The sequence below is a fragment of the Aestuariicoccus sp. MJ-SS9 genome (assembly GCF_032586235.1).
Classification (GTDB): domain Bacteria; phylum Pseudomonadota; class Alphaproteobacteria; order Rhodobacterales; family Rhodobacteraceae; genus Aestuariicoccus.
In genome coordinates this window covers 1-54,651 of record NZ_JAWHTD010000009.1, presented here as the reverse complement: position 1 = coordinate 54,651, position 54,651 = coordinate 1, and the positions used below count along the sequence as shown (strand labels likewise).

Here is a 54,651-nt window from a genome sequence, read left to right as displayed (position 1 = left end):
GTGATTATTGTCGCTGTCCGAGGCGGTAAACTCTGCTAGGTCTTTGGTTATGAAAGCTGTGATTCTGCTTGGCACGGTTCTTGCCGGTGCGGTGGCCCTGCCCGCCAGCGCCGAAATGGAGCTGTCGCTGTACACCGGCTGGCAGACCCTGCCGCACAGCCGCGCCACCGGCGACTACCCCGGAACGGGCGCGGATTACGATGCGCTGATCGGCTGGGAAGGCCGGTCGTTCGAGATGCCGCCCTATTACGGTCTGCGCGCCATGTGGTGGCGGCCGTCGAACTGGGGCTTCGGGGCGGAATTCACCCATTCCAAGGCCTATGCGCCGAGCGACGAGAAGGCCGCGCTGGGCTTTTCCTCGCTGGAATTCACCGACGGGCAGAACGTGCTGACGCTGAACGCCATGCGGCGCTGGCCGGATCGCTGGGGCGGCTTCACGCCTTATGCCGGCGGCGGTCTGGGCGTGGCGCTGCCGCATGTGGATGTGGAAACGACCACCGGCCTTTCGACCTACGGCTACCAATACGCCGGCCCGTCGCTGCGGCTGATCGCCGGGGTGAAATACGACATCAACGAGCGCTATTCGGTGTTCGGCGAATACCAGTTCACCTATTCGGCCAATTCGGTCGATCTGGAGGATGGCGGCTCGCTCGAGACCGACATCAAGACCAACGCGCTGAATGTCGGGTTGTCGTTGAACTTCTGAACGGGATCGGCGGCCTTCGGCCTTGATTCCGCGACTCTGGCTCGACTTGGCAGGCGCTGGTCGCGGCTGGGATCCTAGTCTTCGGGGTCGAGCCGTCCGCCGCCGCGCAGCAGAACGAAAAGCACGGTCGCCACATAGGCCAGGCACAGCACCACCAGCGTGATCCAGGCATAGCTGAGCACCGCCGCGCCGACGAAGACGAAGGCCACCAGGAAATACTTTACGCTTTTGCGCGGGATGCGCAGGGTCTTGAACGACCAGGTCGGGATCCGGCTGATCATCAGCAATCCGATCCCGGCCATGTAGAGCGACAGCAGCAGATCCGGCAGCAGCGGGGCCGAGGCGAAGGCGAAGGACACGAACATCGGCAACATCACCAGCATCGCCCCCGCGGGCGAGGGGACGCCGATGAAGAAGGCGCCGTCGCCGCCCTTGCCTTCGGATTTGCGCGCCACGTTGAACCGTGCCAGCCGGGTCACGCAGCACACCGCATAGACCAGCACCGCCAGCCATCCCACACGGGTGTCATCCAGCGCCCAGACATAGAGCAGCAGACCCGGCGCCACGCCGAAATTCAGGAAATCGGCGAGGCTGTCGAGCTCGGCCCCCATCTTGCTGTCGGACCCCAGCGCGCGGGCCAGCCGCCCGTCGAGCCCGTCCAGAACGGCGGCCAGCAGAATCAGCTGGACCGCGAATTCGTAATTGCCGTTGAGCCCGTAGCGGATCGCCGTCAGCCCGGCGCAGATCGCCGTGACGGTCAGCATGTTGGGGATGAGCTGGATGAGCGACAGCTTGTCGGTCGGCCGCTCTGGGGGACGATCGTAGGGCATGGATCAGTCCTTTAGCACGGCGATCACCGATTCGCCCGCGATCATGGTCTGGCCGATCTTCACCTCGGGGGCCACGCCCTCGGGCAGGTAGACATCCAGCCGCGAGCCGAAGCGGATCAGACCGAAGCGTTCGCCCCGCGCCAGATGTGTGCCCGTCGCGGTCCAGCACAGGATCCGGCGCGCCACCAGACCGGCGATCTGCACCACCGCGATCTCGTGCCCGCTGTCGAGTTTCATGCGCAAGGAGTTGCGCTCGTTGTCCGACGACGCCTTGTCGAGCGAGGCATTGAGGAACTTGCCGGGACGGTAGTTCACTGCCGTCACCTCGCCCGCCGCGGGGGCGCGGTTCACATGGCAGTTGAAGACAGACATGAACACGCTGACCCGGGTCAGCGGCTGCGGGCCCATGCCCAGTTCCTCGGGCGGGACCGCCGGTTCGATCAGCGACACAACCCCGTCGGCCGGGCTGAGGATCAGGCCGGGGCGGTTGGGCACCACGCGTTCGGGATCGCGGAAGAAGTAATAGCACCAGATTGTCAGGCCGACGCCGATCCAGCCCAGCGGCTCCCACAGCAGAAAGAGCACGAGGGTGATCGCCGCGAAGATGCCGACGAAGCGGCGGCCCTCGGGGTGCATGGGCTTGATGAAGGTGTCGCGCATCCGCATCGGGCGGTCCTCTGTCCTGTTTCAGACCAGCCGGTTACGGTGCGGCGCGGGATTGCGCAAGCCCGCGCGTCGCGTCACTAGCCCGCAGGCGGCACCGTCGCCTGCATCGAGGGGCGCTCGGCGAAGGCGGCGTACCATTCGGCCAGCGCGGTATGGCCGTTGCGCCAGCCGCGCGCGTCGTGGCGCAGGTCGAGGTAGGCCAAAGCACAGCCGACGGCGATCTGGGCGGCGTCGAGCGGCCCTGCCAGATGCGACATCCAGCGCGCATTGATCGCCGCGCAAGCGCGTTCGATCTTGGCCCACTGGGCATCGACGAAGTCGGGCATGCGCTTGTCCTCGGGGCGCAGGCGGGCTTCGTAGGTCATCAGCAAAGCGGCATCCATCATGCCGTCGGCGGTGGCCTCAAGCGTCAGGGTCTCCCACAGACGCGCGCCCTCGGGGTAGAGGCGGGCCTTGGCGCGGTCGTCGAGATAACGGCAGATCACCCGGCTGTCGTAGAGCGTGCAGCCCTCGGGACGTTCTAGCGCGGGGACCTTGGAGAGCGGGTTGGCGGTGCCGAGGTTCGCCGCCGGCGCGAAGGGCGTGCCCGAGGCGTTTTCCAGCGAGACGTCGTCCAGCTGGCCGGTTTCGTGCAGGAGGACCATGACCTTGCGGACGTAAGGCGAGGTGGGGGCGTAATAGAGTTTCATGCCGTATCCTTCGGGCGCGTGATTTTGCGGATTGCTTTTGCGGATTGCTCTTGCATGGCAGAGCGCCGCGGGCCGCTCAAGCGAAATGACGGATGCGCGGGCGGCGGGGGGCGGATTGAGGGGCCAGCCCCTCAAACTCCCCGGGATATTTGAGGATCAGTGAAGGGAGGGGTCAGCCTGCCTTGGGGTGGGTGGCCTCGTAGACGCGCATCAGGTGGACCTGATCGACCGAGGTATAGGCCTGGGTGGTGCTGAGCGAGGCATGGCCCAGAAGTTCCTGGATCGCGCGCAGGTCGCCGCCGGCCGACAGCAGATGCGTGGCGAAACTGTGGCGCATGGCATGGGGCGTGGCGGTGGCGGGCAGGCCGAGCTGCATGCGGGCGCGTTCGGTGACCTTCTGGATGAGGCGCGGGTTCAGCTTGCCGCCGCGTGCGCCCAGAAAGAGCGGGGTGGCGGGGTCGATCGGGTGGGGGCAGAGCCTTGTGTAGGTGTCGACGGCGCGGCGCGCGATGGGCAGCACCGGCACGATGCGTTCCTTGCCGCCCTTGCCGGTGATGCGCAGCGTCTCACCCAGCGGCAGGTCGCGCCCCGTGAGGCCGAGGGCCTCGGAGATGCGCAGGCCACAGCCGTAGAGCAGGGTGATCACGGCGGCGTCGCGGGCACCGATCCAGCTTTTCTGGGATTGCGTCTCGACGGTGTCGATCATGGCGCGGGCGGCGTCTTCGGTCAGGGGACGGGGCAGTTTCTTTTGAAATTTGGGGGCGCGGGCCAGGAGGACGGCGGTGGGCTCGAACCCCTCACGCTCGGCCAGCCAGCGGTAGAAGGATTTGACCGCGCTGAGCTTGCGCGCCATCGAGCGGGGGCTGGCGCCGTCGCGGCTGAGATGGGCGAGGTAGCTGCGCATGTCGCGGGTGGTGATGGAGGCGAGTGGCGTCAGGCCCTGCGGTTCGGCCTTGTGTGCGGTCAGGAAGGCGATGAAATCAATGACGTCGCCGCGATAGGCGGTGAGGGTGTTTTCCGACGCGCCTTTCAGAGCGCGCGCGGCGGCCAGCCAGTTTTCCAGCGCATCGCGCGCGGCGGGGGAGAGGGCGAGGGTCATGCGCTGCGCCCGGGCAGGGATGGCGTTCGGCGGCCGGGCGCGCGTGCCGCCTGATCCGCCCGGCCGCGCATCTTAGGCCAGCCAGCGCCGCATGGCGCGTTCGAAGACGCCGGCGAAGAAGGCCAGCAGGTCGGTGCCCTGCTGCGGGGTGAACTGGTGCGGATCCTCGGCGCCCATGACCAGCAGGCCGGGCAGGCGGCCGGGGCCGAAATCGAGCTTGAGGCAGGCCTCGGAGCGCATCCAGCCGGCCTTGTCGCCGTAGATCTCGGGCGCGCCCTCGGACATCTGGCGCAGGGTGACCTGACGCAGCGGGGCGCTGCGGCCGTCGGCGAGATAGGCGTCGATGAAGCCCGGCTCGGCCACCGAGAGCACGTCGCCCAGACGGCGGATGGCCGGGTCGGTGTCGTTCTGCACCGATTCCAGCACCAGCTTGACCACGTCGACGCGCAGGATCTGCGCCACTTCGCCGCCGAGGTCGTGCAGGAAGGGTTCGAATTCCAGCGGGTCCAGCATGCGCAGGATCGCACGGTGGATCTGGTTGGTGCCGGCGAGGTTTTCATAGGCGGCGGCGATGACCGAGCGATGCGTGTCCTCGAGCCGGTCGAGCCGCGCTTCGAGCCGTTCCATGGCGATGCCGCGCAGGTCGACGATATTGCCGCCCATGGCGCGTTCGTTGGCGGCGATGAGGGCGCGCATGAGGTCCTGATCGTCGAGGATCATGTCGGGGCGCGAGATGATGGATTCGCGCAAGGTGTCTTCGATCTTGGGGCTGCTGCTCATGCTCGCCTCTGTCTGTTTGCGGCGACGCTAGCAGAGCGCGCACGGTTTTTCGCCTCTTTTCTGGGGCGTTGGGACGGTGTTTGGCCAGTTGTGGCCATTGTGTCAACCGTCGCGAGGACGCCCGCAAGGGCGGAGGAGCTGCTCGTCAAGCCCTTGCGGGCTTTCCTCGCGACAGCCGCGCGCGGATGTCGTCGGGCAGCGGCGCGGGTGCGCCGTCGGGTCCCACGTGGACCTGCGCGAAGAACCCCTCGGCCGCGGCGGTGTCGGCGTCATTCACGAAAAGCCCGACCTCGGTGCGGAAGGACGACGTGCCCAGATGCGCCACCCGCAGGCCCGCGTGCAGGACGTCGGGAAAGCCCGCCTCGGCATGAAACCGGCAGCCGGATTCGACCACCAGGAAGCGGGCCGCCTCGGGCCCGCGGATCTCGATCCCCTGATCGAGCTGCCAGAGGCTCAGGGCGGTGTCGATCAGCGACAGGTAGACCGCGTTGTTGAGGTGGCCGTATTCGTCGTTGTCGCGCCAGCGCGTCGGCAGGGCGCGGAAAAAGCCGTAATCGGCGCGGCTGCCTGGGGGCACGCGTGCCATCAGCCCGACCGCAGCATCCGGAAGGCCGCCGAGGCGCCCCAGCCCGCCGCGATGGCGATGGCCAGCGACATCAGCCCATAGACCAGCGGCTGATTGCGAGACAGGTTGAAGAGCCAGCGTTCCAGCCCGACCTTGCGCACGTCGATCGTGGTCTCGTATTGCGACACGACCCGCCCGCCGCGCGTCAGCAGGATGCGGGTGCGGTAGTCGCCTTCGGTCAGGTTGGCGGGCATGGCGATGGCGGTGTCGAAGAGCGTTTCCTGGCGCAGATCCACGGTGCCCTCGCGCAGCTGATAAAGACCGTTGTTCTTGCGGATGCGGATCACCGCCTCTGAGAACTCCTGCGCATTCTCCACCTGCATCGGCGCGCCGACCGAGCGGATCGCGCGGGGGATCGACACTTTGTGGCGCAAATCCTCTGTGTCGGTGATCACCTCGTTCCAGGGGGCCGAGGTGGCGATGGCGTAGAACGAGGGCGCGGCGTCGACCTCGACCGCGTCGGCGTTCACCCAGATGCCGAGCTTCTTTTCCTTGCGCCGCACCGTCAGCGGATGCGATGGCCCCGCGACCGCGATGATGACCTGAAGCGGCGGGCCCTCGGGGATTGCCGTTTCGCGCTTGATGGCGCCGAAGATCAGGATCTCGGACCCGTCGAAATTGGTTGAGATCGACACGCTGTCCTGGCTGAGGCCCAGCACCACCTCCTCGGCCTCGGCTGGCGCCGTGATGGGCAGGGCGCAGAGCAGGAGCAGGATCAGCAGCCGCCGCATCAATGCCCCCCGGCCGCGCCGATGGTGTAAAGCTCGGACGGCGTCACCAAGAGGTCGAAGGCCAGCTTGCCGCAGACCACCAGCACCATGCCCGCCAGCAGAATGCGCAATTGTTCAGCCTTGAGCCGCGCGCCGATCACCGCGCCGACCTGCGCGCCGATCACCCCCCCGATCAGCAGCAGCACCGCCAGCATCACGTCGACGGTATAGTTGGTCGTGGCGTGCAGCAGCGTGGTGAAGGCGGTGACGAAGATGATCTGAAAGAGCGACGTGCCCACGACCACCTTGGTCGGCATGCCCAGCAGATAGATCATCGCGGGCACCATGATAAATCCGCCGCCGACGCCCATGATGGCCGCCAGCACGCCCACGGCGACGCCCACCAGCAGCGGCGGAATGACCGAGATATAAAGCCCCGAGGTGCGGAAGCGCATCTTGAAGGGCAGCCCGTGGATCCAGTTGTGCTTCTTGCGCGCGGGCGGCTTGCCGGATTTGGACTTGCGGATCGCGTTCAGGCTTTCGATGAACATCAGCCCGCCGATGATCCCGAGGAACACGACGTAGCAAAGCTTGACCAGCAGATCGACCTGCCCGAGGCTTTTCAGATAGTTGAAGAGCCACACACCCAGCGCCGCGCCAATCAGGCCGCCGATCAGCAGCACGACACCCATGCGCAGATCGACCGTCTTGCGGCGAAGATGCGCCAGCACGCCGGAAAACGACGAGGCGACGATCTGGTTCGCCTCGGTCGCCACGGCGACGGCGGGCGGGATGCCGATGAAGAACAAAAGCGGCGTCATCAGAAAGCCGCCGCCAACGCCGAACATTCCCGAAAGCACACCCACCATCCCGCCGAGGCCTAACAGCAGGTAGGCGTTCACGGCCACTTCGGCGATGGGCAGGTAGATTTGCATGAACTTACTTAGCGCCCGCAGAAAGGAATTGGCAACTATGGTTGGCGCGGATTTGGGGGCGAAAACGCGCCTTTGACGACATTTTTCGTCTCGGGATGTGTCACGTCGCGCGTCGGGCGGCCCGCTTTGGGGTCCGGCCGGCCGGGCACGCGGCGCGCATCGGCGGAGTTCCGGTCGCAATCGGAAACGCGGGGGCCGTAATTACGCATCCTTGTGTCGGGATTGACCCAAGCCAGAACGGTGAAACATGGTCTAGACTGCCCCCAACGCACCGGGAGACGCACATGTCCGATACAATCCGCTTTACGCTGGACGGCCAAGAGGTCGAGGCCCGGAAGGGCGAAACCATCTGGGAGGTCGCCAACGGCCGCGGTCTGGTGATCCCGCATCTGTGCCACAAGCCGGCGCCGGGTTATCGCCCCGACGGCAATTGCCGCGCCTGCATGGTCGAGATCGAGGGCGAGCGCACGCTTGCGGCGTCCTGCATCCGCGAGCCCTCGGAGGGGATGGTCGTCACCACCGACAACGCCCGCGCCAAGTCGGCGCGCAAGATGGTCGTGGAGATGCTGCTGGCCGACCAGCCCGAGCGCGAGGCCGCGCACGACCGTTCGTCGCACCTGTGGGACATGGCCGAGGCGAACGGCGTGACCGAGAGCCGCCTGCCCACGCTGGAACCAGAGCGCATTCCGCTGCTGGATGACAGCCACGTGGCGATGCGGGTCAATCTGGATGCCTGCATCCAGTGCGGGCTTTGCGTGCGGGCCTGCCGCGAGGTGCAGGTCAACGACGTGATCGGCATGGCAGGGCGCGGCCACGATGCCTATCCGGTCTTCGACATGGGCGACCCGATGGGCGACAGCAGCTGCGTGGCCTGCGGCGAATGCGTGCAGGCCTGCCCGACCGGCGCGCTGATGCCCGCCGCCGTGATGGACGACGCCCAGCAGGGCGACAGCGCCGATTTCGACGAAGAGGTGAAATCGGTCTGCCCGTTCTGCGGCGTGGGCTGCCAGGTCCGCCTCAAGATCAAGGACGGCAAGATCCGCAACGTCGAAGGCATCAACGGCCCCGCCAACGAAGGGCGGCTCTGCGTCAAGGGCCGGTTCGGCTTCGACTATATCCACCACCCGCACCGGCTGACCAAGCCGCTGATCCGCCGCGAAGACGCACCGGAAAAGGGGCTGAACGTCGATCCCGCCAACCCCTGGACGCATTTCCGCGAAGCCACCTGGGAAGAGGCGCTGGCAAAGGCGGCCAACGGGCTGGTCGATCTGCGATCCTTCTACGGGGGCCACGCGGTGGCGGGTTTCGGTAGCGCCAAATGCACCAACGAAGAGGCTTACCTCTTCCAAAAGCTGATCCGGCAGGGGTTCGGGCACAACAACGTCGACCATTGCACGCGGCTCTGCCATGCCTCGTCGGTCGCGGCGCTGATGGAAAACGTCGGCTCGGGCGCAGTGACGGCCACGTTCAACCAGATCGAGAACGCCGATCTGGCCATCGTGATCGGCGCCAACCCGACCGAGAACCACCCCGTCGCCGCCACCTTCTTTAAGCAATTCACCAAGCGCGGCGGCCAGCTGATCGTGATGGACCCGCGCGGGCAGGGGCTGAAGCGGCACGCATCCGAGATGCTGCAGTTCCGCCCCGGCACCGACGTGGCGATGCTGAACGCGATCATGAACGTGATCGTCGAGGAAAAGCTTTACGACCGGCAGTATATCGAGGGCTTCACCGAGGGCTTCTTTGAATTCCGCGATCACATCCGCGCCTTCACCCCGGAACGGATGAGCGAGCTGTGCGGCATCTCGACCGAGCAGCTGCGCCGGGTGGCGCGGGCCTTTGCGGGGGCGCAGAGGGCGATGATCTTTTGGGGGATGGGGGTCAGCCAGCACATCCACGGCACGGATAACGCGCGCTGCCTGATCAGCCTGGCGCTGCTCTGCGGGCAGATCGGGCGCCCGGGCACCGGGCTGCATCCGCTGCGCGGGCAGAACAACGTGCAGGGCGCGTCGGATGCGGGGCTGATCCCGCAGGTGCTGCCGGATTACCAGAGCGTGGCCGACCCCGAGGTGCGCGAGCTTTTCCGCCATATCTGGAAAGGTACGGAAATTCAGGCGCAGCCCGGCCTGACCGTGGTCGAGATCATCGACCGCGTCTATCGCGGCGAGATCAAGGGCATGTACATCATGGGCGAGAACCCGGCGATGTCGGACCCGGATGTGGAACACGCGCGCAAGGCGCTGGCGCATCTCGATCATCTGGTGGTGCAGGACATCTTCCTGACCGAGACGGCGAACTTCGCCGATGTGATCCTGCCGTCCTCGGCTTTCCCGGAAAAGTCCGGGACGGTGACCAATACCAACCGGCAGGTGCAGATGGCGCGCAAGGCGGTCATGGCGCCGGGCGAGGCGCGCGAGGATTGGGCGATCGTGGTCGAGATGGCGCGCCGGATCGGGCTCGACTGGGAATACGACGATCCGCGCGAGGTCTTCAACGAAATGAAGATGTCGATGCGGTCGCTGCATCACATCACCTGGAACCGGGTCGAGACCGAGGGTGCGGTGACCTATCCGTCGCTGTCCAACGACGATCCCGGGCAGGCGGTGGTCTTTGGCGACGGCTTCCCGCGCCGCGCCGGGCGGGCCAAGTTCACGCCCGCGCGGGTGACGCCGCCCGCCGAGATGCCGGATGAACGGTTCCCGATGATCCTGACCACCGGCCGCCAGCTGGAGCATTGGCACACCGGGTCGATGACGCGGCGCTCGGCGGTGCTGGACGCGGTGGAGCCTGAGGCCAATTGCTCGCTGCATCCCTCGACCCTGCGCAAGCTGGGGGTCGAGCCGGGCGGGCTGGTGCGATTGACCACGCGGCGTGGATCGCTCACGGTGATGGCCCGTGCCGACCGCGCGGTGGCCCCCGACATGGTGTTCCTGCCTTTCGCCTATGTCGAGGCGGCGGCCAACATCCTGACCAACCCGGCGCTGGACCCCTACGGCAAGATCCCCGAGTTCAAATATTCGGCGGTGAAGGTCGAAAAGGCCGAAGCGGACGCGTCGGTTGCGGCGGAGTGATCTGATTGTGCGCGCCTTGCAGGCGCGCGCTGGTCGTCTCGTCCGTCCGCCTGTGGCGGGCGGCCTCGGGCCGTGGGGCGGCTGGTAGGGTTTCACGTGTTTTTGGGGTCTGTGCGCGGGGTGGACGTCGGAGCCTCCGGCAGGGATATTTGAGGATCAGTGAAAAGGGGGTGGTGCGATGCGGGTTGATGGAGACCGGTTCCTGGCGGATTTGCATGCTTTGCGCGGCTTTGGCGCGTCAGGCGTTGGGCGCGGGGTGGCGCGGCCGGCCTATTCGGAGGCGGACCTTGCGGCGCGGGGCTGGCTGGCGGAGCGGATGGCCGGGGCCGGGCTGGAGGTGCAGGTCGACCCGATGGGGTCGGTCTTTGGGCTGAGCGAGGGGCGGTCGTTGTTGCTGGGCTCGCACAGCGACAGCCAGCCCGAGGGCGGCTGGCTGGACGGCGCGCTGGGGGTCATTGCCGGGCTGGAGGTGGCGCGCGCGGCGCGCGAGGCGGGCGCACCGCCGGTGTCGGTGGTGTCGTTTCAGGACGAGGAGGGCCGGTTCGGGGTCACGACCGGCAGCGCGGTCTGGGGCGGGAACCTGCGCTTTGACGCGGCGCTGGAGCTGACGGACCGCGACGGGATCGCGCTGGCCGAGGCGCGCGTTGGAGCAGGGGAGAGCTGGGTCGCGCCCGAGCGGTTCACAGGATATCTGGAGATGCATATCGAGCAGGGGCCGGTTCTGGATCAGGCGCAAGAGGCGGTGGGCGTGGTCGATGCCATCGTCGGCATCCGCGACATGACGATCACCTTCGAGGGTCAGCAGAACCACGCGGGCACCACGCCGATGGCGCTGCGGCGGGACGCCTTTCAGGCGCTGTCGGCCTTCAACGAGGCGCTGAACGACCGGCTGCGCAACGTGGTGACGCCCGCCACGGTCTGGACCATCGGCCATGTGCGGCTGCATCCCGACGCGCATTCCATCGTGCCGGGGCGGGCGGTCTTTTCGATGCAGTGGCGCGATGGCGATCCGGAGCGGCTGCGGCGGATGGAGGGGATCATCCGCGAAACCGCCCACCAGGTCGCCGAGGCGCGCGGGATGTCGTTGAGTTTCGGCGAGATGCTGGGGCTGGAGCCGGTGGCGATGGACCCGGGGTTGCGCGCAGCGCTTGAGGCGTCGGCGGAAGAGATCGCGCCGGGGCGCTGGCGGCGGATGCCGTCGGGGGCGCTGCACGATGCGACCAACGTGGCGCGGCTGATGCCGGTGGGGATGCTCTTTGTGCCCTCGATCGGCGGGATCAGCCACGATTTCGCCGAGCACACCGAAGAGGCCGATCTGGTGCGCGGGCTGGAAGTGCTGGCAGGCGCGGTCGCGCGGCTGGCCTGAAGCGGCGCGGGCCTGTAGGCTGACCGGAGGAGGGACCCCGTCATGGACTTCGTTGCCTTGGGATTTTACGCCGTTGTCTGCGGTCTGCTCGGTCTGGCGGGGCCCCGGCTGGGGCCGCCGACGGTGCGTTTCGGCATCGGGGCGGTGGTGGGTTTGATCGCCGTGACGGTGCTGCCGCTGCTGCGCGCGGCGCTGGGCTGAGGCTGGGCGCCTGCAGGCGTGAATTTCGGGTCGGGCGGGGGGAACCTTGGCGGGGGATGTGCGTTTGCTGCGCGTCACCGAGAGTTTCGCAGCAGGCCGTGCCATGCCCGACAGTTCATATGGTCAATTCGCCGCCACCGGTGCCCGGATCGAGGCGCTGCAGGCGCTGCTCACGCGCAGCGTAGATGCGCAGGCGGGGTTCGACCGGATGGAAGAACTCGCCAAACCGGAGGCGCGGGAGATCGTCGGTCTCTTTCGCGCCACGCATCGGCGGCAAATTGCCCGGGTCGCCGATCTGATCACGGAACTGGGCGGTACGCCGGACAAGAGGCCCGGGATCCTGGGGCGGATCAACCGGACGGTGGTGACGGCCCGCGCGCTGCTGGCGCGGATCGACGGGAATGTCTTGCGCAGTGTTCGGCACGGAGAGGAATACGTGCTTTGCGCTTTCGACCGGGCCATCGCGATTTCGCGCGGGACATCCCACGGCGCCGAGCTGGTCGCGATGCAGAAAGAGTTGATGCAGCTGATGGACCGGGCGGAGAGGGTCTGAGACTTTGGGGATGTGTTGCACGAGACGCGGCCGGCGCCTGCCCGTGGGGTGGCGCTGCTCCCTGCGTTCAAAGTGCTTTATCCCTGCCAAGTCATTGCGTCGAATAAGCGGAGCGCTCACGTCGCCAAAGCGCCAGCCCGCCGGGACGGGCAGGCGCTGGCCGCGGCGGCCTGCGGCCTTGATTCCGCGACTTTTGGATCCCGAACAGCGGGGCGAGTGGCCCGAAGCAACGCCAGTGTCACCGCCACTTCACGTCACCCAAGAAAATATACCCCGCGCCGTAGATCGTCTTGATCAGGCGCGGGTTCCTCGGGTCTTCGCGCAGCTTTGTGCGCAGGCGCGAGATGCGCACATCCATCGCCCGGTCGAAACTTTCGCCCGCAGCACCCCCCAGCGTCTCTTGCATCTGGGCGCGGGTGATCAGGCGTTTGGGGCATTCCAGGAACAGCCGCAGGACCTCGCTTTCGGCGTGGCTGAAGGGCGTCTCGGCGCCCGAGGCGTCGGTCAGGGTGTAGCGGTCGAAATGCGCGGTCCAGCCGTTGAATTCGGCGGTGTCGCCGGCGCTGCGGGCGCTTTGCGCGCCGCGCAGGCGGGCGCGGATACGGGCCACGACCTCTGCGGGATCGAAGGGTTTGATGATGTAATCGTCGGCCCCCAGCTCCAGCCCGGTTACCCGGTCCTGCACCTGCGCGCGGCCCGAGATGATGATCACCGTCGCGCCTTGTTCCAGCGCTAGCCGGTGCACCAGCGACAGCCCGTCGCGGTCGGGCAGGCCCAGGTCCACCAGGCAGACGTCGGGCGTGGTGCGTTTCAGCGCGGCCTCGAATTCTGTGGCGCGGGCGAAGGTCATGGTGCGGAACCCGGCCTCGGTCAGCGCATCGGCCAGCATGGCGCGGATGGCGGGCTCGTCGTCGAGGATGGTCACCAGCGGCTGGGTCATGGCGCAGCCCCTTCGCCGAGGAACCCTGCCAGCCCGGCGGCGTCGAAGGGCTTGGCCAGCACCGGCGCATGACTGCGCGCGCGCTGGTGCAGCGGGTGGCCCGGCGGCAGCGAGGTCATAAGACGCACCGGCAGGTCGGGCAGGCGCGTCACCAGATCGAGCCCGGTGCCCGCGCCCTCGAGCGAGATGTCGGACAGCACCAGGCGGATGTTGGGCAGGCCCTCGACCAGGTCGGCGGCCTCGGCGACCGAGGCGGCCTCGACCACGGAATGACCCATGTCGGTCAGCATCCCGCGGATCGTGGCGCGCAGGTCGGGGCTGTCTTCGACCAGCAGCACGAGGCCCGGTTCGGGCAGGGCGTCGGCGCGGCGCAGCGGCAGGCGCAGGGTCACCCGTGCGCCGCTCTCGCCGTTGCCCAGCCGCATCTGCCCGCCCGCGAGCTTGGTCATGTCATAGACCATCGCCAGCCCCAGCCCCGACCCCTCGCCGCCCTTGGTGGTGAAGAACGGGTCGAGCCCATGCGCCAGCGCCTCGGCGGAAAAGCCCGGGCCGGTGTCGGCGACCGTGAGGTCGAGCCAGGTGTCCGCCACCGCGCGCGCGGTCAGCCGGATGCGCCCGGCGCTGCCGCAGGCGTCGCGGGCGTTCAGGATCAGGTTCAGCAGCGCGTCCTGCAGCAGGCCCTCGTCCAACAGCAGCGGCCCATCGGTCCGGTCCTCGATATCGAGCGCAATGGCGTCGGGCAGGGACGGGGTGGCCAGCGTGCGAAGGTCGTTCAGCAGCCCCGACAGATCGACCGCGCGGGGCTGCCAGCTGCGCGGGCTGGTGATGTCGGCGATGCGGTTGAGCAGCGCGCCGCCGCGCCGCGCGGCCTGGATCGTGGCGGTGATCAGCGGCTCTGCCCCGGGTGCGGGGTCCATCCGGGCCAGTTTCGACTGCATCCCCAGAATGATCGTCAGCAGGTTCGAGAAATCATGCGCCAGCCCGCTGGTCAGCTGCGCCGCCATCTCGCGCCGCCGGGTCTGTTGCAGGGCGGCGCGCGACTGGGTTTCCTCGGTCACGTCCTGACTGAGGATATAGACGCCCCGGTCGTTGGGATCGGGGGTAAAGACCGCGCGGATGCGGCGCTGGCTGGTCTCGTCGGTGAATTCAAAGGTGCTCTGATGGCCCTCATAGGCGCGCTCCAGATGCGGCTCGACCCGGGCGAAGGCCTGCGGCCCCAGCGCCTTGGCGATGTGCAGCCCCAGAAGGTTGGATGGCCGCCCCGGCATCACCGCGCTGAGACGGCGGTTGGAATAGGTATAGCGCCCCTCGTGATCGACGCGGGCGATGTGGGCGGGCATCATCTCGGCGGTCAGGCGGGTGCGGGCCTCCATCTCGGTCAGCTCGCGGCGGGTCTGTTCCAGTGCCGAGATCGTGGCGGCGAGCTGGCGGTTGGTGGCGGCCAGTTCCTCGGAGCGGCGCAGCACCTCTTCGGACAATAGCTCGGACCGGGTGCGCAAGAGCTCTTCCTGCGCCTTGACCGGGGTGATGTCGGTATAGACCGTGACCCAGCCGCCCTGCGGCAGCGGCGCGCCCTCGACGCTGATGGTGCGGCCGTTGGCGCGGGTGCGCTCCATGTAATGCGGCTCGAACGCCAGGGCGGTGTCGACGCGGCTTTGCACAAAGCGTTCCAGATCGTCGATGGGCCCGTATTCCCCGCGCGCGGCCAGATGGCGGATGGTGTCCTCGAACGTCGCGCCGGGCGTGGTCAGGTGATCGGGCAGGTCGAACATCTTGGCGAAAGGCGCGTTGCAGACGGCAAGGCGCAGGTCGTTGTCGTAGATCGTCAGCGCCTGCTGGATCAGGTTCAGACCGGCCTGGATCAGCGCGTCCTTGTTCATCTGGGATCCGATCGTGGTTCGGATCATGGCTAGCACCTGCCGCGCCGGGTGGGAAGGCGGCGGTTGACAGGCGGGGCGGGTGCGGGGCACCGTGCAAGCATGGGGTGTGGCCTGTTGTGGCCATATCGCGCGAGGGCCGATCGGCCCCGCGCTTTCGGCAGACATGGCACTTGCCGTCGGAACCTGTGGAACTGCGGGGTGGCGTTTTCGATGCGTTGTCCTGCGCAGGTTTAGGCCTCCCGTCCGGGGCCGGTGGTTGGGCCGGTGCGCGTCCGCTTTGATGGAATGTCAAAGTGAAAGGATGTGCGAGGCATGGCCAAACAACTGAACAAGATTCGGACCCGGAAAATGCTGGAACAGGGCGGGCGCTGCTATTACTGCGGCTTGCCGATGTGGAGCGAGACGCCGGATGGGTTCCGGCAGAGCTTTGGCCTGACCGCAAGGCAGGCGCGGCTGCTGCAATGCACCGCAGAACATCTTCGGGCGCGGTGCGAGGGCGGCCGCGACAGCGAAGCCAACATCGTCGCCGCCTGCCGCTTCTGCAACCGGACGCGGCACGAGGCCGCGAAACCAAGGGACCCGGAGGATTACCGCGCCCGTGTCCGGCGCCGGATGGGGAAGGGGAGCTGGCATCCCGTCGCCGATGCGATCCAAGGCGACCCGTCGCGCGGCCTGTTACAATTCGTAAGAATTGGGAAATGATCGGGAAAAAGTTGACGCTCAGCCTCTGCCGGGCACAATACCGATCAGAATCGCATTGAAGCGATCATCGTGCCGGAGGAGGCACATTGTAATGTCCGGGAGACCGGGCATTTGGGAGGATGAGACTTGGTTCACATGACCGAGGGCGTGGAGGGTCTGCGCTCGATCCCGGCGCTGCTGCATCGCAACGCCACGCAATTCGGCAGCAGCCCTGCCTATCGCGAGAAGGACTACGGCATCTGGCAGACCTGGAGCTGGGCCGACACCCAGTCCGAGATCGAGGCGCTGGCGCTGGGCCTGCTGAACATGGGCGTGAACGAGGGCGATTTCATCGCCATCATCGGGCGCAACCGGCCCTATCTCTACTGGTCGATGGTCGCCGCGCAGATGGTGGGCGCGGTGCCGGTGCCGCTCTATCAGGACGCGGTCGCCGAAGAGATGGAATACGTGCTGGGCCATTGCGGCGCGCGTTTCGTGATCGTCGCGGACCAGGAGCAGGTCGACAAGGTGATCGAGGTGCAGGAGCACCTGCACCAGTTCGAACACATGATCTATCTCGATCCGCGGGGGCTCAGGAAATACGACCATACGCGGCTGCACCAGTTCAGCCATGTCCAGGATCAGGGCCGTGCGGCGCGTGACGAGTGGATCAACGAGCTGGACCGGCGGCGCGGCAAGCTGGGCTATGACGACATCTGCGTGATGCTTTACACCTCGGGCACCACCGGCAAGCCCAAGGGCGTGGTGCTGTCGAACCGCAATATCATCGAGACCGCCAAGGCGTCCTGCGATTTCGACCATCTGCAAGTGAACGACGAGGTGCTGGCCTATCTGCCCATGGCCTGGGTCGGCGATTTCATCTTTTCCATCGGTCAGGCCTATTGGAGCGGGTTCTGCGTGAACTGCCCCGAAAGCGCCGACACGATGATGACCGACCTGCGCGAGATCGCGCCGTCCTATTACTTTGCCCCGCCTCGGGTGTTCGAGACCCAGCTGACCAGCATCATGATCCGGATGGAGGACGCCAGCCCGCTGAAGCGGCGCATGTTCCGGTATTTCATGGATCATGCCCGCCGCGTCGGGCCGGATATCCTGGACGGCAAGCCGGTGGGGGCGCTCGACCGGCTGAAATACGCACTGGGCGAGGTGCTGGTCTACGGCCCGCTGAAGAACGCGCTGGGCTTTTCCAAGGTGCGCGTGGGCTATACGGCGGGCGAGGCGATCGGGCCGGAGATCTTCGATTTCTACCGCGCACTGGGCATCAACCTGAAGCAGCTTTACGGGCAGACCGAGGCCTCGGTCTTTATCACCCAGCAGCCTGACGGCGAGGTGCGGTCGGACACGGTGGGGGTGCCGTCGCCAGGCGTGGAAATCCGGATCACCGAAAGCGGCGAGGTGTTCTACCGCAGCCCGGGCGTCTTTGTGGAATACTACAAGAACGCCGAGTCGACCGCCGACACCAAGGATGCCGAAGGCTGGGTGGCGACGGGGGACGCGGGGTTCATCGAGGAAGACACCGGGCATCTGCGGATCATCGACCGGGCCAAGGACGTGGGCCAGATGGCGACGGGCGCGCTGTTCGCGCCGAAATACGTCGAGAACAAGCTCAAGTTCTATCCCAACATCCTCGAGGCGGTGGTCTTTGGCGCGGGCCGCGAAAAGTGCTGCGCCTTCATCAATATCGACCTGGCGGCGGTGGGCAACTGGGCAGAGCGCAACAACATCGCCTATGCCAGCTATCAGGAGCTGGCGGGGCATCCGCGCGTGCTTGAGATGGTGCAGAGCCATGTGGAGGAGGTGAACGCCAGCGTGGCGCAGGACGAGATGCTGTCGGGCTGCCAGGTGCACCGCTTTCTGATCCTGCACAAGGAGCTGGATGCCGACGACGGCGAGCTGACGCGCACCCGCAAGGTGCGGCGCAAGATCATCGGCGAGAAATTCGCCGATCTGGTCGAGGCTTTGTACGACGGGTCGGAGAGCGTCTACACCGAGACAGAGGTGACCTACGAGGACGGCCGAAAGGGCAAGATCACGGCGACGCTGGAGATCCGCGACGCCAAGGTCGTGCCGGTGACCCCCAAGGCGATGGCGGCGGAATGACGGGGGGCGCTCGTGCAGATGCACATCGCCCCACCCGCCATCCCGCGGGGTGCGGTGTTGCGGCGTGCGGCGCGGGGCGGCGGATGGTGGATTTGAGTATTTTTGCCAAGAAGAAGCAGGGGATGTGGGGTTGAAGGATACGACAGGCTACATGACCGCCGATGGCCGGCAGATCGGCGGAGTGCTGATGGAGATGCGCAACATTACCCTGCGGTTTGGCGGGGTGGTGGCGATCGAGGACATTTCCTTCGACATTCACGAGGGCGAGATCCGCGCGATCATCGGGCCCAATGGCGCGGGCAAGTCGAGCATGCTGAACGTGATCTCGGGGTTCTACACCCCGAGCGAGGGCGAGGTCTGGTACAAGGGCGCGCAGCGTCCACAGATGAAGCCCTACGAGGTGGCCCGGCAGGGCGTGGCGCGGACGTTCCAGAATATCGCGCTCTTCGAGGGGATGAGCGTTCTGGACAACGTCATGACCGGACGGCTGACGCATATGCATTCGGGCGTGTTCAGCCAGGCGCTTTGGTGGGGACGGGCGCGTGCCGAGGAGATGGAGAACCGCGAGAAGGTCGAGCGTGTGATCGATTTCCTGGAGATCCAGAACATCCGCAAGACGCCTGTGGGGCGGCTGCCTTACGGTCTGAAGAAGCGGGTCGAGCTGGCCCGTGCGCTGGCGGCCGAGCCGTCGCTTTTGCTCCTCGACGAGCCGATGGCGGGGATGAATGTCGAGGAGAAGGAGGACATGAGCCGCTTTATCCTGGATGTGAACGACGAGTTCGGAACAACGATCTGCCTCATCGAGCACGATATGGGCGTGGTCATGGATCTGTCGGACCGGGTGGTGGTGATGGATTACGGCAAGAAGATCGGCGACGGCACGCCCGACGAGGTGCGCAACAATCAGGACGTGATCGACGCTTATCTGGGGGTGGCGCATTGAGGGCGTTTGGATTGGCCTGCTTTGCCCTGGTATTTGCCACGGTTGCAGATGCGCAGACCGCGCGGCTGTCGCAGGCCTTTGACGCATGTGCGAAGCTGGCCGCAGAGGCTGCGTCGAGTGGCGCGGAGGGGTTCGCGGAGGCGGATGTGCAGACCTTCCATGACCGCGTGACGCGCTTTCGCCTCTGTGAGGATGCTGGCTGCCGATGCGCGATGACGGGGCTATCCCCAGAGCACACGGATCGGGCTCTGATCTGGAGCGAGGTGGCCCCGGAGGTGGCGCTCTGGATGAACGAAGAGATCGCGGACGACCGAGCCTTGGGCTCGCTGCAAACGGACGATGGGCTTTTCATGCTTTTGCGCCGCAACGATGGGGATGTGACGATGGTGGCGATTGCCGGTCCGGTCGGGGCCTTAAAAACCACCTGGCTGGAGCGTGTGCGTGTGTCACGGGTTACGGACCCGGAAACCTTCTTTTTCCTTACGCAATCCCCGGAACCTTCGCTGCTTTCTGACAGGTTGGAGAATTGAACCATGTTCGCTGACATCTTCATCAACCCTTTCGTGGACATGTTCGCGGCCCCGGATTTCCTGCTACAGGTGCTGTGGGAAGGGTTGGTGTCGGGCATCCTTTATGCGCTGATCGCGCTTGGGTTCGTGCTGATCTTCCGCTCCAGCCGCATCTTCAACTTCGCGCAGGGGATCATGGTCGTGTTCGCGGCGCTGACGCTGGTGGGGCTGCATGCCTATGGCGTGCCGGCCTGGATCGCGGTGGCGCTGACGCTGGGGGTGATGTTCGTTCTGGCGGTCAGCATCGAGAGGGTCGTCCTGCGGCCGTTGGTGGGGCAGCCCGACATCATCCTTTTCATGGCGACGATCGGGATCACGCTTTTCCTGATCGGGTTCGGCGAGATCATCTTTGGCGGCGAGAACAAGGTGATGATCACCGAAGAGCTGGGCATTCCCACCGGCGACACGGTGCTGGAGCCCTGGGGCGGTCTGCTGATCCTGCAGCATCTGGACATCACCGTGGTGATCGTGGCGACGCTGCTGGTGGCCGGGCTGCTGGCGTTCCTGAACTACACCCAGATGGGCCGGGCGATCCGGGCGCTGGGGGACGATCACCAGGCGGCGCTGTCGGTGGGCATCAGCCTGCAGACGATCTGGGTGCTGGTGTGGTTCATCGCCGGGATCATCGCGCTGGTCACGGGCATCGCCTGGGGCGCGCGCGCGGGTGTCAGCTTTGCGCTCGAGGTGATCGCCTACAAGGCGCTGCCGGTGCTGATGCTGGGCGGGCTCGAAAGCATTACCGGCGCGATCATCGGCGGGCTGATGATCGGCATTCTGGAAAAGCTCTTCGAGATTTACTGGGGCCAGCCGCTGCTGGGCGGCAATACCGAGACCTGGTTCGCCTTCGTGCTGGCGCTGGTCGTGCTGCTGTTCCGGCCGCAGGGGCTGTTCGGGGAGAAAATCATCGAAAGGGTTTAGGGCGGGGTTCGCCCCGCCGCCTCCCGCGGACCCCCGCACGCAACCGAAAGAAGGCAACATGGCAAAGCTGATCGCAATCCTGAACGTGGTGGCCTGGTCCGGCTTCTGGGCCTTCGGCTATCTGGCGCTGACGGCCGACCCGTCTGCCCCCGGGGCCATGACGATGGCGGCGCTGCTGGCGGCACTGGGCGGGGCGATGGGGCTTTGGGCCTGGTTCTGGCTGGCGCGGCATTCCGAGGAGATCGGCTATGCCAAGCCGTCCCGCAGCCGCCCGCGCAACGACACCGAGGAGCACGCGGGCTGACGCCCGACGCACGCAAGCGGCCCTCTGGCCGGATCAACGACGGCGGGACGCTCCGCCACAGGAACGAGAGTAGAAGACCGGATGCTTTACAGAACCGCAGGCCAGTTCAAGACGACCTACGAAGCCGATCAGGCGTTGTTCCCGGTGCGGCAGGACGCGATCCTGCTGATGGGGATCCTGGCCTTTGCCTGGGTGATCTTTCCGATGACCGCGTCGGAATTCACCTTTCAGACGCTGCTGATCCCGATCCTGATCTATTCGCTGGCGGCGATGGGGCTGAACATTCTCACGGGCTATGCCGGGCAGCTTTCGCTGGGGACGGCGGCCTTTATGGGGGTGGGCGCCTATGCCTGCTACAAGATGGTCACGATCATGCCCTGGCTGAACCCGGTGGTGGCGATCCTGCTGTCGGGGGTCTTCAGCGCCGGGATCGGGGTGATGTTCGGCATCCCCAGTCTACGCATCAAGGGGTTCTATCTGGCCATCGCCACGCTGGCGGCGCAGTTCTTTCTGGTCTGGCTCTTCGAGAAGTGGGCCTGGCTTTACAACTACAACGCCAGCGGTGCGATCCAGGTGCCCAATCTGGAGATGTTCGGCGTCTTTGTCGCCGGGCCGCAGGCCAGTTCGATGACGCAATATTACGTGGTGCTGGGCATCGTTACGGTGATGACGATCCTGTGCATCAACCTGACGCGGGGCAATCTGGGGCGCACCTGGAAGGCCACGCGCGACATGGACATCGCGGCCGAGCTCATCGGGATCAACCTGCTGAAATCCAAGCTGCTGGCCTTTGCGGTGTCGAGCTATGTGGTCGGTGTCGCCGGGGCGCTTTTCGTCTTCATGTGGCGCGGCGCGGCAGAGCCGAACCTCTTCGACATCCCGCTGTCGTTCCGCATCCTCTTTATCGCGATCATCGGCGGGCTGGGGTCGATCCTGGGCAACTATCTGGGCGCGATCCTGATAGTGGGGCTGCCGGTGGTGCTCAACACGCTGCCCGCGACCTTCGGCATTCCGATCAGCTCGGCCATGGTCGAGCATCTCAACATCATGATCGTGGGCAGCCTGATCATCTTCTTCCTGATCATCGAGCCGCACGGGCTGAACCAGCTCTGGCGGCTGATCCGCGAGAAACTCATTATCTGGCCGTTCCCGCATTGACGGGGCGGCCCAACAAGAAACAGCGAAACTCATCGACAAACCAATGGGAGGATATTCGATGAAACACTTTGGAAAACTGGCCGCTGCGGCGGTCGTCGGGGCCGTCATGGGCACCGCGGCCGTGGCGGAGTCGCTTTACGCGCCGAACCTCAGCTACCGCACCGGGCCCTTCGCGGCGACGGGCATTCCGCTGATGAACGGTCAGAAGGACTATATCGAGATGCTGAACGCCCGCGACGGCGGCATCGGCGGCATCATGATCGACTTCGACGAATGCGAGACCGGCTATTCCACCGAAAAGGGCGTGGAGTGCTACGAGAAGACCAAGGAAAAGGCGATTGTGACCCAGCCCTGGTCCACCGGCATCACGCTGCAGGTGCTGCCCAAGACCAACGTGGACGAGATCCCGATCCTTGCCCCCGGCTACGGCTTTTCGCCGATGGCGGACGGCAAGGTGTTCCAGTGGGCGTTCAACACCCCGTCGAGCTATTGGGACGCGGCCAGCATGATCCTGCAGTTCATCGAAAGCGAGGGCGACCTGAGCGGCAAGAAGATCGCCTTCCTGCATCTCGACCACCCCTACGGCAAGGAGCCGCTGCCGTTCCTCGAGCAAAAGGCCGCCGAAGTCGGCTTTGAGCTGCTGCCGATCCCGGTCGGTCTGAAGGAAATGCAGAACCAGTCGGCGCAGTGGCTGCAGATCCGCCGCGAACGTCCCGACTATGTGGTGATGTGGGGCTGGGGCGCGATGAACGCCGGCGCCATCACCGAGGCCGTGAAGACCAAGTTCGACATGTCCAAGATGATCGGCGTCTGGTGGTCGGGCCACGATGCGGACCTTGCCATCGTCGGCGAGGACGGCAAGGGCTACAAGTCGATCAGCTGGTCGTTCCCGGTTCTGGATGCACCCGTTCTGGCCGACATCAAGACGCATGTGGTCGACGCCGGCAACAGCCTGTCGAACGAGACCGAGATGCAGGGCGTGTTCTACAACCGCGGCATCGTGATCTCGATGATCCTGGCCGAGGGCATCCGCACCGCGCAGGAGCACACCGGCAACGCGACGATCACCGCGGCCGATCTGCGCTGGGGTCTTGAAAACCTCAACGTCACCGACGAGCGCCTGGCCGAGCTGGGCATGACCGGCATGGTGCCGCCGTTCCAGACCACCTGCGCCAACCACACCGGCCACTCGGGCGGCTGGATGCTGGAATGGGACGGCGCCAAGTTCGTCAAGGTTTCGGATCACCTGATGCCGGAATCCGAGGCGATCAACGCGCTGGAGCAGGCCAAGGCGGCCGAATACGCCGAGGCCAACGCGCCCTGGCCGACCAACGAGAGCTGCGACGCGGAAAGCTGAGCGCAATGACCCACCGGCGGCGCGGGTCGCCGCCGGTGGATTTTGAGTATTTTTGCCAAGAAGAAGAGCCATGCTGGACGCTGCGAAGACCGACGAGACATTGCTTGAGGTCAACAATATCGAGGTGATCTACAATCACGTGATCCTCGTTCTGAAAGGCGTGTCGCTGTCGGTGCGCAAGGGCGGGATCACGGCGCTTTTGGGCGGCAACGGCGCGGGCAAGACCACGACGCTGAAGGCGATCTCGAACCTGCTGCATTCCGAGCGCGGCGAGGTGACCAAGGGCTCGATCCTCTACAAGGGCGAGCGGGTGCAGGATCTGGACCCGGCCGCGCTGGTCAAGCGTGGGGTGATCCAGGTGATGGAGGGGCGGCATTGCTTTCCGCATCTCACCGTCGAGGAAAACCTGCTGACCGGCGCCTACACCCGGCGCGACGGCAAGGGCGCGATCGATGCCGACCTCGAGATGGTCTATTCCTATTTCCCGCGCCTCAAGGAGCGGCGGCGGTCGATGGCGGGCTATACCTCGGGCGGGGAACAGCAGATGACCGCAATCGGACGGGCGCTGATGTCGCGCCCCGAGATGGTCCTGCTCGACGAGCCCTCGATGGGGCTGGCGCCGCAGCTGGTCGAACAGATCTTCGAGATCGTGAAATCGGTGAACGAAAACGAGGGCGTGTCGTTCCTGCTGGCCGAACAGAACACCAATGTCGCGCTGCGCTTTGCGCATGCGGGCTACATCCTGGAATCGGGCCGCGTGGTGATGGAAGGCAGCGCCGCCGACCTGCGCGAGAACCCGGACGTCAAGGAATTCTACCTCGGCATGTCGGACGAGGGTCGCAAGAGCTTTCGCGACGTGCGCAGTTACCGGCGGCGCAAGCGCTGGCTGGCCTGAGGCCCCCGGGGCCTGCATTTTCGACGATCATCTGAGGGCTGCCGCCGGTCGGGCGCGCCCCGCGCAAGGAGGGTGGCATGAGCACCTATTTCGACACGTCCGAAACCCGAAGCGCCGACGAACGCGCGGCGGCGCAGTTGCAGGCGCTGAATGCGCTCTTGCCGGCCCATGGTTTCGATCCGCTGGGCGATCTTTCGGGACTGAGCGCCCTGCCCGTGTTGCGCAAGTCCGATCTGTCGCAGAGGCAGGCGGAAAAGCCGCCCTTCGGCGGGCTGCCGGTGTCGAATGCCGCGCATGTCTTCCAGAGCCCGGGGCCGATCTATGAACCCGGCGGCATCGGCCACGACTGGTGGCGCGCGGGGCGCTTTCTGCATGCCTGCGGGATCGGGGCGGGTGACATCGTGCAGAACTGCTTCAGCTATCATCTGACGCCGGCGGGGATGATGTTCGAATCGGGTGCGCGGGCGGTCGGGGCGGCGGTGCTGCCCGCCGGCACCGGCCAGACCGAGTTGCAGGCGCGCGCGGCGCATGACGCGGGCATCACCGCCTATGCCGGGACACCGGATTACCTCAAGGTGATTCTGGAGAAGGCCGACGAGATGGGCCTGACGCTGGCCATCACCAAGGCGGCGGTCGGGGGCGGGGCGCTCTTCCCGTCGCTTCGGCAATATTACGCCGACCGTGGCATCGCCTGCCTGCAATGCTATGCCACCGCCGATCTGGGCAACGTCGCCTACGAATCCGACGCGATGGAGGGCATGATCCTCGACGAGGGGGTGATCGTCGAGATCGTCACGCCGGGCACCGGCGACCCGGTGCCCGAGGGCGAGGTCGGCGAACTGGTGGTGACCACGCTCAACCCCGATTACCCGCTGGTACGCTTCGCCACCGGCGATCTGTCGGCCATCCTGCCGGGGCAGAGCCCCTGCGGGCGCACCAATGCGCGCATCAAGGGCTGGATGGGCCGCGCCGACCAGACCACCAAGATCAAGGGCATGTTCGTGCGCCCCGAACAGGTGGCCGCGCTGGTGGCCAAGCATGACGAGATCGCCCGCGCCCGCGTCGTCGCCAGCCGCGAAGGCGAGATGGACGTAATGACCGTCCGGATCGAGACCGAGGCCGACGACCCCGCGCGGTTCGAAGGCTTGGTCGCCGAGACGCTCAAGCTGAAAGGCAAGGTCGAGCTTGTCGCCCCCGGCGGATTACCGCGCGACGGGCTGGTGATCGAGGACACCCGCGTCTACGATTGAACCTCGGCCCGCAGGGCACCCAGGCGGAACCGCGCCGGGGCTGCCGTGGTTTGAGGGGCAAAGGAGGTTCTCATGTTCAAACGCATCTGTGCCGCGCTGCTGATCGGCGCGACCCCGGTTCTTGCCGACAGCGACGCGCTGGTCATCGCCAATGGCGCCTATGACCGGCTGGACCCGGTCGAGGGGGCGGCGAATGTATCTGCGGCGGCCGGCGATCTGGCCGGGGCGGGGTATGACACCATCGCGCTGGCGGACGTCTCGGCGGGCAAGATGCGCGACGGGCTGAAGCGGCTGATCGGCGCGATGGATGGCGACACCGACACGCTTGCGGTCGTGCTGACCGGGCATTTCGCGCATACCGGCGCGGATAGCTATCTGCTGCCGGTGAACGCGCCCGCGCGCGTCGATGATACCACCGTTTTGAACAACGCGCTGCCGCTGTCGACGCTCTGGCCGCTGCTTGAGGCCTATCCGGGGCAGGCGGTGCTGATCCTGGGCGAAGGGTCGGTTCCCGACATGACGGCGCGCTTTGCCCAAGGCGGGCTGGGGCCGCTTGAGGCGCCGCAGGGCGTGACAGTCGTGCAAGGCGCGGCAGAGGACGTGTCGGCCATGCTGAGCCGGGCGGCAAAGCGGCCCGGCCTGTCGGTCAGGCGTCTGGCAGAGCGTTACGATCTGGTCGTTTCGGGCTTTGTGACGGACCGCGTCGTGCTGGTGCCGGCCGCGCCGGATGCGCCCGTTGACAGCGGCGCGGACGCTGACGAGGCGCTCTGGCAGCGGGTCGTCGCGCGCGACGACCTTCAGGCCTACCGCGATTACCTCGCAGCCTTTCCGGTCGGCAGCCATGCCGGCGACGCCCGCCAGCGCATCGCCGCCATCGAGAACGACCCGAACCGCAAGCACCGGCTTGCCGAAGAGGCGCTGGATCTGTCGCGCGACGCCCGCCGCGCCATCCAGCGCGACCTGTCGCTGCTGGGTTACGACACGCGCGGCATCGACGGGATCTTCGGCAATGGCACGCGGGCGGCGATCGGCAAATGGCAGGCCACGAACGGCCACGGCGAAACCACCTATCTCAACCGCGCGCAGATCGACCAGCTGGACCGGCAGGCGCAACGCCGCGCCGCCGAACTTGAGGAAGAGGCACGCGCTCGGCAGGAAGAACTGGAACGCCAGGACCGCGCCTTTTGGCGCGACACCGGCGCGAGCGGGGCCGAGAACGACCTGCGCGCCTATCTGCGCCGCTATCCCGACGGGCTCTTTTCCGACGAGGCGACGGCCCGGCTGGACGAGATCGAGGACAGCCGCCGCGACCGCGCCGCCGACCGTGACCGCCGCGCCTGGGACGACGCGCGCGAAGCGGGCACCGAGCGCGCCTTCCGCGAGTATCTGGAGGCCTTCCCCGAGGGCGCCTTCGCCAGCGAGGCGCGGGCGCGGCTCGCCCGTCTGGGTGCCGACACCGCCGCCCGCGACCTGGCCGAACGCGCCAGCCGGCAGGAACAGGCGCTGGGGCTGAACGCGGGCGCGCGGCGGCTGGTCGAGGTCCGCCTGGGCCAGCTCGGGCTGAACCCTGGCAAGGTCGACGGAACCTTCGACAAGAAGACCCGCCGCGCCCTGCGCCGCTATCAGGAATCGCGTGGGCTGACGGTCACCGGCTACCTGGATCAGGCCACCGTGGTGCGGCTGTTGGCGGATTCGCTTTAGGTCGCGGCGTACGATTAAAGGCCACCCGCCGGGGTGGCCTTTTGCGGCGCCCGCAGAGGCGACCAAGACCGCAAAGACCCGGCGGCAACCGACGTCAGACCGGCCCGGACACGCCATAGATCTTCAGGCCGGACGACGGTTTGCGCACCGCATCCAGCAGAAATCTGGCGACACCCAGCCGGGGCACGGACGAGCCGTCAAAGGGCAATGACCCAAGCTCGGCGCGGTACCCGGGGTCTTTGTCGTCCGTCAGGAAACCGCAGCGCGCCACGACCACGTCAAGCTTGGCATTGTCGAACGTTTGCTCCATACGCGCGGCGCTTTGAACGACATTGGGCACAATGATCGCCAGGACCCTGTCCAAGAGACGCCCGGGCGGGAAGAGCAGGGCGCTGGACGTGACGGCGATCTTTGCGATGCCCGCATTCCACGCGGCTTCGACAATCGCGTCCGCCGATCGCCAATAGACCGATGTCGCGCCTTTCGTGGGGCGTCGTCCGCCAAGGGTGGAAATCACGGCGTCATGCCCTGCGATGATCTTGCCGAGAAACGTCGGATCGCAGGGATCGCCGACCACAACTCTGAGACGGCTGTGCTGCAGCGCGAGCCGCTTTGCGTCCGACCGGACAACGGCGGTGACACTGTCCCCGATGTCTAAGGCCTCGCGCACGACCAATCTGCCTGTGCGGCCATTCGCACCCAGTACGACAAGTTTCAATTTTCGCCTCCGATTTGCTTCGGACCCGTGCGGGGCCGTTTCGGAGCCAGGGATAATCCATGCAATTTTGCCCTGTAAATTGCGGTAAAATATTTCCTGAGTATACGAGAATCGCATATATCAACGCCCATGACCTTTGATTGGGACCACGCAAAGACGTTCCTCGCCGTCGCAGAGGCGGGATCCTTGTCCGGAGCGGCGCGCGCGCTTGGACAGACACAACCGACTGTCAGCCGCCAGATCGCGGCCTTCGAGACGGCGCTTGACGCGACCTTGTTCGAACGCACCGGACGATCCGTCGCGCTGACGCCATTCGGGGTCGAACTGCTGGACCACGTTCGCGCGATGGCGCGGGGCGCGGATATGGTGGCGCTTTCGGCGACGGGGCAATCTCAGTCGGTCGAAGGGCAGGTCCGGATCACGGCGTCCGAGCTGATGTCGGCCTTTGTCTTGCCGCCGATCCTTATGGACATCAGCCAGCAGGCGCCGTCGCTCGAGATAGATGTGGTGGCCGACAACGGCGTGCGGGATCTGACGCGGCGAGAAGCCGACATCGCCATCCGACATGCGCGCCCGGAACAACCGAACCTGCAGGCAAGACGCCTGAGCGACGAACGGATGCGGTTCTACGCCAGCGCGACCTATCTCGAGACAGCCGGTCAGCCGGCGAAATGCAATCTGTCGAAGCATCAGATCGTCAGCTATGTCGAGGCGGACCGCATGCTGAATTATCTGCTGCCCGCAGGGCTGGACCTGACCAGGGGAAATTTCCGGTTCACGTCGTCGTCGCAGTTCGTGGCGCTTGAGATGGCCAGAGGCGGGCTGGGCCTGGTCATATTGCCGGAAAGGGTCGCGGCACGGCTTCCCGATCTTGTCCCCGTCGCGCGCGATATCGGGGTCTTCGACCTGCCGACCTGGCTGGTCACGCACAGCGAAGTGAAAACCAGCCGACGCATCAGACTGGTGTTCGACGTTCTCGCCGACAGCCTTTCGTAAGAGCCGCCCTGGCCGAGGACGCCGCATGAAAAAAGGCCACTCCGGTCGGAGTGGCCTTTGATCGTTCAGTGACCTGCGGTCTCAGCCCTGGCGGGCTTTGAACCGGCGCTGGGTCTTGTTGATGACGTAAACGCGGCCCTTGCGGCGCACAACGCGGCAGTCGCGATGGCGGCTCTTGAGCGAGCGGAGCGAGTTTGCGACCTTCATGATGGTCTCTCCTCTTGTCGCGGCGCATCGGGCGCGCCTGGTGTTGCGGGTGCCATCCGGCCGAAGCCAGGTGGCGGCGAAATCCATGGTGGGCGATACTGGGATCGAACCAGTGACCCCTACGATGTCAACGTAGTGCTCTACCGCTGAGCTAATCGCCCCAAGGACCGGCCCATTCATCGGACGCCCCAATAAAAGGGGCGCGGAATTCCGCGCCGGTGAGCGGTCTATAAAAGGAGTCGGAAGTGGGATCAAGGGCTTTTGGAGACCGAAAAAATCAGGCTATGTTGCCAGCCAAGGAGTGACGATGCCCAAGGCCGCCTATCATCTGCACCATCCAGAGGGCCATACCTCTTGCGTGGTTTTCGCTTCGCCCCATTCGGGGCGCGATTACCCGTGGTCGTTCCTGCGCCGGACCGAGCTGGACGAGCACGCCATCCGCTCGTCCGAGGATGCCTATGTCGACCGGCTCTTCGAGGCCGCGCCCCAATTCGGCGCGCCGTTCCTGCGCGCGGGCGCGCCGCGGGCGTTCATCGATTACAACCGGGCGAGCGACGAGCTTGACCCCGCGCTGATCGAGGGCGTGCGCCGCATGGGTCACAATCCGCGGGTGGCCAGCGGGCTGGGCGTGGTGCCGCGCGTGGTGGCCAACGGCCGCGCCATCTATCGCGGCAAACTGCCGCTGGCCGAGGCCGAACGCCGGATCGCGCTGTACTGGAGGCCCTACCACGAGCAGCTGCAAAAGCTGCTGGACACGGCCCGTACCCGCTTTGGCGAGGCGATTCTGGTGGATTGCCACTCGATGCCCCACGAGGCGGTGGAAAACGCCACACGCGGCGGGGCAAAACGGCCGCAGATCGTGATCGGCGACCGATTCGGCGCCTCCGCGAGCGCCGAGATCAGCGACCGGATCGAGGCGGCCTTTGCCGCAGCCGGGCTTGAGGTTGCGCGCAATACGCCCTTCGCCGGGGCCTATATTACTCAGCATTACGGCTGCCCGTCGCGCCGCCAGCACGCCATCCAGATCGAGATCGACCGCGCCATCTATCTCGACGAGGCGCGGGTGCGCCCGAACGCGAATTTCCACGCTTTCCGCCGCCTCCTGCGCGGCGTGATCGCCGAGATCGCCGTGATCGGGCAGCGCGACGATCAGCCGCTGGCGGCGGAGTGACCTTCGAACAAGGCTGACAAAGCGGCGCGCAGCGGGGCGGGGTCGTTCAGCATCAGACGCACCGGCAGGGTCAGCACCTTCATGCGAAAGTCATCCGGCAGGCGCACCGCGTCCTTCTCGGTGGTGACCAGCTGCGCGCCTTGCAGCCGGGCTTCGTTCTCCAGCCGGGTCATCAGCGCGGTGGTGAGCGGCTGGTGATCCTCCAGCGGCTCGGCGCGGACCAGGTCCGCGCCCAGCCCGCGCAGGGTGGCAAAGAACTTTTCGGGGTGGCCGATGCCCGCGAAGGCGAGCGCGCGCAGCCCCTCCCAGTCCATGCCGGTCTGCAGCGGCTCCAGCCGCCCGGTGACATGCGGCAGGGGTAGGTTGCTCTGCCATTGCGCGGCAAAGCGCTGTTGCGCGGCATCGGGGCCGATGGAAAGCAGCAGATCGGCACGGCTCAGCCCCGCGGCCACGGGTTCGCGCAGCGGGCCCGCCGGGATGCAGCGGCCGTTGCCGAAGCCCTGCACCGCATCCACGACGACCACCGACAGGTCCTTGGCCAGCGCGGGGTTCTGGAACCCGTCGTCCATCACGATGGCCTGCGCCCCGGCGGCGACGGCGGCGCGCGCGCCTGCCAGCCGGTCGCGCGCCACCCAGACCGGGGCGAAGGCCGACAAGAGCAGCGGCTCGTCGCCCACGTCGCTCGCGCCATGGCCGCGCGGATCGACCTGCACCGGCCCCTCCAGCCGTGCGCCATAGCCGCGCGACACCACATGCGCGGCGATGCCGATGTCCTGGAGCATCTGCAGCACGGCGATCACCGTGGGCGTCTTGCCGGTGCCGCCCGCGTTGAGGTTGCCGACGCAGATCACCGGCACGCCCACGCCCTGCGGCCGGCCCCTGGCGATCCGCCGCGCGGTCGCCGCCGCATAGAGCCAGCCCAGCGGCGCCAGAAGCCGCGCCGGCCAGGCGGGCGCCTCGGGGGCGGTCTGCCAGAAGGCGGGGGCGCGCATCAGCCTTTCCCCTTTTCGTCGAGCAGCGCGAAGGCGTGCTTGATGACCATGTCGGTCATCGCCGCCCCGGCGGTCACGATGTCCCAGCCTGCATGGGCCATGCCGGCGGCGCGGTCGGGGGCGATCAGGTGCGAGACGGCGGCGCTGAGCGTGTCCGCATCCTTGACGATGCGCGCGGCCCCGGCCTCGGCCAGCGCGGAATAGGCCGCCAGGTGCCGCCCGACATTGGGCCCGTAAAGCGTCGCCGCGCCAAGGGCGGCGGCCTCGAACGGGTCGTGGCCGCCGAACCCCGACACCAGCGATCCGCCCATGAACGCGAGCGGCGCCAGCCGGTACCACAGCCCCAGATCGTCCGGCCCCTCGGCCACCAGCACCTGGGTGTTCTCGTCGGGCATGTCGCCGTTCTCCCACGCGCAGAGCCGCAGGCCCGAGGCCTGGGCCTCGCGCCAGGTGACCTCGGCGTCGGCGCGGTCGGCGGGCACCAGGATCAAGAGCAGCCGATGCGCCAGACGCGAGGCGCGGCGGTGGGCGCGCAGCACGGTCTCGACCTCTCCGGGACGGACGCGCGAGGCCAGCCAGACCGGCCGGCCCGCGAGAACGCCGGCCATTTCCTCGTGCAGCGCCTGCGCGCAGTCCAGCGGCGGGGCGGTTTCGGTCAAAGGGCCGCTGGTCGTGATGCTGCTGGAATAAAGCCCCATGCGCCGCAGCCGCCGGGCGGCGGCGGCGTCGGTGGTGAAAATCCGGTCGAAAAGCGCCAGCACCCCTGTTTCGGTATCGGGCACCCAGCGCATGGCGTCGCTGGTCCAGGGCAAATCCTCGGCGGCGACCAGCACCAGGTTCGCGCTGCCGCGCGACACCGCGTCCAGCAGCGCCGGGCGCAGCGCCTGCCCGGCCCAGAGCACCAGATCGGGCGCCCAATGCGTGGCGAAATGCTGTGTCGCGGGGATGCTTTCGGGCGGCAATTCGGTGTGCAGGAGCGGCGCCGGGGCGGTGGGCTCGGGCCCGCTGAGCAGCAAGGTCAGTTCGGGCCGCGTCTGCGCCATCCGCGCCAGGATCGCCGCCAGCGCGCGCTGTTGCGGCACGCTGCCGCCATGCGCCCAGACCAGCGGCCCGCCGGGCCGCGCGGGGTAGTCCGGCACGGCCCCCGCCGCCCCCCGCGCCCTGAGGAGCGCAAGGTAGGTGCGGAGCGGGAAGGACCGTCTGGCCAAGTGTCAGCCCTGGTTTTCCGTCGCGGACGGGGCGGCCTGCGCATCGCGCAGCTTGCCCAGATCGGCGATGAAATAGCGTGTGTGGGCATTGTCCACGGTGCGGTGCGCCTCGGCCTTCCAGGCGTCGTAGGCGGCCTCGTAGGTCGGGAAGATGCCGACGATATGGATGTCGTCCACGTTGCGGAACACGTTCGAGGACGGGTCGACCAGTTCGCCGCCAAAGACGAGATGCAGGCGTTGGGCCATGGAAAATCCTTTCATGAGCGATGTTCCGCGCAACCTACGCGCCCTGCGGTGGCGGTCAAGCGCCGAGGCGGGCCCTAGAGATGGCGCAGGATATCCGCGTGCAGGGCGGGGTTTGCGGCCACCACGCCCGCGGTCTGCGGCACGGGGTTGTTGAAGCGCAGCGGCTGGCCGGTGCGGTCGCTGGTGGCGGCCCCGGCCTCTTCGAGGATCAGCGTGCCGGCGGCGATGTCCCATTCCCAGCTTGGCCGGAAGGTGAACATGGCGTCATAGCGCCCCTCGGCCACGAGGCTGAGGCGATAGGCCAGCGACGGGCGGTGGCTGCGCCGGAACGCGGGCACTTGGCCGCGCCAATGCCGGGGATCGAGGCTGGGGCGGGTGGCCAGAACGTGGGCCTGCGCGGCCTCCGGCGTCGCGGCGACCCTGACGGGTTCGTCATTAAGCCGCGCGCCGCCGCCCACGCTCGCGGCGTAAAGCTTGCCGCGCAGGGGCAGATAGACGACGGCGGCGGTGACGACGCCGTCGCGGGCCACGGCCAGAGAATGCGCCCAGGTGTCCGAGCCTTCGACGAAGGACCGCGTGCCGTCGATGGGATCGACGATGAACACCTCGCGCCGGGTCAGCCGGTCGGCGGTGTCGGCGCTTTCCTCGCTCAGCCAGCCGTAATCGGGGCGCGCCCCGCGCAGGAGGGTGGCCAGCACATCGTTGACGGCCAGATCCGCCGCCGTCACCGGGCCTTGCCCGTCGTCCTTGTGGCGCACGTCCAGCGGGCCGCCGACGAATGTGGTGGCGACCTCGGCCGCCGCGTGGGCGGCGCGGGTCAGAAGCGCCAGGTCACTCTCCGGCAAGGGTCAGACCTTCGACCAGAAGCGACGGCACCACGCGGCTCAGCCAGGGGCGGGCGTCGTTTGCGGGGGTCATCCGGCGCAGCATCTCGCGCAGATTGCCGGCGATGGTCACGCCGCTGACGGGATAGGCGATCTCGCCGTTCTCGACCCAGAAGCCCGCGGCGCCCCGGCTGTAATCGCCGGTGTTGGGGTTGATTGTCGAGCCGATCATCGAGGTCACCACCAGCCCGGTGCCCATCTGGGCGATCAGCCCGGCGCGGTCGGTGTCGCCCTGCGTCAGTTCGAGGTTCCAGGGCGTCGGAGACGGTCCGCCGGAGGTGCTGCGCGCGGCGTTGCCGGTGGATTGCAGCCCCAGCTTGCGCGCGGTCGCCAGATCGAGCGTCCAGCCTTTCAGCACGCCATCCTCGACGATGGCGCGGCGCTGCGTCGGCAGGCCCTCGGCGTCGAAGGGCCGGGAGGCACCGGCGCGGGGCCGGTGCGGGTCTTCGATCAGGGACAGGCCGTCGGGCAGAACCGGATGGTCCATCGCATCCCGCAGCCAGGACGCGCCGCGCGCGATGGCCGACCCGTTGACCGCCGCCATAAGGTGCCCCACCAGCGAGGCCGCGACGCGTTCGTCGAAGATCACAGGGTAGGCCCCGGTCTTGGGTTTGCGCGGGGACAGCCGCTCCAGCGTGCGCTCGGCGGCGGTGCGGCCGATGTCCTGGGCGCTGCGCAGGTCGGACTGGAAGATGCGGCTGTCGCCGTCGAAGTCGCGCTCCATCCCCGTTCCGGACCCTGCGATGGCCACGCAGGAGGTGCTGCGCGAGGTCCGGGTGTAGCCGCCCGAAAAGCCGTTGGTCGCCGCCAGATGAATGCGCCGCGCGCCGTAGCCGGCGCTGGCCGCGTCGATCCGGGTGATGCCCTCGACCGCCAGCGCCGCCGCCTCGGCCGTGCGCGCGTCTTCTTCCAGAGCGGCAGGCGCGGGTTCGGGCGCAGGGTCGGCCAGCTCCAGCGCGGCGACATCCCAGTCGCGCGCCAGCTGGTCAGGGTCGGCAAGGCCCACATGCGGGTCCTCTGGCGCCTCGCGGGCCATGGCGACGGCGCGCTCGGCCATGGCGGCGAGCGTTTCCGGGCGGGTGTCCGAGGACGACACGTTGGCGCTGCGCCGCCCGATCAGGACCCGAAGGCCGATATCCGTCGCCTCGGACCGCTCTGCCTGTTCCAGCACGCCGTTGCGCACGTCGATCGACAGCGAGGTGCCGTCGATTGCGATGGCGTCGGCGGCATCGGCCCCGGCCTTGCGGGCGGCGGTCAGCAGGGATTGGGTGAGATCGGCAAGGGATTGCGACATGAAAGCTCCGGCGTATGGGATGACGCTGAGGTAGGCCGGGCCGCGCCGCAGCGCAAGGTCCGGCGGGTCAACGGTTGGTGACGACGCCCAGAATGGGCCCCATGTAGCGCCCCAGATCCGACCGCCCCAGCGCGGGCGCGTAAAGGCGCGATACGTTGCCGTCGAGAAACAGCGCCTGCGGCAGCGCCAGGTGATCGCGAAAGAGCCGCCCGAATTGGTGAAACGTGACCGCCTCGTCCGAGATCGCCAGCACCACGCGGGTTCCATCGGCGCTGGTGCCGACCCCGTTGCGGATGTAGCGCGAGGTGCTGTCGGGCAGGAACCGCGGATGCAGCGCGCCGTCGATCACCAGCATCGGCCCGGATTGCGTGGCAAAGCGGCAGGCAGGGGACTCTTCGAGATAGCGCAGGGTCTCGATCACATCGGCGCGCCCGTCGCCGATGCAGAAGACGCCGTTGGGCAACAGCCCGAAATTCCCCGGCCCGGCATTGGGGATCACGCGCATGATCTCTTGCCCGTTCTCGACGTAATGGCCGACGGGCGCGCGGTCGTCGTGATACATCCCGCCGTTCATGGCGATCTCGAGGCGCTTGCCCTGCGCCTCCAATGCTGCGTCGATGCGCTGGAACTGGCCGTAGAGGACACCCTGCTCGTCGTAGAGAAAGAGCCGCAGATCGTCCTCTGCCGGGTCGATCTCGCACAGGGTGTAGTTGGTGCCGTTGAACCTGTCTTCGCGGCACATGGCGGCCTCCGCGCCCGGCGCCGTGCCGAACGCGGTCAGAAGGGCGATCAGAGCGAGGGGGGTCTTAATCCTCCAGGTCACGCCGTACCGCATCCTGGTTGAACATGCGCCGCGTGTCGTCGAGCCGGTCGAAGGTCTCGTCCAGGCGAAACCGCAGCTCCGGCGCGAATTTCAGGGTCAGCCCCTTGGACACGGCGCGGCGCAGCTCGGACCGGTTGCGTTTGAGAAGCTCGAACATGTCGTCGCTGCCCTTGCCGCCCAAAGGCACGACATAGGCGGTCGCCACCTTGAGATCGGGCGACACGCGCACCTCGCCCACGGTGATCGACAGGCGGTTGAGTTCGGGGTCGTGGATATCGCCGCGCATCAGCACGTCCGACAGGGTGCGGCGGATCAGTTCGCCGACGCGCAGCTGTCTTTGGCTGGGTCCGGGGCCGTCATGGAATCTGTTCTTGGACATACGTTCCATCTATGCCCTCGCGCGGCCTTTGCCAAGCGCGCCGGACCGGGGTAAGGAAACAAGCCGAGCGACAGGGAGTGACGGGCGATGACAGAGCAGCCGGGCGTTGTGGTGACAGGGGTGTCGGGCCGGATGGGCCAGATGCTGGTGCACGAGATTTTGGCCAGCGACAAGCTGCGGCTGGCCGGCGCTTTGGAACGGCCGGGGCACGACTGGATCGGTCAGGATTTGGGCACCGCCATGGGCGGCGCGCCGCTGGGTGTGCTGGTGGGCGACGACCCGCTCGAGGCCTTCGCGCGCGCGCAGGCGGTAATCGATTTCACCGCGCCGGCGGCCACGGTGGCCTTCGCCGATCTGGCGGCGCAGGCGCGCGCGGTGCATGTGATCGGCACCACCGGCCTTTCGGACAACGATCTGGAGCGGATCAAGGCCGCCGCGCGGCATGCGGTCATCGTGCGCGCGGGCAACATGAGCCTGGGCGTCAACCTGCTGACCCAATTGACCAAGCGCGTCGCGGCGGCGCTGGATGCCGACTGGGACATCGAGATCGTCGAGACCCATCACAACCGCAAGGTCGACGCGCCCTCGGGCACGGCGCTGATGCTGGGCGAGGCGGCGGCGGAAGGGCGCGGCGTGTCGCTGGCCGAGGTGTCGGACCGCGGCCGCGACGGGCTGACCGGCGCGCGCAAGCGTGGCGATATCGGCTTTGCCGCGATTCGCGGCGGCGACGTGGTGGGCGAGCACGACGTGATTTTCGCCGCCGCGGGCGAGCGCATCGTTCTGCGCCATATCGCCAGCGACCGGGCGCTGTTTGCGCGGGGCGCGCTGAAGGCTGCGCTCTGGGGGCAGGACAAGCGGCCCGGGGAATACGACATGCTGGATGTGCTGGGCCTGTCCGAGGAGTGATCCGCCCCACCCGGGCCTGATCCGACCGGCGGTTCGCGCCGTATAAGGACCAGAACCGGAGACGAGGCTGTCATGCGTTTGCGACGACTCATGTGTAAGGTCGGCGGTATGGCCGGCGCGATCTTGCTGGCCGCGCCCGGCATCGCATCGGCGGAACTGCCGATGGTGTCCGACAAGACCGAATTCGTCCGCCTTGTGGCGGGAAAAACCCTGACGCGCCCGCTGGTGCGGCTGCAGGTGAGCCCGGACGGCGAAATCGCCGGGCGGGGTGCCGCCTGGGACATCACCGGCGCCTGGAGCTGGAAAGACGGATATTTCTGCCGCGATCTGAACTGGGGCGGCGATGAGCTGGCCTATAATTGCCAGGAGGTGCGGTCGGACGGATCGCGGATCCGGTTTACCTCCGACGAGGGCGCGGGCGAGTCGGCGGATTTTCGTCTGAAATAGGCGCCGGCGCTGGCCGTGGCGGAGCTCCCGCCATCCCACCCCGCGCCGCCACGGCCAGCGCCTGTGGCGGATGGGAGATAACGACGTTTCGGGCTGCGCGTGTGGCCTGCGTCGATCAGAAGTCGATCGCCAGACCGCCCTTTTCCCAATCGCCGTAACGCACGGGCTCCGGCCCGTCGCGGCCACCCAGTTCGGTCGGCATGGCCTTTGCTTCGGCCTTGGCCTTGGCGCGGCGTTCCTCAGCCTCGGCCAGGGCGCGCCGGGCGGCGGGTGGCAGATCGCGATCGGGCGTGTCGGTCATGGCAGGTTTCCTCTCGGTCGAGCCCTTGATATACGCCCCCGAAGCGGCCCGGCAAGGGGCCGTTCCTCCGGATAGGGATGCATTGAATGGCTCGTTCTGCCCCCACGGCGCGACAGGTCGCCGTTCAGATGCTGGACCAGGTGCTGGGGCAGGGGCGGCTGATTTCCGAGCTGTCGGGTCTGCCGTCGCTGGCCGCTTTGGCCCCTGCCGAGCGCGCGGCGGCGCTGCGGCTTACGAACGAAACGCTGCGCGGGCTGGAACGGGCGGACCGGGTGCTCAAGCCGTTTCTGAAGAAACCGCCGCCGCTGACCGTGACGAACGTGTTACGGCTGGCGACGGTCGAGCTTTGCACCGGAGGGGCGGCGCATGGGGTGGTGAACGAGGCGGTGCGCCTGGTGGCCGAGGGCCGCAAGACCGCCGGGATGAAGGGGCTGGTGAACGCCGTGCTGCGGCGGGTGGCCGACAAGGGGCCCGGCCAATGGGCGGTGCTGCGGGTGCCGCGCCTGCCCGACTGGTTGCGCGGCCCGCTGGTCGAGGCCTGGGGCCGCGAGCCGGTGATGGCGATGGAGGCCGCGCATTTCGCCGGTGCGCCGCTCGACCTGACGGCCAAGGGCGATCCAGCGGCGGTTGCGCGCGCGGTGGGCGGTGCTCTGTTGCCGACGGGGTCGGTGCGGCTGGCGGCGGGGGCGCAGGTGACGGCGCTGCCGGGCTACGACGCCGGCGACTGGTGGGTGCAGGACGCTGCCGCAGCGCTTCCTGCGCGTTTATTGGGCGATGTACGGGGCCTTAAGGTGCTGGACATGTGCGCGGCCCCGGGCGGCAAAACGATGCAGCTGGCGGCGGCGGGGGCCGAGGTGACGGCGCTCGATCTGTCGGCGGCGCGGCTGGTGCGGGTCGAGGAGAACCTCGCGCGGACCGGGCTGACGGCGACCTGTGTCGAGGGCGACGCGCTGACCCACGAGGGGCGCTATCACGCCATCCTGCTGGATGCGCCCTGTTCGGCTACGGGCACCATCCGACGCCATCCCGATCTGCCGCACGCCCGGACCGGCGACGGGATTTCCGAGCTGATCGGCCAGCAGGCGGCGATGATCGACCACGCGCTGAGCCTGCTCGCGCCCGGCGGGCGGCTGGTGTTCTGCACCTGCTCGCTGATCCCCGACGAAGGTGAGGTGCAGGTGACCGAGGCGCTGGCCCGCCATCCCGGCCTGACGGTTCAGCCCGTCAAGGCACCCTGGATCGAGGACGCCTGGCGCAGCGCCGAGGGCGGGCTTCGCCTGCGGCCCGATTTTTGGGCAGAGAGGGGCGGGATGGACGGATTTTACATGGCGGTCCTCGGCCCATCGGGCTGAGGCGCATCAGAACAAGTCGACTTCACGGCGCGTGCGGGGTACTCTGACACAAACGCCCCCGCGAAGGCGGGCAAGAGGCTGAGCAAGGCTATAAGACCATGTCGGACCGGCAGAGCTTTTACGCTGCGCTGACGCGCCTGCGCAATCGCGTGGCGGCGTGGCTGGCGGCACGGTCGCGCCCGGCCACGGCCTTTGTGTCGCAGCCCGAGCCGCGCACGGTCGGATCGTTCGCGCGCGGGCGGCAGCTGACCGCCGGGAACCTGCTTTTTGCCGGCCATTTCATCGAAACCAAGGGTGCGGTGATCTGGGATCTCGACCCGCCCGACGCCGCGTTCGAGGAAGAGATCCACGGTTTTGCCTGGCTCGACGATCTGGCGGCGGTGGGCGATGCGGCGACGCGCGGGCTGGCGCAAGAGTGGCTCTGGGCCTGGATCGAGCGTTACGGGCGCGGCACCGGCCCGGGCTGGACGCCCGAGCTGGCCGGTCGGCGGCTGATCCGCTGGATTCAGCACGCGCTCTTTCTGCTGCGCGGACAGGACAGCGCGGCCTCGGCGGCGTTTTACCGCGCGCTGGGCGCGCAGACGATCTTTCTGGGCCGCCGCTGGGGCGCCTCCGCGCCCGGGCTGCCGCGCTTCGAGGCGCTGACCGGGCTGATCTATGCCGGGTTGTCGCTCGAGGGAATGGAGAAATACGCCGAACCGGCGCATCGCGCGTTGGGGCTCGAATGCGCGCGGCAGGTCGATGCGCAGGGCGGCATTCCGACCCGCAACCCCGAAGAGCTGCTAGAGGTCTTCACGCTGCTGACCTGGGCCGCCGCCGCGCTGGACGAGGCCGATCTGCGCCCCGACCCGCAGCTGACCGCCGCCATCGGACGCATCGCGCCGACCCTGCGCACGCTGCGCCATTCGGACGGCGGGCTGGCGCGGTTTCACGGCGGCGGGCGCGGCATCGAGGGGCGGCTGGAGCAGGCGCTGGCCGCCAGCGGCAACAAGAAACGCCAGGCCGACGGGCTGGCGATGGGCTATGCGAGGTTGTCGGCGGGCCGTACCAGCATCGTCGTCGACGCGGCCCCGCCGCCCACTGGCAAGGCGAGCTTTAACGCCCATGCCTCGACCCTCGCGTTCGAGCTGACCTCGGGCCGCCGGCCGCTGATCGTGAACTGCGGATCGGGTGCGATCTTTGGCGAGGAGTGGCGCCGCGCGGGGCGGGCCACGCCGTCGCATTCCTCGCTCAGCCTCGAGGGGTATTCCAGCGCGCGGCTGGGCGCGCCCGGCTGGATCGGCGCGGCCCGCCGCGAGATGCTGGAGGACGCGCCGGTCAACGTGCCGGTGCAGCTGACCCAGGCGCCAGACGGCATCCGTTTCGAGGGCGGGCACGACGGCTATGTCGCGACCCACGGGCTGACCCATGCGCGGATTCTGGAACTGACCTTCGACGGGCGCGGGCTGGTGGGCGAGGACATGCTGATGACGCTGGACGACGCCGCCAAGCGCCGCTTCGACGCGGCGATGGACGCGGTGCGGCTGGCGGGCGTGCCCTACCAGATTCGTTTTCACATCCATCCCGAGGTCGATGTGGCGCTCGATATGGGCGGCGCGGCGGTGTCGATGGCGCTGCGGTCGGGGGAAATCTGGGTGTTCCGGCACGAGGGCGACATAGATTTGTCGCTTGAGCCGTCGGTTTACCTGGAAAAAGGCCGTCTGCGCCCCCGTGCCACACAGCAGATTGTTTTATCCGGCCGCGCGATGGGCTATGCGACGCGCGTCCGCTGGTCCCTGGCCAAGGCGCAGGACACCGCGATGGCGGTGCGCGACCTGGCACAGGACGAGGTGGTCGAAAGTTTCTGAAGCCATCCGGGAAGCCACCCTATGCCGAATCTCCACCCTGTCCGCCGCGCCCTCATCTCCGTTTCCGACAAGACCGGTCTGATCGACCTCGGCGAGGCGCTGGCCGCTCGCGGGATCGAGATCCTGTCGACCGGAGGATCCGCCGCGGCGCTGCGCGGCGCGGGCGTGCCGGTCAAGGACGTGTCCGAGGTCACTGGTTTCCCCGAGATGATGGACGGGCGGGTCAAGACCCTGCATCCCAAGGTGCATGGCGGCCTTCTGGCGCTGCGCGACGACGACGCCCATGTGCAGGCGATGGAAGAGCACGGCATCGGTGCGATCGACCTGCTGGTCGTCAACCTCTACCCGTTCGAGGAAACCGTCGCCAAGGGCGCGGATTACGACACCTGCATCGAAAACATCGACATCGGCGGCCCGGCGATGATCCGCGCGGCGGCCAAAAACCATGCCTTTGTCAATGTCGTGGTGGACGTGATGGATTACGCGCCGCTGTTGCACGAGCTCGACCAGAACGACGGCCAGACCTCTTATGCGTTTCGCCAGCACCTGGCGCTGACGGCCTATGCCCGCACCGGTGCCTATGACGCGGCGGTCAGCACCTGGATGGCCGAGGCGCTGGACGAGACGAACCCGCGCCGCAGGGTCTTTGCCGGGCAGCTGGCGCAGCCGCTGCGCTATGGCGAGAACCCGCATCAGTCGGCGGCTTTCTACACCACCGGGCGCGCGCGCCCCGGCGTGGCCAGCGCCGAGCAGCACCAGGGCAAGGAACTGAGCTACAACAACATCAACGATACCGACGCGGCCTTTGAGCTGGTCAGCGAATTCCGGCCCGAGAACGGCCCCGCCTGCGCCATCATCAAACACGCCAACCCCTGCGGCGTGGCGCGCGGCGCGACGCTGGCCGAGGCCTATGGCCGCGCCTTCGACTGCGACCGGACTTCGGCTTTCGGCGGTATCATCGCGCTGAACCAGACGCTGGACGAGGCCACCGCCCAGGCCATCACCGAGATCTTCACCGAGGTGGTGATCGCCCCCGACGCCACCGATGCCGCGCGCAAGGTGTTCTCTGCAAAGAGGAACCTGCGCCTGCTGACCACCGGCGGTCTGGCCGATCCGGCCGAAGCCGCGCTGGCGGTGCGGCAGGTGTCGGGCGGGTACCTGGTGCAGGACCGCGACGCCGGGACGCTGTCGATGGACGATCTGCGGGTGGTGACGAAGAAAACCCCGACCGAGGCGCAGATGGCCGACCTGATGTTCGCCTGGACCGTGGCCAAGCACGTGAAATCCAACGCAATCGTCTATGTCCGCGACGGCGCCACCGTCGGCGTGGGCGCGGGCCAGATGAGTCGCGTCGACAGCACCCGCATCGCCGCGCGCAAGGCGCAGGACATGGCCGAGGTTCTGGGCCTGCCTGCGCCGCTGACGCAAGGCTCGGTCGTGGCGTCGGATGCGTTTTTCCCGTTCCCCGACGGCCTGCTGACGGCGGCCGAGGCTGGCGCACAGGCGGTTATCCAGCCCGGCGGCTCGATGCGCGACGACGATGTGATCGCCGCTGCCGACGAGGCCGGGCTGGCCATGGTCTTTACCGGAATGCGCCATTTCCGGCACTGATTGCGGAAAGGACCGAGGCTCCCGGCGCGGTATCCGACCGCGCCGAACCGCTTGCGCGGAACGGGGCGTGGTTTGGTGTATGCTCCCTGTGGCGCCAGAACGGCGTCGCGGCAGGGGAGGATCACCACATGGACGACGACACGGAAATCAGAGCGCTCATTGGCGCGCATTTCGAAGGCATGCGCTGGGGGCCGGAGACCGAACCGGATTGGGACAGGTTCCGACAGGATTTTATGCCCGAAGCCATCCTGCTCGGCGCAGCCCGGCCCGTGACCGTCAGATCGCTGGAGACCTTCGTCGACAGGATGGAGGCCGTTGCCCGCGCCAACCTGCATTCGTTCGAGGAACACACGAAGGGCATGCAAATCCTTCGGTTCGGCAATATCGCCGTGGTCCTGGCAATGTCGGAACTGCTGGAAAACGGCGCGGACGTGAGCCACGACATCAGCGGCTATCTGCTGGTGAAATCTGAGGGCCGTTGGTCGATTGCCGCCCACGCCTGGGACCAGGCGGGCGAGGGCAAACCGGTTCCGGACGCCCTTTGGTGACCGCTGGGGCCGACCGCCGGGAATGACGCTGGCGCCGGGCGGGCTTTTTGCGTATGCCTTGCCGAAACGCGGCATAGACCCGACGGGCAGGAGCAGGACATGCGTCTGGTGGCGCTGGTGGCAGTAGTGATCTTCGTACTCGACCAGCTGACGAAATGGCTGGTGGTGCATGTGCTCGACCTGGCGACGCTGGGCGAGATCGACGTGCTGCCGCCGTTCCTGAATTTCCGCATGGCGTGGAATTATGGCATCAACTTCGGTCTGCTGTCGGGGCAGGCGCCGTTGACGCGCTGGATCCTGATTTCCGTCGCCGTCGGGATCGTGCTTTTCGTGCTCGTGTGGCTGCGGCGCGATCCGCCGGGGCGGTTGGGCCTGATCGCGGGCGGTCTGCTGATCGGCGGGGCGCTGGGCAACGTAATCGACCGGCTGCTTTACGGCGCGGTGGCGGATTTCCTCAATATGTCCTGCTGCGGGTTCGAAAACCCCTATGCCTTCAACGTCGCCGATATTTCGATCTTTGCGGGGGCGTTGGGGCTGGTGCTCTTTCCCGGCCCGTCGCATCAGAGCAAAAAGGCCCCGTGACCTTGGCGACGAGATGCGCTACTCCTGAGCCCGGACGAAACCGGAGGCGAACGATGCCGGTGCTGCGCGCGCTTTTTCTGCTGTCACTGATGGGGCTTGCCGCCTGCGGCGGGCGTGAGCGCGATATCACGCTGCACGACCTGCGGACCAACAGCCGCGAGCCCGAGGAATTCTCGATCGTGCCCAGCAAGCCGCTGGCCACCCCCGAAAGCTTTGCCGAACTTCCCGGCCCCACGCCGGGCCGCGCCAACCGCGCGGATCAGACGCCGCTGTCGGACGCGGTGGCGGCGCTGGGGGGCAACCCGGCGCGGCTGCGGGCCGATGGCGTGCCCGCGTCGGATGGCGCGCTGATCCAGCGCGCCGGGCGCTTTGGCGTCGACGGCAACATCCGCGAGGATCTGGCCGCCGCCGATCTGGAATTCCGCAAGACCCGGTCGCGCTTTACCTTCTCGATCGTGCCCGAGGACGATTACTATCGCATCTACAGGCGCCAGGCGATCGACCCCTACCGCCAGCTGCTGCGCTTCCGCCGGCTGGGCGTCCAGACCCCGAGCGCCCCGCCCGAGGAGTGATCCGCTCACAAAGCCGTTGGCGGGCTTGATCTTAGGCGTGCGGGGCGTACCTATTTGCCGTGATCAAGGGAGAGAGGGTTTCATGCTCAGACTGCTTGCCGTGACCGCCGCGCTGCTTCTGGCCGCGCTTCCGCTGCGGGCGGAGGGGATCAACGATCTGGTGACCACCTTCACGCTCGACAACGGCATGGATGTGGTCGTGATCGAGGATCACCGCGCCCCCGTCGTCGTGCATATGGTCTGGTATCGCGCCGGATCGGCGGACGAACCCGCCGGATCGTCGGGCGTGGCCCATTTCCTGGAACATCTGCTGTTTAAGGGCACCGACACGCTGGCGCCCGGTGAGTTCAGCAAGGTCGTCGCCGCCAACGGCGGCACCGACAACGCGTTCACCAGCTACGACTACACCGGCTATTTTCAGCGCGTGGCAGCCGACCGGCTGGGCCTGATGATGCAGATGGAGGCGGACCGGATGGTCAACCTCAACCTCGGCCCAGAGGACATCCTGACCGAACGCGAGGTCATCATTGAGGAACGCAACCAGCGGGTCGAAAACGACCCCGGCGCGCTTTTCCGCGAGCAGCGCAATGCGGCGCTTTATATGAACCACCGCTACGGCGTGCCGATCATCGGCTGGCGGCACGAGATGGAGACGTTGGATCTCGACGCCGCGCTGGCGTTCTACAAACGCCATTACGCGCCCAACAACGCGATCCTGATCGTCGCGGGCGACACCACGCCCGAAGAGGTGCGCGCGCTGGCCCAAGAGCATTACGGCCCGCTGCCCGCCAACCCCGAGCTGGGCCCGCGCCTGCGCCCGCAGGAGCCGGTCCAGATGTCCGAACGCCGGCTGACCTTCCGCGATGCGCGTGTCGCCCAGCCTTATGTGATCCGCACCTATCTGGCGCCGGAACGCGACCCGGGCGCGCAGGAAACCGCCGCGGCGCTGGTGATGCTGTCAGAAATCCTCGGCGGCGGGCAGACCTCGGTTCTGAACCGCAAGCTGCAGTTCGAAAAGCAAAAGGCCGTCTACACCAGCGCCTTTTACAGCGGCGTGTCGCTGGACGACACGTCCTTCGGGCTGGTGATCGTGCCATCGCAGGGCGTGAGCCTGCAAGAGGCCGAGGATGCGCTGGATACCGCCGTGGCGGAGTTCCTGGAGGAGGGCGTCGATGCCGAGCAGCTCGAGCGGATCAAGTTCCAGCTGCGCGCGCAGCAAATCTATGCCCGCGACGACGTCAGCCAGTTGGCGCGGCGCTATGGGGCCGCGCTGACCGCCGAGTTGACCGTCGAGGACGTACAGGCCTGGCCCGACGTGCTTCAGGCCGTGACAGAGGACGACATCCTGGCCGCCGCCCGCATGGTGTTCGACCGCAAGAATTCGGTGACCGGCTGGCTGATGAGTGAAGAGACCGAGGTGACGCAATGAAATACCTGCTGACCGCGCTTTTCGCGGCGCTGCTGGCGCTGCCCGCCCGCGCCGACATCGAGATCGAAGAGGTCACCAGCCCCGGCGGCATCACCGCGTGGCTGGTCGAGGAACCGTCGATCCCCTTCGTGTCGCTTGAACTGCGCTTTCGCGGCGGCGCGTCGCTTGACCTGCCGGGCAATCGTGGCGCGGTGAACCTGATGGTCGGGTTGCTGGAAGAAGGGGCGGGCGAGCGCGATGCGCGCGGCTTTGCCGAGGCGGCGGAATCGATTGCGGCCAGTTTCAGCTTTGACGCCAGCGACGACGCGGTGTCGGTCTCGGCGCGGTTTCTCAAGGAAACCCAGCCGGAGGCGCTGGCGCTCTTGCGCGATGCGCTGACCGCGCCGCGCTTTGACGCGGACGCGCTGGAACGGGTGCGCGCGCAGGTGATCTCGGGCATCCGTTCGGATCTGAAGGACCCTGACAGCATCGCCTCGGCGGCTTTCGACCGGATGGTGTTCGGCGATCACCCCTACGGTTCTGCGCGCGAAGGCACCGAAGACAGCGTTGCAGCACTGACCCGCGACGATCTGATCGACGCCCACGCCGGGGTTCTGACCCGCGACCGCGTCTATGTCGCCGCCGCCGGGGACATCACCGGCGAAGAACTGAGCGCGCTGCTGGATGACCTGCTGGGCGATCTGCCCGCCACCGGCCGCCCCCAGCCCGCCGATGTGGCGGTCACGACCGAGGCCGGCGCGACCGTGGTGCCCTTCGACACGCCGCAATCGGTCGCTCTTTTCGGTCATGAGGGGATCGAACGGGACGACCCGGATTTCTTTGCAGCCTACGTTATGAACCAGATCCTCGGCGCGGGTGGCTTCGAATCGCGGCTGATGAACGAGGTGCGCGAAAAGCGCGGGCTGACCTATGGGGTTTACAGCTACCTCGTGCCCAAGGACCACGCGGCGCTGTACCTGGGCCGTGTCGCCTCGGCCAACGACCGGATCGCCGAGGCGATTGACGTGATCCGCGCCGAATGGGAACGGCTTGCCGCCGAAGGCGTGAGCGAGGAAGAACTGGCCGAGGCCAAGACCTACCTCACCGGGGCCTATCCGCTGCGCTTTGACGGCAATGGGCCGATTGCGGATATCCTTGTTGGGATGCAGATGGACCATCTGCCGCTCGACTATGTCGAGACCCGCAACGACAAGGTCGCGGCGGTCACGCTGGACGACGTTTCGCGCGTGGCCGAAAGGCTGCTGCGCCCCGAGGCGCTGCATTTCGTCGTGGTGGGACAGCCCGAGGGGCTGGAGGCGACGCCGGGCCAGTGACCGGGCGGTGACGGGGCCGTCACGCGGCCCCGTCACCATCAGTTCAGCAGGCCCGCGTGGCGCATCGCCGCGTCCATCTTGGCGCGCGTCGGTTCTGTCAGCGGCAAGAGCGGCGGGCGCACGTCCTCGGCGCAGAGACCAAGCTTGGACATGCCGTACTTGGCACCGCAGAGCCCCGGCTCGGTAAAGATCGCCTGATGCAGGGGCATCAGCCGGTCCTGCAATTCCAGCGCCTTGGCAAAGTCGCCCGCCAGGCAAGCCTCTTGCAGATCCGCGCAGAGCCGCGGCGCCACATTCGCCGTGACCGAGATGCAGCCCACGCCGCCATGCGCGTGAAAGCCATGCGCCAGCGGGTCCTCGCCCGAGATCTGCAGGAAGTCCTTGCCGCAGGTGATGCGCTGCGCGCTGACGCGCGACAGATCGCCGGTCGAATCCTTGACCCCGACGATGCGCGGCAGTTTCGCCAGTTCGCCCATCGTGTCGGGCGTCATGTCCACGGCCGACCGGCCGGGGATGTTGTAGATGATGATCGGCAGGGTGCAGCTGTCATGCGCCATGGTGAAATGCGCGATCATGCCGGCCTGGGTGGGGCGGTTGTAATAGGGCGTCACCACCAGCGCCGCATCCGCGCCGACCCGCTCGGCGTGTTGCAGAAAGCGGATCGTCTCGGTGGTGTTGTTCGACCCGGCCCCGGCGATCACCGGCAGCCGTCCGGCCGAGGTCTGCACGACGCATTCCACCACCGCCTCGTGTTCGGCATGGCTGAGCGTCGGCGATTCGCCCGTGGTGCCCACCGGCACAAGCCCGTGGCTGCCCTGTTCGATATGCCATTCGACCAGGCGTTTGAGCGTCTCGAAATCCACCGCACCGTCCTTGAACGGGGTGACCAGGGCAGGCATTGACCCCTTAAACATGACACGCTCCTTTTGGTTCGGTTGCGCCGGAGCTCCGGCGATGATGCGCGGCTTTTCGCGGCTCCCCCCGGGATTGTGAGTTGAAGGCCGCCGCGCGCGCGATATCCTGATATGGGTCTATTCCTTTTCGGCACGGAAATTGCAAGCTCATGTCGCGTCTTCTTGCCTTGGTGTTCTGTGTGCTGGCGATGCCGGTTCTGGCGCAGGGGGCGGACCGCCCGCTGGCCCGCGCGATGGAGGCGCTGCGCGACGGCAACTGGGCCGCCGCCCAGATCGAGGCGCGCGGCGACGGGCAGGTCGCGCTGGATGTGATCCTCTGGCACCACCTGCGCGCGGGCAATGGCGATGCCGGCCAGGTCATGGATTTCCTTGCGCGCAATCCCGACTGGCCCGGGCTGCCCTATCTGCGCGAAAAGTCCGAGATCGCCATGGCCGAGGCGGGTCACGACGCGGTTCTGGCCTTTTTCGGCGACAGCCGGCCGCAGACCGGCACCGGTGCGCTGGCGCTGGCGCGCGCGCATGTGGCCAAGGGCGATCCCGGTCTGGCAGAGGCCGACGTGGTCATTGCCTGGCGCACCCTGGCGATGAGCGACGAGGAACAGGCGGCGCTGCTGGCCGAATGGCGGCCGCAATTGCGGGCGCATCACATTGCCCGGCTGGACATGGCGCTCTGGCGCGGCTGGGAGGTCAACGCCCGGCGCATGGTGCCGCTGGTGGGCGAGGATTGGCAGGCGCTGGCCAAGGCGCGGCTGGCGCTGCGCAACAACGCGCCGGGGGTCGACGCGATGATCGCGGCGGTGCCGGAAAAACTGCGCGACCATCCCGGTCTGGCCTACGAGCGGTTCCGTTGGCGCGCGCGCAAGGGCCGCGACGCCGATGCGATCGAGCTCTTGCTGGAACGTTCGGTCACTGCAGACGCGCTGGGCGAGCCCTGGGCCTGGGCGCGCGAGCGCCGCGATCTTGCGCGGCAGTTGATGCGCGGCGGCGATCCCGCGCGCGCCTATCGCATCGCCTCGGCCCACGGGCTGACCGAGGGGTCGGATTACGCCGATCTGGAGTGGCTGTCGGGCTATCTGTCGCTGCGGTTTCTCAATGAACCCGCCCGCGCGCTGGCGCATTTCCAGAACCACCGCGACGCGGTCGAGACACCGATTTCGCTGGGCCGCGCGGGCTATTGGATCGGCCGCGCCCATGAGGCTCTGGGCCAGAACGACGCCGCGGCCGAGGCCTATGTCGCAGGAGCGCGCTATCAGACCTCGTTCTACGGCCTGCTGGCCGCCGAGGCCGGGGGCCTGCCGCCCGACCCGCAGCTTGCGGGGACAGAGACCTTTCCCGACTGGCGCACGGCGCCTTTCACCAAATCCTCGGTCTATCAGGCGGCAATCCTGCTGCTGGCCTCGGGCGAGACGGTGCTGTCGGAACGCTTTCTGACACATCTGGCGGAATCGCTCGACCGGACGCAGATCGGCCAGATGGGCGCCATGCTGGAGGAAATGAACCGCCCGCATATGCAGGTCATGCTGGGCAAGCGCGCGGCGCAGTCGGGTATCGAGCTGCCGGGGCCCTATTACGCGCTGCATCCCGATCTGATCGGGCGCAAGAATCCGGTGCCCACGGAACTGGTGCTGGCCATCGCGCGCCGCGAATCGGAATTCGACCCGCGTGTGGTGTCGGGTGCAGGCGCGCGCGGGCTGATGCAGCTGATGCCGGGCACGGCGCGGGAAGTGTCGGGCAAGCTGGGGCTCGACTATTCGCTGGCGGGTTTGCTCGACGACCCGGCCTATAACGCCACGCTGGGCGCGGCCTATCTGGCCGAACTGGCCGAGCGGTTCGACGGCAACGCGGTGATGATGGCGGCGGGTTACAACGCCGGGCCGTCACGCCCTATCCGCTGGATGGAAGAGCGCGGCGATCCGCGCCGGAGCGGGATCGACATCGTCGACTGGATCGAGCTGATCCCCTTCAACGAGACCCGCAACTATGTCATGCGCGTGACCGAAAGCCTGCCGGTCTACCGCGCGCGGCTCGGCCTGAACCCGCATCCGGTGCCGTTTTCGCAAGAGCTGACCGGCTCAACCCTTTTGCCGCGCGCGCCAGAGGGTGAATAGCCCCGCCGCCACGATCAGCCCCGCGCCGAAGGCGACGTTGGCGCGGATCGTCTCGCCGAAAAGAAACACCCCGAAGGCACTGGCGAAGACCAGCTGCAAATAGGCAAAGGGCTGCACCGCGCTGGCCTCGGCGACCTCGTAGCACTTGATCAGCGTGTAATGCCCCATCGCCCCGGTGATGCAGAGCATCGCCATCCAGCCCCAATCGGGCGGGGTCATGTTCTGCCAGAACCAGATGCCGATCACGGTGGCCACCACCGCCCCGACCGTGCCGGTCCAGAAGAACGACGTGGCCGCGCTGTCGACCCGGCCGACATAGCGCGTCAGCAGCCCGTAAAGCGCGAACATCAGCGCCGCCAGCAGCGGGATCGCGGCATAGGGCGAAAAGACGCCCTGATCGGGTTGCAGGATGATCAGCACGCCGACGAAGCCCACGGCGATGGCGGCCCACCGCCGCCAGCCCACATGCTCGCCCAGCACCGGCCCGGACAGGGCGGCGATCAGCAGCGGGTAGCAGGCAAAGACCGCGTGGCTTTCGACCAGCCCCAGAAAGACGAAGCCTGCGACCATCACGTTGATCTCGAGCGCCAGAAGCGCCCCGCGAAAGGCCTGAACCCAGGGCATCGAGGACGCGGCAGCGGCGCGCAGGCCTCCGGCCTGGCGGGATGCGACCGTCATGACGAAGGCGGCAAAGAACCAGTAGCGGACCATGACCACCATCATGGCGTTGTACTCGCCGGCCAGATGGCGCGAGAGGCCGTCCTGCAGGGCAAAGATGAACGTGGTCACCACCATCAGCCAAATGCCGAGGCGGGTGTTCTGAGTGGTCATGTGGCGGGCATCCGGGCAAGGGTCATGTGGCGTTTGCGGCCATAGCCGGGGCCACGGGTGACCTCGAACCCGGCGTCGGCCAGCGCGCGGCGGATCGCGCCCGCGGCGGAATAGGTCGCGGCGGTTCCGCCTGGGGCCGTGTGGTCGCCGACGGCGCGCAGCAAGGCGGGCTCCCACAACTCGGGGTTCTTGGCGGGGGAAAAGCCGTCGAGGAACCAGGCGTCGGCCAGACCCTCCCAGCGCGGCAGGGTCTGCCGCGCGTCGCCGGCGATCAGGCGGAAATTCAGATCGGGCAGGGCGATTTCGGTCGCACCTTGCTGCCAGTAAGGGGCGAGTTCGGCGGCGAGCGCGGAGAGCTCGGGAAAGGCGGCTTGGGCGCGGATCATATCGGCGGCAGGTAGGGGGAAGGCCTCGAAACTGGTGAAGTGCAGGGTCCCGGGCTGACCGCTCTCGCGCCAGAGGTGCAGCGCGGCCAGCAGGTTGAGCCCGGTGCCGAAGCCCAGCTCGGCGATACGAAAGCCGTCGCGGAACCGCTCGGGCAGGCCGTTGCCCGCCAGAAAGACATGCCGCGTTTCCGCGAGCCCGTTGTCGAGCGAATAATACGGGTCGTCGAAGCGGGCCGAGACCGGCACCGCACCGTCGCGCCATGTCAGGCTGTCGGGGTGGTCGGGCATTGCGGGATGTCCTATGCAATGGCCGAGCAATAACGAGGGTTGAACGCCAATGGCAAGCGTCGATGTGACCGTTCGCGGGGCCGGGATTTTCGGCCTGTCGGTGGCTTGGGCCTGTGCGCGGCGCGGGGCGCGAGTGCGGGTCGTGGACCCCTATGGCCCCGGCGCCGGGTCCTCGGGCGGGATCGTCGGCGCGCTGGCCCCGCATGTACCCGAGAACTGGAACGCCAAGAAGGCGTTCCAGCTGGACAGCCTGTTGATGGCCGAGGACTGGTGGCGCGGGGTCGAGGCTGCGGGCGGCGTTCTGGCGGGCTATGGGCGCACCGGCCGGCTGCAGCCCCTGGCCGACGCGGCGGCGGTGGCCCTGGCCGAGGCGCGCGCCGTGGGCGCGGCGGAGCTCTGGCGCGGGCAGGCGGACTGGCGGGTCGTGTCCGAGCCGGGCGCTTTCGCGCCCGCCAGCCCGACCGGGCGCTGGGTCTTCGACAGCCTGACGGCGCGGCTGCACCCAGCCCGCGCCTGCGGCGCGCTGGTGGCGGCGCTGCGCGCGGTGGGCGGCGAGGTGGTGGACGACGCTCCGGACCGTGGCCAGGTGGTCTGGGCCACGGGCTGGCGCGGGCTGGCGGATCTGTCCGAGGCGCTGGCGCGCCCGGTGGGTGTGGGCGTGAAAGGGCAGGCTGTGCTGCTGCGGCACGCGGCGGTGGAGGACCCGCAGGTCTTTGTCGACGGCCTGCACATCGTGCCCCATGCGGACGGGACGGTCGCCATCGGGTCCACCTCGGAGCGGGAATTCGGCGATCCGGTGTTGACCGATGCGCAATGCGACGCGCTGTTGGACCGCGCGGTCGCGGCGCTGCCGCTCTTGCACGGCGCGCCGGTGGTCCGCCGCTGGGCCGGCGTGCGCCCGCGCGCGCGCAGCCGCGCGCCGATGCTGGGCCCCTGGCCAGGGCGCGCAGGGCGTTACGTGGCCAACGGCGGGTTCAAGATCGGCTTCGGCATGGCGCCGAAGGTGGGCGAGGTGATGGCCGATCTGCTGCTGGAGGGCGTGGACGCGATCCCCGAGGGATTCCGCGTGACCGACAACCTGTGATCCAGCGGTGCGCGCCGTTGGCGCGCGCCTGGTATCTCGGCCCCCGGGAGGCTCGGGGCCCGTGGCGGGCGTGACGCGCTAGTCGTGGGGCCGGCGGGTTGACGCAGGTGCGCGCTGGTGGGTGACAAGCCCCCACGGCACGCCTATAAGGCGCGCCGAATGGACATTCCGATGCACGAGGACGATGCAGATGACGACTCAGGTTTTTGGACATAAATCCCCCGACACCGACAGCACCGGCAGCCCGATCATCTGGGCCTGGTATCTCAGCGAAATCAAAGGCGAGGCCGCAAGCCCGGTGCTGCTGGGCGAGCCCAACACCGAAGCGGCGTTCATGCTGGAGCATTGGGGGCTCGAGAAGCCGGCGATCATCGCCGATGTCGAGGACGGCGCGCCGGTGGTGATCGTGGACACCAACAACCCCGCCGAGCTGCCCGCCAACATCAACAATGCCGACATCCGTGGCATCATCGACCATCACAAGCTGGTCGGCGGGCTGGAGACCAAGGGGCCGATCGACATCCGCATCGAGCCGCTGGCCTGCACCGCGACCATCATGTGGAAGATGATCGGCAAGGACCTGGCGCAGGCGCCCAAGGCCATCAAGGGCGCGATGCTGACCTGCATCCTGTCGGACACGATGGAATTCCGCTCGCCCACCACGACGCAGGAAGACAAGGCCGTCGCCCATGCGCTGGCCGAGGATCTGGGCGTGGACATCCCCGAGTATGCCGCGCAGATGTTCGCCGCCAAGTCGGACGTGTCCGCCTTTTCGGATGCCGAGCTGCTGCGCATGGACAGCAAGGAATACGCCGTTGACGGCACCAAGTTCCGGGTCTCGGTGCTCGAGACCACGTCGCCCGAGATCCCGCTGGACCGCAAGGACAGCCTGATGGCGACGATGGTCGACGTGGCCAAGGAAGACGGCGTCGATCAGGTGCTGCTCTTCGTCATCGACATCCTGAAAGAGGAAGCGACGCTGCTGGTGCCCAACGATCTGGTCAAGACCGTGGCCGAGAAGAGCTTTGACGCGACGGTCACCGGTGACACCGTGGTGCTGCCGGGGCTGATGAGCCGCAAAAAGCAGATCATACCGAACCTCAAGGTCTGAGACCCGGGGGGCCAAGACAGACAAACAGAAGGGGCCGCCATGCGCGGCCTTTTTTCCTGGGACATGGCAGCGGTAAACCCCGTTGCGCTTTGCGCGACAGAGTTTGTTCGCGATGGGAAACGGGCTTGGCCCATTGGTCTTTCATATCCAAGACCTCGATCAATTCCGTTTGGTCGCCGTATGTCTTCGCATGTCCGGAAGCGAGATCTTCGGAAGAAAGGCGGAACACCTGCCGGGATCGCGGTTGCGTGGATGGTCGAAACGCTCTACCTCCGCGTGACGTGTGGTATCGAGTAACGGGCGCAACATGGCAAAGACCAGGCCGTTTGACATATTTCCCGGTACGATGCCTGACGAAGACATCTTCCGGCCCCTCAAGATCGAGCTTGACCCCGGCGAGGTCAAGTTCTCTGCGCCTGCCCAGAAACATGCGTTGAAACGGCACCCCAACGATGTTCCCTTGATCGTGCCGCACCTGTCTCAGATCCTGTCTGCGCCTACATATTTGGGTGATGACCACAGGAACCCCGGTAAGATCGAAATCGTCGGCCGCATTTCCGGGGTCGCGGGAGCGGCTCTGGTCGCGCTCACCGTTAAGAAAGACGAAACGGATGGCTACTATCACGTCTGCTCAAGTTATTTCATCACTCAGTCGGAGCTTGATAAAAAGCGAGACAAAGGGATCTTGAAGATCGTCAAGCCGAGGACGAGGACTTGATTATGCAGCGACTGGCCGCTAATTAGCTGCTAGTGATTTTGAAGGTGTAAGGTGAGAACGCCCGCCTCACACACCGCGTAAAAGAGGTAAAGTAGGTCGCGAGGCCGAAGAGATACCGGATTTGACGGCAACGCTGTCAAATGAAAACTGGGACGCGGTTGCACTTTCGACATAGCCCCGCCTCTGGCGGGGTTTTTGGTGTCTTGGGCTTGTCGTGCGATCAGCCGAAAAATCCTCGGATCAGGTCGGTTCAGATGCAAGACTGGCCAAGAGTGGCCTTTGCCGGAAAAAGCTACGCCCAATTCCGGGCGTAGCCGTTCTTTTTCGTCATTGAGGCGCGTGCCGAATCTGACTGTATTCCTAAAGCGTCATCCTTGAAATCTGAATCGATGGGATTTCCACGTGCCGGATTTTGTGATTCACCATATGTGGAGGTG

Annotated in this window: 55 protein-coding genes and 1 tRNA gene; 32 read left to right on the top strand and 24 right to left on the bottom strand. The window is 67.2% G+C overall.

Annotation, left to right across the window (positions count from 1 at the left end; translation table 11 throughout):
- Positions 1-49 precede the first annotated feature (49 nt).
- Positions 50-706: an outer membrane protein gene (locus RXV88_RS08885; RefSeq protein ID WP_316292092.1), complete on the top strand. Its 657-nt coding sequence runs from the start codon at positions 50-52 to the stop codon at positions 704-706.
- Between the two features lie 74 nt (positions 707-780).
- Here the strand turns inward: RXV88_RS08885 and pssA are convergent, their stop codons facing one another.
- From pssA to RXV88_RS08845, 8 genes are all read right to left on the bottom strand, one after another.
- Positions 781-1,536 (bottom strand): CDP-diacylglycerol--serine O-phosphatidyltransferase, encoded by a 756-nt coding sequence (gene pssA, locus RXV88_RS08880; RefSeq protein ID WP_316292090.1) that lies wholly within the window; start codon positions 1,534-1,536, stop codon positions 781-783.
- Positions 1,537-1,539: 3 nt separating this feature from the next.
- Positions 1,540-2,202, bottom strand: coding sequence for a phosphatidylserine decarboxylase (locus RXV88_RS08875; protein ID WP_316292089.1), 663 nt, complete (start codon positions 2,200-2,202; stop codon positions 1,540-1,542).
- A 77-nt stretch (positions 2,203-2,279) separates the two neighbouring features.
- The gene (locus RXV88_RS08870; protein ID WP_316292087.1) at positions 2,280-2,891 is read right to left on the bottom strand and encodes a glutathione S-transferase; all 612 of its coding nucleotides are present in this window, start codon (positions 2,889-2,891) and stop codon (positions 2,280-2,282) included.
- A gap of 172 nt (positions 2,892-3,063) precedes the next feature.
- Positions 3,064-3,990 (bottom strand): tyrosine recombinase XerC, encoded by a 927-nt coding sequence (locus RXV88_RS08865; RefSeq protein WP_316292085.1) that lies wholly within the window; start codon positions 3,988-3,990, stop codon positions 3,064-3,066.
- 72 nt (positions 3,991-4,062) lie between these two features.
- Complete coding sequence (locus RXV88_RS08860; protein WP_316292083.1) at positions 4,063-4,770, bottom strand: DUF484 family protein; 708 nt, start codon at positions 4,768-4,770, stop codon at positions 4,063-4,065.
- 145 nt (positions 4,771-4,915) lie between these two features.
- Positions 4,916-5,356, bottom strand: coding sequence for a thioesterase family protein (locus tag RXV88_RS08855; protein ID WP_316292081.1), 441 nt, complete (start codon positions 5,354-5,356; stop codon positions 4,916-4,918).
- A complete protein-coding gene (locus tag RXV88_RS08850) occupies positions 5,356-6,126 on the bottom strand; it encodes a TIGR02186 family protein (protein WP_316292079.1) in 771 nt (256 codons plus the stop codon). The genes RXV88_RS08855 and RXV88_RS08850 overlap by 1 nt, the downstream gene beginning before the upstream one ends.
- The gene (locus tag RXV88_RS08845; protein WP_316292078.1) at positions 6,126-7,040 is read right to left on the bottom strand and encodes a sulfite exporter TauE/SafE family protein; all 915 of its coding nucleotides are present in this window, start codon (positions 7,038-7,040) and stop codon (positions 6,126-6,128) included. The genes RXV88_RS08850 and RXV88_RS08845 overlap by 1 nt, the downstream gene beginning before the upstream one ends.
- A gap of 284 nt (positions 7,041-7,324) precedes the next feature.
- Between RXV88_RS08845 and fdhF the strand changes: the two genes are divergently transcribed.
- The 4 genes from fdhF to RXV88_RS08825 all read left to right on the top strand — a co-directional run bounded on the left by fdhF (position 7,325) and on the right by RXV88_RS08825 (position 12,231).
- Positions 7,325-10,111: a formate dehydrogenase subunit alpha gene (gene fdhF / locus RXV88_RS08840; RefSeq protein ID WP_316292076.1), complete on the top strand. Its 2,787-nt coding sequence runs from the start codon at positions 7,325-7,327 to the stop codon at positions 10,109-10,111.
- Positions 10,112-10,289: 178 nt separating this feature from the next.
- Positions 10,290-11,477: a hydantoinase/carbamoylase family amidase gene (locus RXV88_RS08835; RefSeq protein ID WP_316292075.1), complete on the top strand. Its 1,188-nt coding sequence runs from the start codon at positions 10,290-10,292 to the stop codon at positions 11,475-11,477.
- Positions 11,478-11,519: 42 nt separating this feature from the next.
- Positions 11,520-11,678 (top strand): hypothetical protein, encoded by a 159-nt coding sequence (locus RXV88_RS08830; protein WP_316292073.1) that lies wholly within the window; start codon positions 11,520-11,522, stop codon positions 11,676-11,678.
- Between the two features lie 103 nt (positions 11,679-11,781).
- Complete coding sequence (locus RXV88_RS08825; protein WP_316292072.1) at positions 11,782-12,231, top strand: DUF2383 domain-containing protein; 450 nt, start codon at positions 11,782-11,784, stop codon at positions 12,229-12,231.
- 238 nt (positions 12,232-12,469) lie between these two features.
- Here the strand turns inward: RXV88_RS08825 and RXV88_RS08820 are convergent, their stop codons facing one another.
- Positions 12,470-13,171, bottom strand: a complete 702-nt coding sequence (locus RXV88_RS08820; protein ID WP_316292070.1) for a response regulator transcription factor — start codon at positions 13,169-13,171, stop codon at positions 12,470-12,472.
- A complete protein-coding gene (locus tag RXV88_RS08815; protein ID WP_316292210.1) occupies positions 13,168-15,051 on the bottom strand; it encodes a PAS-domain containing protein in 1,884 nt (627 codons plus the stop codon). The genes RXV88_RS08820 and RXV88_RS08815 overlap by 4 nt, the downstream gene beginning before the upstream one ends.
- A 348-nt stretch (positions 15,052-15,399) precedes the next feature.
- On the opposite strand from RXV88_RS08815, the gene RXV88_RS08810 reads away from it, so the two are divergent.
- The 11 genes from RXV88_RS08810 to RXV88_RS08760 all read left to right on the top strand — a co-directional run bounded on the left by RXV88_RS08810 (position 15,400) and on the right by RXV88_RS08760 (position 26,948).
- Complete coding sequence (locus tag RXV88_RS08810; protein WP_316292068.1) at positions 15,400-15,753, top strand: HNH endonuclease; 354 nt, start codon at positions 15,400-15,402, stop codon at positions 15,751-15,753.
- Positions 15,754-15,888: 135 nt separating this feature from the next.
- Positions 15,889-17,853, top strand: a complete 1,965-nt coding sequence (locus RXV88_RS08805; RefSeq protein ID WP_316292066.1) for an AMP-binding protein — start codon at positions 15,889-15,891, stop codon at positions 17,851-17,853.
- Positions 17,854-18,004: 151 nt separating this feature from the next.
- Positions 18,005-18,796, top strand: a complete 792-nt coding sequence (locus tag RXV88_RS08800; RefSeq protein WP_316292207.1) for an ABC transporter ATP-binding protein — start codon at positions 18,005-18,007, stop codon at positions 18,794-18,796.
- A gap of 11 nt (positions 18,797-18,807) precedes the next feature.
- Entirely contained in the window at positions 18,808-19,326 is a 519-nt protein-coding gene (locus tag RXV88_RS08795) for a hypothetical protein (protein ID WP_316292064.1), read from the top strand.
- A gap of 3 nt (positions 19,327-19,329) precedes the next feature.
- Positions 19,330-20,283: a branched-chain amino acid ABC transporter permease gene (locus RXV88_RS08790; RefSeq protein ID WP_316292062.1), complete on the top strand. Its 954-nt coding sequence runs from the start codon at positions 19,330-19,332 to the stop codon at positions 20,281-20,283.
- Between the two features lie 58 nt (positions 20,284-20,341).
- Positions 20,342-20,587: a hypothetical protein gene (locus RXV88_RS08785; protein WP_316292060.1), complete on the top strand. Its 246-nt coding sequence runs from the start codon at positions 20,342-20,344 to the stop codon at positions 20,585-20,587.
- Positions 20,588-20,668: 81 nt separating this feature from the next.
- A complete protein-coding gene (locus RXV88_RS08780; protein WP_316292058.1) occupies positions 20,669-21,745 on the top strand; it encodes a branched-chain amino acid ABC transporter permease in 1,077 nt (358 codons plus the stop codon).
- 58 nt (positions 21,746-21,803) lie between these two features.
- A complete protein-coding gene (locus RXV88_RS08775) occupies positions 21,804-23,102 on the top strand; it encodes an ABC transporter substrate-binding protein (RefSeq protein WP_316292056.1) in 1,299 nt (432 codons plus the stop codon).
- A 70-nt stretch (positions 23,103-23,172) separates the two neighbouring features.
- Positions 23,173-23,997: an ABC transporter ATP-binding protein gene (locus RXV88_RS08770; RefSeq protein ID WP_316292055.1), complete on the top strand. Its 825-nt coding sequence runs from the start codon at positions 23,173-23,175 to the stop codon at positions 23,995-23,997.
- A gap of 77 nt (positions 23,998-24,074) precedes the next feature.
- Positions 24,075-25,247 (top strand): phenylacetate--CoA ligase family protein, encoded by a 1,173-nt coding sequence (locus tag RXV88_RS08765; RefSeq protein ID WP_316292054.1) that lies wholly within the window; start codon positions 24,075-24,077, stop codon positions 25,245-25,247.
- A 72-nt stretch (positions 25,248-25,319) separates the two neighbouring features.
- Positions 25,320-26,948 carry a peptidoglycan-binding domain-containing protein gene (locus RXV88_RS08760; RefSeq protein WP_316292053.1) on the top strand — a complete coding sequence of 543 codons (1,629 nt, stop codon included), beginning with the start codon at positions 25,320-25,322 and terminating at the stop codon, positions 26,946-26,948.
- Positions 26,949-27,042: 94 nt separating this feature from the next.
- Here the strand turns inward: RXV88_RS08760 and RXV88_RS08755 are convergent, their stop codons facing one another.
- Complete coding sequence (locus tag RXV88_RS08755) at positions 27,043-27,783, bottom strand: NAD(P)-binding oxidoreductase (protein ID WP_316292051.1); 741 nt, start codon at positions 27,781-27,783, stop codon at positions 27,043-27,045.
- A 12-nt stretch (positions 27,784-27,795) separates the two neighbouring features.
- On the opposite strand from RXV88_RS08755, the gene RXV88_RS08750 reads away from it, so the two are divergent.
- A complete protein-coding gene (locus RXV88_RS08750; RefSeq protein WP_316292050.1) occupies positions 27,796-28,662 on the top strand; it encodes a LysR family transcriptional regulator in 867 nt (288 codons plus the stop codon).
- An 81-nt stretch (positions 28,663-28,743) separates the two neighbouring features.
- Here RXV88_RS08750 and ykgO read toward each other — a convergent pair whose 3' ends face one another.
- Together ykgO and RXV88_RS08740 are read right to left on the bottom strand one after the other, a co-directional pair.
- Positions 28,744-28,869, bottom strand: coding sequence for a type B 50S ribosomal protein L36 (ykgO, locus tag RXV88_RS08745; RefSeq protein WP_163895964.1), 126 nt, complete (start codon positions 28,867-28,869; stop codon positions 28,744-28,746).
- A gap of 86 nt (positions 28,870-28,955) precedes the next feature.
- A tRNA-Val gene (locus RXV88_RS08740) sits at positions 28,956-29,030 on the bottom strand.
- Between the two features lie 146 nt (positions 29,031-29,176).
- Between RXV88_RS08740 and RXV88_RS08735 the strand changes: the two genes are divergently transcribed.
- The gene (locus tag RXV88_RS08735; RefSeq protein ID WP_316292046.1) at positions 29,177-30,040 is read left to right on the top strand and encodes an N-formylglutamate amidohydrolase; all 864 of its coding nucleotides are present in this window, start codon (positions 29,177-29,179) and stop codon (positions 30,038-30,040) included.
- Here RXV88_RS08735 and lpxK read toward each other — a convergent pair.
- From lpxK to rbfA, 7 genes are all read right to left on the bottom strand, one after another.
- Entirely contained in the window at positions 30,019-31,032 is a 1,014-nt protein-coding gene (lpxK, locus tag RXV88_RS08730) for a tetraacyldisaccharide 4'-kinase (protein WP_316292044.1), read from the bottom strand. The genes RXV88_RS08735 and lpxK overlap by 22 nt on opposite strands.
- Positions 31,032-32,171, bottom strand: coding sequence for a 3-deoxy-D-manno-octulosonic acid transferase (locus RXV88_RS08725; RefSeq protein WP_316292043.1), 1,140 nt, complete (start codon positions 32,169-32,171; stop codon positions 31,032-31,034). The genes lpxK and RXV88_RS08725 overlap by 1 nt, the downstream gene beginning before the upstream one ends.
- A 72-nt stretch (positions 32,172-32,243) precedes the next feature.
- Positions 32,244-32,486, bottom strand: a complete 243-nt coding sequence (locus RXV88_RS08720) for a DUF4170 domain-containing protein (RefSeq protein ID WP_316292041.1) — start codon at positions 32,484-32,486, stop codon at positions 32,244-32,246.
- 74 nt (positions 32,487-32,560) lie between these two features.
- Positions 32,561-33,331: a 3'(2'),5'-bisphosphate nucleotidase CysQ gene (locus RXV88_RS08715; protein WP_316292039.1), complete on the bottom strand. Its 771-nt coding sequence runs from the start codon at positions 33,329-33,331 to the stop codon at positions 32,561-32,563.
- On the bottom strand, positions 33,318-34,664 hold the full coding sequence (locus RXV88_RS08710) for a TldD/PmbA family protein (RefSeq protein ID WP_316292037.1): 1,347 nt from the start codon (positions 34,662-34,664) through the stop codon (positions 33,318-33,320). Before RXV88_RS08710 ends, RXV88_RS08715 begins: the two co-directional genes overlap by 14 nt.
- 67 nt (positions 34,665-34,731) lie before the next feature.
- Positions 34,732-35,499, bottom strand: a complete 768-nt coding sequence (locus tag RXV88_RS08705) for a phosphodiester glycosidase family protein (RefSeq protein ID WP_410468810.1) — start codon at positions 35,497-35,499, stop codon at positions 34,732-34,734.
- Entirely contained in the window at positions 35,471-35,866 is a 396-nt protein-coding gene (rbfA, locus tag RXV88_RS08700) for a 30S ribosome-binding factor RbfA (RefSeq protein WP_316292035.1), read from the bottom strand. The genes RXV88_RS08705 and rbfA overlap by 29 nt, the downstream gene beginning before the upstream one ends.
- A gap of 87 nt (positions 35,867-35,953) precedes the next feature.
- Here rbfA and dapB point away from each other — a divergent pair, with 87 nt between their 5' ends.
- Positions 35,954-36,772 (top strand): 4-hydroxy-tetrahydrodipicolinate reductase, encoded by an 819-nt coding sequence (gene dapB / locus RXV88_RS08695; protein ID WP_316292032.1) that lies wholly within the window; start codon positions 35,954-35,956, stop codon positions 36,770-36,772.
- Positions 36,773-36,880: 108 nt separating this feature from the next.
- The gene (locus tag RXV88_RS08690) at positions 36,881-37,219 is read left to right on the top strand and encodes a dihydrodipicolinate reductase (protein ID WP_316292030.1); all 339 of its coding nucleotides are present in this window, start codon (positions 36,881-36,883) and stop codon (positions 37,217-37,219) included.
- A 115-nt stretch (positions 37,220-37,334) separates the two neighbouring features.
- Here RXV88_RS08690 and RXV88_RS08685 read toward each other — a convergent pair whose 3' ends face one another.
- Positions 37,335-37,520, bottom strand: a complete 186-nt coding sequence (locus RXV88_RS08685; protein WP_316292028.1) for a DUF1674 domain-containing protein — start codon at positions 37,518-37,520, stop codon at positions 37,335-37,337.
- Positions 37,521-37,606: 86 nt separating this feature from the next.
- Between RXV88_RS08685 and RXV88_RS08680 the strand changes: the two genes are divergently transcribed.
- From RXV88_RS08680 to RXV88_RS08645, 8 genes are all read left to right on the top strand, one after another.
- Positions 37,607-38,872, top strand: a complete 1,266-nt coding sequence (locus tag RXV88_RS08680; protein ID WP_316292027.1) for an RsmB/NOP family class I SAM-dependent RNA methyltransferase — start codon at positions 37,607-37,609, stop codon at positions 38,870-38,872.
- A 98-nt stretch (positions 38,873-38,970) separates the two neighbouring features.
- A complete protein-coding gene (locus tag RXV88_RS08675; protein WP_316292026.1) occupies positions 38,971-40,719 on the top strand; it encodes a heparinase II/III family protein in 1,749 nt (582 codons plus the stop codon).
- A gap of 21 nt (positions 40,720-40,740) precedes the next feature.
- Entirely contained in the window at positions 40,741-42,330 is a 1,590-nt protein-coding gene (gene purH, locus RXV88_RS08670) for a bifunctional phosphoribosylaminoimidazolecarboxamide formyltransferase/IMP cyclohydrolase (RefSeq protein ID WP_316292025.1), read from the top strand.
- A 128-nt stretch (positions 42,331-42,458) separates the two neighbouring features.
- Positions 42,459-42,878: a nuclear transport factor 2 family protein gene (locus RXV88_RS08665; RefSeq protein WP_316292024.1), complete on the top strand. Its 420-nt coding sequence runs from the start codon at positions 42,459-42,461 to the stop codon at positions 42,876-42,878.
- Between the two features lie 99 nt (positions 42,879-42,977).
- Complete coding sequence (gene lspA / locus RXV88_RS08660) at positions 42,978-43,460, top strand: signal peptidase II (protein WP_316292022.1); 483 nt, start codon at positions 42,978-42,980, stop codon at positions 43,458-43,460.
- A 53-nt stretch (positions 43,461-43,513) separates the two neighbouring features.
- Positions 43,514-44,032 (top strand): DUF3035 domain-containing protein, encoded by a 519-nt coding sequence (locus tag RXV88_RS08655; RefSeq protein ID WP_316292020.1) that lies wholly within the window; start codon positions 43,514-43,516, stop codon positions 44,030-44,032.
- An 82-nt stretch (positions 44,033-44,114) separates the two neighbouring features.
- Positions 44,115-45,461 (top strand): pitrilysin family protein, encoded by a 1,347-nt coding sequence (locus tag RXV88_RS08650; RefSeq protein ID WP_316292018.1) that lies wholly within the window; start codon positions 44,115-44,117, stop codon positions 45,459-45,461.
- Complete coding sequence (locus tag RXV88_RS08645; protein ID WP_316292016.1) at positions 45,458-46,774, top strand: pitrilysin family protein; 1,317 nt, start codon at positions 45,458-45,460, stop codon at positions 46,772-46,774. Before RXV88_RS08650 ends, RXV88_RS08645 begins: the two co-directional genes overlap by 4 nt.
- A 38-nt stretch (positions 46,775-46,812) precedes the next feature.
- On the opposite strand, the gene dapA is transcribed toward RXV88_RS08645, so the two are convergent.
- The gene (gene dapA / locus RXV88_RS08640) at positions 46,813-47,688 is read right to left on the bottom strand and encodes a 4-hydroxy-tetrahydrodipicolinate synthase (RefSeq protein ID WP_316292015.1); all 876 of its coding nucleotides are present in this window, start codon (positions 47,686-47,688) and stop codon (positions 46,813-46,815) included.
- A gap of 149 nt (positions 47,689-47,837) precedes the next feature.
- On the opposite strand from dapA, the gene RXV88_RS08635 reads away from it, so the two are divergent.
- A complete protein-coding gene (locus RXV88_RS08635) occupies positions 47,838-49,796 on the top strand; it encodes a lytic transglycosylase domain-containing protein (RefSeq protein ID WP_316292013.1) in 1,959 nt (652 codons plus the stop codon).
- Here RXV88_RS08635 and RXV88_RS08630 read toward each other — a convergent pair.
- Together RXV88_RS08630 and mnmD are read right to left on the bottom strand one after the other, a co-directional pair.
- Positions 49,761-50,627, bottom strand: a complete 867-nt coding sequence (locus tag RXV88_RS08630; protein WP_316292012.1) for a DMT family transporter — start codon at positions 50,625-50,627, stop codon at positions 49,761-49,763. The two genes, RXV88_RS08635 and RXV88_RS08630, sit on opposite strands and share 36 nt — an antisense overlap.
- The gene (gene mnmD / locus RXV88_RS08625) at positions 50,624-51,301 is read right to left on the bottom strand and encodes a tRNA (5-methylaminomethyl-2-thiouridine)(34)-methyltransferase MnmD (RefSeq protein WP_316292010.1); all 678 of its coding nucleotides are present in this window, start codon (positions 51,299-51,301) and stop codon (positions 50,624-50,626) included. Before mnmD ends, RXV88_RS08630 begins: the two co-directional genes overlap by 4 nt.
- A 49-nt stretch (positions 51,302-51,350) precedes the next feature.
- Here mnmD and RXV88_RS08620 point away from each other — a divergent pair, with 49 nt between their 5' ends.
- The 3 genes from RXV88_RS08620 to RXV88_RS08610 all read left to right on the top strand — a co-directional run bounded on the left by RXV88_RS08620 (position 51,351) and on the right by RXV88_RS08610 (position 54,214).
- Positions 51,351-52,385 carry an FAD-dependent oxidoreductase gene (locus RXV88_RS08620; RefSeq protein WP_316292008.1) on the top strand — a complete coding sequence of 345 codons (1,035 nt, stop codon included), beginning with the start codon at positions 51,351-51,353 and terminating at the stop codon, positions 52,383-52,385.
- Positions 52,386-52,575: 190 nt separating this feature from the next.
- A complete protein-coding gene (locus RXV88_RS08615; RefSeq protein ID WP_316292007.1) occupies positions 52,576-53,496 on the top strand; it encodes a manganese-dependent inorganic pyrophosphatase in 921 nt (306 codons plus the stop codon).
- Between the two features lie 346 nt (positions 53,497-53,842).
- Positions 53,843-54,214, top strand: coding sequence for a hypothetical protein (locus RXV88_RS08610; RefSeq protein WP_316292006.1), 372 nt, complete (start codon positions 53,843-53,845; stop codon positions 54,212-54,214).
- Positions 54,215-54,651: the final 437 nt, after the last annotated feature.

Excerpts from the sequence above, each read along its gene's own strand:
- RXV88_RS08885 (WP_316292092.1), top strand. The coding sequence starts at position 50 with ATGAAAGCTGTGATTCTGCTTGGCACGGTTCTTGCCGGTGCGGTGGCC.
- pssA (WP_316292090.1), bottom strand. The coding sequence starts at position 1,536 with ATGCCCTACGATCGTCCCCCAGAGCGGCCGACCGACAAGCTGTCGCTC.
- RXV88_RS08875 (WP_316292089.1), bottom strand. The coding sequence starts at position 2,202 with ATGCGGATGCGCGACACCTTCATCAAGCCCATGCACCCCGAGGGCCGC.
- RXV88_RS08870 (WP_316292087.1), bottom strand. The coding sequence starts at position 2,891 with ATGAAACTCTATTACGCCCCCACCTCGCCTTACGTCCGCAAGGTCATG.
- RXV88_RS08865 (WP_316292085.1), bottom strand. The coding sequence starts at position 3,990 with ATGACCCTCGCCCTCTCCCCCGCCGCGCGCGATGCGCTGGAAAACTGG.
- RXV88_RS08860 (WP_316292083.1), bottom strand. The coding sequence starts at position 4,770 with ATGAGCAGCAGCCCCAAGATCGAAGACACCTTGCGCGAATCCATCATC.
- RXV88_RS08855 (WP_316292081.1), bottom strand. The coding sequence starts at position 5,356 with ATGGCACGCGTGCCCCCAGGCAGCCGCGCCGATTACGGCTTTTTCCGC.
- RXV88_RS08850 (WP_316292079.1), bottom strand. The coding sequence starts at position 6,126 with ATGCGGCGGCTGCTGATCCTGCTCCTGCTCTGCGCCCTGCCCATCACG.
- RXV88_RS08845 (WP_316292078.1), bottom strand. The coding sequence starts at position 7,040 with ATGCAAATCTACCTGCCCATCGCCGAAGTGGCCGTGAACGCCTACCTG.
- fdhF (WP_316292076.1), top strand. The coding sequence starts at position 7,325 with ATGTCCGATACAATCCGCTTTACGCTGGACGGCCAAGAGGTCGAGGCC.
- RXV88_RS08835 (WP_316292075.1), top strand. The coding sequence starts at position 10,290 with ATGCGGGTTGATGGAGACCGGTTCCTGGCGGATTTGCATGCTTTGCGC.
- RXV88_RS08830 (WP_316292073.1), top strand. The coding sequence starts at position 11,520 with ATGGACTTCGTTGCCTTGGGATTTTACGCCGTTGTCTGCGGTCTGCTC.
- RXV88_RS08825 (WP_316292072.1), top strand. The coding sequence starts at position 11,782 with ATGCCCGACAGTTCATATGGTCAATTCGCCGCCACCGGTGCCCGGATC.
- RXV88_RS08820 (WP_316292070.1), bottom strand. The coding sequence starts at position 13,171 with ATGACCCAGCCGCTGGTGACCATCCTCGACGACGAGCCCGCCATCCGC.
- RXV88_RS08815 (WP_316292210.1), bottom strand. The coding sequence starts at position 15,051 with ATGAACAAGGACGCGCTGATCCAGGCCGGTCTGAACCTGATCCAGCAG.
- RXV88_RS08810 (WP_316292068.1), top strand. The coding sequence starts at position 15,400 with ATGCTGGAACAGGGCGGGCGCTGCTATTACTGCGGCTTGCCGATGTGG.
- RXV88_RS08805 (WP_316292066.1), top strand. The coding sequence starts at position 15,889 with ATGACCGAGGGCGTGGAGGGTCTGCGCTCGATCCCGGCGCTGCTGCAT.
- RXV88_RS08800 (WP_316292207.1), top strand. The coding sequence starts at position 18,005 with ATGACCGCCGATGGCCGGCAGATCGGCGGAGTGCTGATGGAGATGCGC.
- RXV88_RS08790 (WP_316292062.1), top strand. The coding sequence starts at position 19,330 with ATGTTCGCTGACATCTTCATCAACCCTTTCGTGGACATGTTCGCGGCC.
- RXV88_RS08785 (WP_316292060.1), top strand. The coding sequence starts at position 20,342 with ATGGCAAAGCTGATCGCAATCCTGAACGTGGTGGCCTGGTCCGGCTTC.
- RXV88_RS08780 (WP_316292058.1), top strand. The coding sequence starts at position 20,669 with ATGCTTTACAGAACCGCAGGCCAGTTCAAGACGACCTACGAAGCCGAT.
- RXV88_RS08775 (WP_316292056.1), top strand. The coding sequence starts at position 21,804 with ATGAAACACTTTGGAAAACTGGCCGCTGCGGCGGTCGTCGGGGCCGTC.
- RXV88_RS08770 (WP_316292055.1), top strand. The coding sequence starts at position 23,173 with ATGCTGGACGCTGCGAAGACCGACGAGACATTGCTTGAGGTCAACAAT.
- RXV88_RS08765 (WP_316292054.1), top strand. The coding sequence starts at position 24,075 with ATGAGCACCTATTTCGACACGTCCGAAACCCGAAGCGCCGACGAACGC.
- RXV88_RS08760 (WP_316292053.1), top strand. The coding sequence starts at position 25,320 with ATGTTCAAACGCATCTGTGCCGCGCTGCTGATCGGCGCGACCCCGGTT.
- RXV88_RS08755 (WP_316292051.1), bottom strand. The coding sequence starts at position 27,783 with ATGCGATTCTCGTATACTCAGGAAATATTTTACCGCAATTTACAGGGC.
- RXV88_RS08750 (WP_316292050.1), top strand. The coding sequence starts at position 27,796 with ATGACCTTTGATTGGGACCACGCAAAGACGTTCCTCGCCGTCGCAGAG.
- ykgO (WP_163895964.1), bottom strand. The coding sequence starts at position 28,869 with ATGAAGGTCGCAAACTCGCTCCGCTCGCTCAAGAGCCGCCATCGCGAC.
- RXV88_RS08735 (WP_316292046.1), top strand. The coding sequence starts at position 29,177 with ATGCCCAAGGCCGCCTATCATCTGCACCATCCAGAGGGCCATACCTCT.
- lpxK (WP_316292044.1), bottom strand. The coding sequence starts at position 31,032 with ATGCGCGCCCCCGCCTTCTGGCAGACCGCCCCCGAGGCGCCCGCCTGG.
- RXV88_RS08720 (WP_316292041.1), bottom strand. The coding sequence starts at position 32,486 with ATGGCCCAACGCCTGCATCTCGTCTTTGGCGGCGAACTGGTCGACCCG.
- RXV88_RS08710 (WP_316292037.1), bottom strand. The coding sequence starts at position 34,664 with ATGTCGCAATCCCTTGCCGATCTCACCCAATCCCTGCTGACCGCCGCC.
- RXV88_RS08705 (WP_410468810.1), bottom strand. The coding sequence starts at position 35,499 with ATGCGGTACGGCGTGACCTGGAGGATTAAGACCCCCCTCGCTCTGATC.
- rbfA (WP_316292035.1), bottom strand. The coding sequence starts at position 35,866 with ATGTCCAAGAACAGATTCCATGACGGCCCCGGACCCAGCCAAAGACAG.
- dapB (WP_316292032.1), top strand. The coding sequence starts at position 35,954 with ATGACAGAGCAGCCGGGCGTTGTGGTGACAGGGGTGTCGGGCCGGATG.
- RXV88_RS08690 (WP_316292030.1), top strand. The coding sequence starts at position 36,881 with ATGGCCGGCGCGATCTTGCTGGCCGCGCCCGGCATCGCATCGGCGGAA.
- RXV88_RS08685 (WP_316292028.1), bottom strand. The coding sequence starts at position 37,520 with ATGACCGACACGCCCGATCGCGATCTGCCACCCGCCGCCCGGCGCGCC.
- RXV88_RS08680 (WP_316292027.1), top strand. The coding sequence starts at position 37,607 with ATGGCTCGTTCTGCCCCCACGGCGCGACAGGTCGCCGTTCAGATGCTG.
- RXV88_RS08675 (WP_316292026.1), top strand. The coding sequence starts at position 38,971 with ATGTCGGACCGGCAGAGCTTTTACGCTGCGCTGACGCGCCTGCGCAAT.
- purH (WP_316292025.1), top strand. The coding sequence starts at position 40,741 with ATGCCGAATCTCCACCCTGTCCGCCGCGCCCTCATCTCCGTTTCCGAC.
- RXV88_RS08665 (WP_316292024.1), top strand. The coding sequence starts at position 42,459 with ATGGACGACGACACGGAAATCAGAGCGCTCATTGGCGCGCATTTCGAA.
- lspA (WP_316292022.1), top strand. The coding sequence starts at position 42,978 with ATGCGTCTGGTGGCGCTGGTGGCAGTAGTGATCTTCGTACTCGACCAG.
- RXV88_RS08655 (WP_316292020.1), top strand. The coding sequence starts at position 43,514 with ATGCCGGTGCTGCGCGCGCTTTTTCTGCTGTCACTGATGGGGCTTGCC.
- RXV88_RS08650 (WP_316292018.1), top strand. The coding sequence starts at position 44,115 with ATGCTCAGACTGCTTGCCGTGACCGCCGCGCTGCTTCTGGCCGCGCTT.
- RXV88_RS08645 (WP_316292016.1), top strand. The coding sequence starts at position 45,458 with ATGAAATACCTGCTGACCGCGCTTTTCGCGGCGCTGCTGGCGCTGCCC.
- dapA (WP_316292015.1), bottom strand. The coding sequence starts at position 47,688 with ATGTTTAAGGGGTCAATGCCTGCCCTGGTCACCCCGTTCAAGGACGGT.
- RXV88_RS08635 (WP_316292013.1), top strand. The coding sequence starts at position 47,838 with ATGTCGCGTCTTCTTGCCTTGGTGTTCTGTGTGCTGGCGATGCCGGTT.
- RXV88_RS08630 (WP_316292012.1), bottom strand. The coding sequence starts at position 50,627 with ATGACCACTCAGAACACCCGCCTCGGCATTTGGCTGATGGTGGTGACC.
- mnmD (WP_316292010.1), bottom strand. The coding sequence starts at position 51,301 with ATGCCCGACCACCCCGACAGCCTGACATGGCGCGACGGTGCGGTGCCG.
- RXV88_RS08620 (WP_316292008.1), top strand. The coding sequence starts at position 51,351 with ATGGCAAGCGTCGATGTGACCGTTCGCGGGGCCGGGATTTTCGGCCTG.
- RXV88_RS08615 (WP_316292007.1), top strand. The coding sequence starts at position 52,576 with ATGACGACTCAGGTTTTTGGACATAAATCCCCCGACACCGACAGCACC.
- RXV88_RS08610 (WP_316292006.1), top strand. The coding sequence starts at position 53,843 with ATGCCTGACGAAGACATCTTCCGGCCCCTCAAGATCGAGCTTGACCCC.